This is a genomic window from uncultured Modestobacter sp. (assembly GCF_947486615.1).
Lineage (GTDB): Bacteria > Actinomycetota > Actinomycetes > Mycobacteriales > Geodermatophilaceae > Modestobacter.
Genome location: NZ_CANKUD010000002.1, coordinates 399814 through 456610 on the forward strand (window position 1 = coordinate 399814; position 56797 = coordinate 456610).

At 71.6% G+C, this 56797-nt stretch carries 55 protein-coding genes, 4 tRNA genes and 1 pseudogene (2 of these 60 running past the window's edge); 7 read left to right on the forward strand and 53 right to left on the reverse strand.

Features of this window, described 5'->3' with window-relative positions; all coding sequences use genetic code 11:
* The 22 genes and pseudogenes from rplR to rpsL form a co-directional block, all read right to left on the reverse strand.
* A protein-coding gene (rplR, locus tag Q1A09_RS05190) for a 50S ribosomal protein L18 (protein ID WP_299952410.1) crosses the window boundary here: on the reverse strand, positions 1-122 show its 5' end (the start). Its footprint begins 295 nt before the window's first position; the window shows 122 of its 417 coding nt (coding positions 1-122); it begins with the start codon at positions 120-122; the stop codon falls past the left edge of the window.
* Positions 122-661, reverse strand: a complete 540-nt coding sequence (gene rplF / locus Q1A09_RS05195) for a 50S ribosomal protein L6 (RefSeq protein ID WP_299952411.1) — start codon at positions 659-661, stop codon at positions 122-124. The genes rplR and rplF overlap by 1 nt, the downstream gene beginning before the upstream one ends.
* 15 nt (positions 662-676) lie before the next feature.
* Positions 677-1087, reverse strand: coding sequence for a 30S ribosomal protein S8 (rpsH, locus tag Q1A09_RS05200; protein WP_166754925.1), 411 nt, complete (start codon positions 1085-1087; stop codon positions 677-679).
* Positions 1088-1263: 176 nt separating this feature from the next.
* Positions 1264-1449: a type Z 30S ribosomal protein S14 gene (locus tag Q1A09_RS05205; protein ID WP_299952412.1), complete on the reverse strand. Its 186-nt coding sequence runs from the start codon at positions 1447-1449 to the stop codon at positions 1264-1266.
* A gap of 34 nt (positions 1450-1483) precedes the next feature.
* Complete coding sequence (rplE, locus tag Q1A09_RS05210) at positions 1484-2068, reverse strand: 50S ribosomal protein L5 (protein ID WP_299952413.1); 585 nt, start codon at positions 2066-2068, stop codon at positions 1484-1486.
* 5 nt (positions 2069-2073) lie between these two features.
* Positions 2074-2388, reverse strand: coding sequence for a 50S ribosomal protein L24 (gene rplX / locus Q1A09_RS05215; RefSeq protein ID WP_299952602.1), 315 nt, complete (start codon positions 2386-2388; stop codon positions 2074-2076).
* Between the two features lie 35 nt (positions 2389-2423).
* Positions 2424-2792 (reverse strand): 50S ribosomal protein L14, encoded by a 369-nt coding sequence (rplN, locus tag Q1A09_RS05220; RefSeq protein WP_026844850.1) that lies wholly within the window; start codon positions 2790-2792, stop codon positions 2424-2426.
* 202 nt (positions 2793-2994) lie between these two features.
* Positions 2995-3294, reverse strand: a complete 300-nt coding sequence (rpsQ, locus tag Q1A09_RS05225; RefSeq protein WP_299952414.1) for a 30S ribosomal protein S17 — start codon at positions 3292-3294, stop codon at positions 2995-2997.
* Positions 3291-3524 carry a 50S ribosomal protein L29 gene (rpmC, locus tag Q1A09_RS05230; RefSeq protein WP_014742850.1) on the reverse strand — a complete coding sequence of 78 codons (234 nt, stop codon included), beginning with the start codon at positions 3522-3524 and terminating at the stop codon, positions 3291-3293. The genes rpsQ and rpmC overlap by 4 nt, the downstream gene beginning before the upstream one ends.
* Positions 3524-3940 (reverse strand): 50S ribosomal protein L16, encoded by a 417-nt coding sequence (rplP, locus tag Q1A09_RS05235; RefSeq protein WP_222194238.1) that lies wholly within the window; start codon positions 3938-3940, stop codon positions 3524-3526. The genes rpmC and rplP overlap by 1 nt, the downstream gene beginning before the upstream one ends.
* Before the next feature lie 3 nt (positions 3941-3943).
* Positions 3944-4873 (reverse strand): 30S ribosomal protein S3, encoded by a 930-nt coding sequence (gene rpsC / locus Q1A09_RS05240; RefSeq protein ID WP_299952415.1) that lies wholly within the window; start codon positions 4871-4873, stop codon positions 3944-3946.
* A 110-nt stretch (positions 4874-4983) separates the two neighbouring features.
* Positions 4984-5337 (reverse strand): annotated as a pseudogene (gene rplV / locus Q1A09_RS05245) (50S ribosomal protein L22); the annotation flags it as partial.
* 22 nt (positions 5338-5359) lie between these two features.
* Entirely contained in the window at positions 5360-5641 is a 282-nt protein-coding gene (rpsS, locus tag Q1A09_RS05250; RefSeq protein WP_036334275.1) for a 30S ribosomal protein S19, read from the reverse strand.
* 23 nt (positions 5642-5664) lie between these two features.
* Entirely contained in the window at positions 5665-6498 is an 834-nt protein-coding gene (gene rplB, locus Q1A09_RS05255) for a 50S ribosomal protein L2 (protein WP_222194241.1), read from the reverse strand.
* 42 nt (positions 6499-6540) lie between these two features.
* Positions 6541-6843 carry a 50S ribosomal protein L23 gene (gene rplW / locus Q1A09_RS05260; RefSeq protein WP_014742856.1) on the reverse strand — a complete coding sequence of 101 codons (303 nt, stop codon included), beginning with the start codon at positions 6841-6843 and terminating at the stop codon, positions 6541-6543.
* Positions 6840-7823 (reverse strand): 50S ribosomal protein L4, encoded by a 984-nt coding sequence (gene rplD / locus Q1A09_RS05265; RefSeq protein ID WP_299952416.1) that lies wholly within the window; start codon positions 7821-7823, stop codon positions 6840-6842. Before rplD ends, rplW begins: the two co-directional genes overlap by 4 nt.
* Positions 7820-8485, reverse strand: a complete 666-nt coding sequence (gene rplC / locus Q1A09_RS05270; protein ID WP_299952417.1) for a 50S ribosomal protein L3 — start codon at positions 8483-8485, stop codon at positions 7820-7822. The genes rplD and rplC overlap by 4 nt, the downstream gene beginning before the upstream one ends.
* A gap of 15 nt (positions 8486-8500) precedes the next feature.
* Positions 8501-8806 carry a 30S ribosomal protein S10 gene (gene rpsJ, locus Q1A09_RS05275; RefSeq protein ID WP_012950483.1) on the reverse strand — a complete coding sequence of 102 codons (306 nt, stop codon included), beginning with the start codon at positions 8804-8806 and terminating at the stop codon, positions 8501-8503.
* A gap of 120 nt (positions 8807-8926) precedes the next feature.
* On the reverse strand, positions 8927-10120 hold the full coding sequence (gene tuf / locus Q1A09_RS05280) for an elongation factor Tu (RefSeq protein ID WP_299952418.1): 1194 nt from the start codon (positions 10118-10120) through the stop codon (positions 8927-8929).
* Between the two features lie 90 nt (positions 10121-10210).
* Positions 10211-12310 carry an elongation factor G gene (gene fusA, locus Q1A09_RS05285; protein ID WP_299952419.1) on the reverse strand — a complete coding sequence of 700 codons (2100 nt, stop codon included), beginning with the start codon at positions 12308-12310 and terminating at the stop codon, positions 10211-10213.
* Positions 12311-12397: 87 nt separating this feature from the next.
* A complete protein-coding gene (rpsG, locus tag Q1A09_RS05290) occupies positions 12398-12868 on the reverse strand; it encodes a 30S ribosomal protein S7 (RefSeq protein ID WP_269159155.1) in 471 nt (156 codons plus the stop codon).
* Positions 12868-13242, reverse strand: coding sequence for a 30S ribosomal protein S12 (gene rpsL / locus Q1A09_RS05295; RefSeq protein ID WP_299952420.1), 375 nt, complete (start codon positions 13240-13242; stop codon positions 12868-12870). The genes rpsG and rpsL overlap by 1 nt, the downstream gene beginning before the upstream one ends.
* Positions 13243-13870: 628 nt before the next feature.
* On the opposite strand from rpsL, the gene Q1A09_RS05300 reads away from it, so the two are divergent.
* From Q1A09_RS05300 to Q1A09_RS05310, 3 genes are all read left to right on the forward strand, one after another.
* Positions 13871-14851, forward strand: coding sequence for a hypothetical protein (locus Q1A09_RS05300; protein ID WP_299952421.1), 981 nt, complete (start codon positions 13871-13873; stop codon positions 14849-14851).
* Between the two features lie 105 nt (positions 14852-14956).
* Positions 14957-15172 carry a hypothetical protein gene (locus Q1A09_RS05305; RefSeq protein WP_299952422.1) on the forward strand — a complete coding sequence of 72 codons (216 nt, stop codon included), beginning with the start codon at positions 14957-14959 and terminating at the stop codon, positions 15170-15172.
* Between the two features lie 67 nt (positions 15173-15239).
* On the forward strand, positions 15240-16277 hold the full coding sequence (locus tag Q1A09_RS05310; RefSeq protein ID WP_299952423.1) for an LLM class F420-dependent oxidoreductase: 1038 nt from the start codon (positions 15240-15242) through the stop codon (positions 16275-16277).
* A 210-nt stretch (positions 16278-16487) separates the two neighbouring features.
* Here the strand turns inward: Q1A09_RS05310 and Q1A09_RS05315 are convergent, their stop codons facing one another.
* The 17 genes from Q1A09_RS05315 to Q1A09_RS05395 form a co-directional block, all read right to left on the reverse strand.
* The gene (locus Q1A09_RS05315) at positions 16488-20387 is read right to left on the reverse strand and encodes a DNA-directed RNA polymerase subunit beta' (protein ID WP_299952424.1); all 3900 of its coding nucleotides are present in this window, start codon (positions 20385-20387) and stop codon (positions 16488-16490) included.
* A 96-nt stretch (positions 20388-20483) separates the two neighbouring features.
* Positions 20484-23876, reverse strand: coding sequence for a DNA-directed RNA polymerase subunit beta (rpoB, locus tag Q1A09_RS05320; protein WP_366139758.1), 3393 nt, complete (start codon positions 23874-23876; stop codon positions 20484-20486).
* A 652-nt stretch (positions 23877-24528) separates the two neighbouring features.
* Positions 24529-24918: a 50S ribosomal protein L7/L12 gene (gene rplL, locus Q1A09_RS05325; protein ID WP_222194251.1), complete on the reverse strand. Its 390-nt coding sequence runs from the start codon at positions 24916-24918 to the stop codon at positions 24529-24531.
* 17 nt (positions 24919-24935) lie between these two features.
* A complete protein-coding gene (rplJ, locus tag Q1A09_RS05330; RefSeq protein ID WP_299952426.1) occupies positions 24936-25553 on the reverse strand; it encodes a 50S ribosomal protein L10 in 618 nt (205 codons plus the stop codon).
* Between the two features lie 463 nt (positions 25554-26016).
* Positions 26017-26736, reverse strand: coding sequence for a 50S ribosomal protein L1 (gene rplA, locus Q1A09_RS05335; RefSeq protein ID WP_299952427.1), 720 nt, complete (start codon positions 26734-26736; stop codon positions 26017-26019).
* Between the two features lie 127 nt (positions 26737-26863).
* Positions 26864-27292: a 50S ribosomal protein L11 gene (gene rplK, locus Q1A09_RS05340; RefSeq protein ID WP_299952428.1), complete on the reverse strand. Its 429-nt coding sequence runs from the start codon at positions 27290-27292 to the stop codon at positions 26864-26866.
* Positions 27293-27380: 88 nt separating this feature from the next.
* Positions 27381-28277 (reverse strand): transcription termination/antitermination protein NusG, encoded by an 897-nt coding sequence (gene nusG / locus Q1A09_RS05345; protein WP_299952429.1) that lies wholly within the window; start codon positions 28275-28277, stop codon positions 27381-27383.
* A 44-nt stretch (positions 28278-28321) separates the two neighbouring features.
* Positions 28322-28828 (reverse strand): preprotein translocase subunit SecE, encoded by a 507-nt coding sequence (secE, locus tag Q1A09_RS05350; protein WP_299952430.1) that lies wholly within the window; start codon positions 28826-28828, stop codon positions 28322-28324.
* Between the two features lie 75 nt (positions 28829-28903).
* Positions 28904-28979, reverse strand: a tRNA-Trp gene (locus tag Q1A09_RS05355).
* Positions 28980-29411: 432 nt separating this feature from the next.
* Positions 29412-29834: a MaoC family dehydratase gene (locus Q1A09_RS05360; protein WP_299952431.1), complete on the reverse strand. Its 423-nt coding sequence runs from the start codon at positions 29832-29834 to the stop codon at positions 29412-29414.
* A complete protein-coding gene (locus Q1A09_RS05365) occupies positions 29831-30277 on the reverse strand; it encodes a MaoC family dehydratase N-terminal domain-containing protein (RefSeq protein WP_299952432.1) in 447 nt (148 codons plus the stop codon). The genes Q1A09_RS05360 and Q1A09_RS05365 overlap by 4 nt, the downstream gene beginning before the upstream one ends.
* 30 nt (positions 30278-30307) lie before the next feature.
* Positions 30308-30472 (reverse strand): 50S ribosomal protein L33, encoded by a 165-nt coding sequence (gene rpmG / locus Q1A09_RS05370; protein WP_014742879.1) that lies wholly within the window; start codon positions 30470-30472, stop codon positions 30308-30310.
* Between the two features lie 96 nt (positions 30473-30568).
* Positions 30569-30642: transfer RNA gene (locus tag Q1A09_RS05375), tRNA-Met, on the reverse strand.
* 49 nt (positions 30643-30691) lie between these two features.
* A tRNA-Thr gene (locus Q1A09_RS05380) sits at positions 30692-30764 on the reverse strand.
* Positions 30765-30865: 101 nt separating this feature from the next.
* The gene (locus Q1A09_RS05385; RefSeq protein WP_299952433.1) at positions 30866-33271 is read right to left on the reverse strand and encodes a bifunctional diguanylate cyclase/phosphodiesterase; all 2406 of its coding nucleotides are present in this window, start codon (positions 33269-33271) and stop codon (positions 30866-30868) included.
* 536 nt (positions 33272-33807) lie between these two features.
* Complete coding sequence (locus Q1A09_RS05390; protein ID WP_299952434.1) at positions 33808-35853, reverse strand: hypothetical protein; 2046 nt, start codon at positions 35851-35853, stop codon at positions 33808-33810.
* A complete protein-coding gene (locus Q1A09_RS05395) occupies positions 35850-36131 on the reverse strand; it encodes a hypothetical protein (protein WP_299952435.1) in 282 nt (93 codons plus the stop codon). Before Q1A09_RS05395 ends, Q1A09_RS05390 begins: the two co-directional genes overlap by 4 nt.
* A gap of 161 nt (positions 36132-36292) precedes the next feature.
* On the opposite strand from Q1A09_RS05395, the gene Q1A09_RS05400 reads away from it, so the two are divergent.
* Positions 36293-36733, forward strand: coding sequence for a pilus assembly protein TadG-related protein (locus tag Q1A09_RS05400; RefSeq protein ID WP_299952436.1), 441 nt, complete (start codon positions 36293-36295; stop codon positions 36731-36733).
* A gap of 66 nt (positions 36734-36799) precedes the next feature.
* Here Q1A09_RS05400 and Q1A09_RS05405 read toward each other — a convergent pair.
* Positions 36800-36881 (reverse strand) — tRNA-Tyr (locus Q1A09_RS05405).
* 88 nt (positions 36882-36969) lie between these two features.
* Between Q1A09_RS05405 and Q1A09_RS05410 the strand changes: the two genes are divergently transcribed.
* Positions 36970-37461 (forward strand): YajQ family cyclic di-GMP-binding protein, encoded by a 492-nt coding sequence (locus tag Q1A09_RS05410; protein ID WP_299952437.1) that lies wholly within the window; start codon positions 36970-36972, stop codon positions 37459-37461.
* 56 nt (positions 37462-37517) lie between these two features.
* Here Q1A09_RS05410 and Q1A09_RS05415 read toward each other — a convergent pair whose 3' ends face one another.
* Both Q1A09_RS05415 and htpX read right to left on the reverse strand, forming a co-directional pair.
* Complete coding sequence (locus Q1A09_RS05415; protein WP_299952438.1) at positions 37518-38300, reverse strand: SGNH/GDSL hydrolase family protein; 783 nt, start codon at positions 38298-38300, stop codon at positions 37518-37520.
* Positions 38301-38326: 26 nt separating this feature from the next.
* On the reverse strand, positions 38327-39196 hold the full coding sequence (gene htpX, locus Q1A09_RS05420; protein ID WP_299952439.1) for a zinc metalloprotease HtpX: 870 nt from the start codon (positions 39194-39196) through the stop codon (positions 38327-38329).
* Between the two features lie 237 nt (positions 39197-39433).
* On the opposite strand from htpX, the gene Q1A09_RS05425 reads away from it, so the two are divergent.
* Both Q1A09_RS05425 and Q1A09_RS05430 read left to right on the forward strand, forming a co-directional pair.
* The gene (locus Q1A09_RS05425) at positions 39434-41395 is read left to right on the forward strand and encodes a 2-oxoacid:acceptor oxidoreductase subunit alpha (RefSeq protein WP_299952440.1); all 1962 of its coding nucleotides are present in this window, start codon (positions 39434-39436) and stop codon (positions 41393-41395) included.
* Positions 41392-42516, forward strand: coding sequence for a 2-oxoacid:ferredoxin oxidoreductase subunit beta (locus tag Q1A09_RS05430; protein ID WP_299952441.1), 1125 nt, complete (start codon positions 41392-41394; stop codon positions 42514-42516). The genes Q1A09_RS05425 and Q1A09_RS05430 overlap by 4 nt, the downstream gene beginning before the upstream one ends.
* A gap of 157 nt (positions 42517-42673) precedes the next feature.
* Here Q1A09_RS05430 and Q1A09_RS05435 read toward each other — a convergent pair whose 3' ends face one another.
* The 11 genes in view from Q1A09_RS05435 to nuoF are tightly spaced (at most 60 nt apart) and all read right to left on the reverse strand, a layout consistent with a single transcriptional unit that may run on beyond the window.
* Complete coding sequence (locus Q1A09_RS05435; RefSeq protein WP_299952442.1) at positions 42674-43933, reverse strand: sorbosone dehydrogenase family protein; 1260 nt, start codon at positions 43931-43933, stop codon at positions 42674-42676.
* Complete coding sequence (locus Q1A09_RS05440; protein WP_299952443.1) at positions 43903-44976, reverse strand: polyprenyl synthetase family protein; 1074 nt, start codon at positions 44974-44976, stop codon at positions 43903-43905. The genes Q1A09_RS05435 and Q1A09_RS05440 overlap by 31 nt, the downstream gene beginning before the upstream one ends.
* Before the next feature lie 50 nt (positions 44977-45026).
* A complete protein-coding gene (gene nuoN / locus Q1A09_RS05445; protein WP_299952444.1) occupies positions 45027-46571 on the reverse strand; it encodes an NADH-quinone oxidoreductase subunit NuoN in 1545 nt (514 codons plus the stop codon).
* Complete coding sequence (locus tag Q1A09_RS05450) at positions 46571-48229, reverse strand: NADH-quinone oxidoreductase subunit M (RefSeq protein WP_299952445.1); 1659 nt, start codon at positions 48227-48229, stop codon at positions 46571-46573. The genes nuoN and Q1A09_RS05450 overlap by 1 nt, the downstream gene beginning before the upstream one ends.
* Positions 48230-48289: 60 nt before the next feature.
* Positions 48290-50197 carry an NADH-quinone oxidoreductase subunit L gene (gene nuoL / locus Q1A09_RS05455; protein ID WP_299952446.1) on the reverse strand — a complete coding sequence of 636 codons (1908 nt, stop codon included), beginning with the start codon at positions 50195-50197 and terminating at the stop codon, positions 48290-48292.
* 31 nt (positions 50198-50228) lie between these two features.
* Complete coding sequence (gene nuoK / locus Q1A09_RS05460; RefSeq protein WP_299952447.1) at positions 50229-50528, reverse strand: NADH-quinone oxidoreductase subunit NuoK; 300 nt, start codon at positions 50526-50528, stop codon at positions 50229-50231.
* Positions 50525-51418, reverse strand: a complete 894-nt coding sequence (locus tag Q1A09_RS05465) for an NADH-quinone oxidoreductase subunit J (RefSeq protein WP_299952448.1) — start codon at positions 51416-51418, stop codon at positions 50525-50527. The genes nuoK and Q1A09_RS05465 overlap by 4 nt, the downstream gene beginning before the upstream one ends.
* Positions 51415-52080 carry an NADH-quinone oxidoreductase subunit NuoI gene (gene nuoI, locus Q1A09_RS05470; RefSeq protein WP_299952449.1) on the reverse strand — a complete coding sequence of 222 codons (666 nt, stop codon included), beginning with the start codon at positions 52078-52080 and terminating at the stop codon, positions 51415-51417. The genes Q1A09_RS05465 and nuoI overlap by 4 nt, the downstream gene beginning before the upstream one ends.
* Positions 52073-53512: an NADH-quinone oxidoreductase subunit NuoH gene (gene nuoH / locus Q1A09_RS05475; RefSeq protein ID WP_299952450.1), complete on the reverse strand. Its 1440-nt coding sequence runs from the start codon at positions 53510-53512 to the stop codon at positions 52073-52075. Before nuoH ends, nuoI begins: the two co-directional genes overlap by 8 nt.
* A complete protein-coding gene (locus Q1A09_RS05480) occupies positions 53509-56049 on the reverse strand; it encodes an NADH-quinone oxidoreductase subunit G (protein ID WP_299952451.1) in 2541 nt (846 codons plus the stop codon). Before Q1A09_RS05480 ends, nuoH begins: the two co-directional genes overlap by 4 nt.
* On the reverse strand, positions 56046-56797 hold the 3' portion of the coding sequence (gene nuoF / locus Q1A09_RS05485; protein WP_299952452.1) for an NADH-quinone oxidoreductase subunit NuoF. The gene runs 577 nt beyond the window's last position; only the last 752 of its 1329 coding nucleotides appear in the window; the start codon falls outside the window, past its right edge; it ends in the stop codon at positions 56046-56048. Before nuoF ends, Q1A09_RS05480 begins: the two co-directional genes overlap by 4 nt.

Below are 56797 nucleotides of genomic sequence, written 5' to 3' on the forward strand. Positions count from 1 at the left end.
CCCACCCGCTTGCGCAGGCGGTTGTGACGGCGCAGCCGCGAGACGCGGCGCGCAGTGCTGACGTCGGTGCCGACGGGCTTGTGCACCCGGACACCCTTCTCGGTCTTGGCTGCCTGTGCCATCACTTGCCCGTCTTCCCGACCTTGCGCTTGACGACCTCGCCCTGGTACCGCACGCCCTTGCCCTTGTACGGGTCCGGGCGACGGATCTTGCGGATCTTGGCGGAGACCTCGCCGACCTGCTGCTTGTCGATCCCGCTCACCCGCAGCCGGGTGGGGGCCTCGACGGTGAAGGAGATCCCCTCGGGGGCCTTCACCAGCACCGGGTGGCTGAAGCCGAGCGCGAACTCGAGGTCCGAGCCGCGGGCCTGCACGCGGTAACCGACACCGACGATCTCCAGGGTCTTGTCGTACCCCTGGGTGACACCGGTGATCATGTTGGCGATCAGCGTCCGGGACAGGCCGTGCAGGGCCCGGCTCTCGCGCTCGTCGTTGGGGCGCTGCACCAGCAGCGTCCCGTCCTCACCGCGCTCGACGGTGATGGGAGCGGCCACCGTGTGGCTCAGCTTCCCCTTCGGCCCCGAGACGTTGACCGTTCGCCCGTCGATGGCGACGTCAACCCCGCTCGGCACCGGAATCGGGAGTCGTCCGATCCGTGACATGTCTGCTCGCTCCTCTTACCAGACGTAGGCGAGGACTTCCCCACCCACGCCCTTCTTGTTCGCCTGCTTGTCGGTCAGCAGCCCGGTGGAGGTGGAGATGATCGCCACCCCGAGGCCGCCCAGGACCTTGGGCAGGGCGGTCGACTTCGCGTAGACACGCAGGCCGGGCTTCGACACCCGACGGACACCGGCGATGCTGCGCTCGCGGTTGGGGCCGTACTTGAGGGAGACCACGAGCTCCTTGCGCACGTGGCCGTCCACCTCGACGTCGTTGACGGTCCAGCCGCCGATGTAGCCCTCCTGCTGGAGGATCTCCGCGACCTTCGTCTTCAGCTTCGACGACGGCATGGCCGCGGCGTCGTGGTACGCCTGGTTGGCGTTGCGGATGCGCGTGAGCATGTCCGCGATCGGGTCGGTCATCGTCATGGGTGCGTCGTGCCTCTCTCGCCGCGGTTCCTCGTGCGCTGGGTCCCGGAGACTTGGCGCTGGGCCTGTCGGCGATCGGTGGTGCTCATCTGGGTGACCGGTTGGTCGGTGTCACTGACGAACTGCCCCGCTCCGGGCCCCGCCGCGATCGCTCGCGACGGGGTGGAGCGGGTCCTTCACCAGCTGGACTTGCTCACGCCCGGGAGCTCCCCGGCGTGCGCCATCTCGCGCAGGCAGATCCGGCACAGGCCGAACTTGCGGAACACGGCGTGCGGGCGACCGCACCGCTGGCAACGGGTGTAGCCGCGCACCTTGAACTTCGGGGTGCGGGCCGCCTTGTTGACGAGAGCCTTCTTGGCCATCTGAGTGTCTCCTGGTCCTTCTACGCAGACCGCGTCAGCGGGTCGCGTTGACGACGGTCTGGCCGGCGAACGGGAAGCCGAGCAGCGTGAGCAGCTCGCGGCCCTCCTCGTCGGTGGTGGCGGTGGTCACCAGGGTGATGTCCATGCCCCGCGGACGGTCGATCTTGTCGACGTCGATCTCGCGGAACATCGACTGCTCGTTCAGTCCGAACGTGTAGTTGCCGTGGCCGTCGAACTGCTTCGGGTTCAGGCCGCGGAAGTCGCGGATGCGGGGCAGGGCCAGCGAAAGCAGCCGGTCCAGGAACTCCCACATGCGGTCGTTCCGGAGGGTGACCTTGGCGCCGATCGGCATGCCCTCGCGCAGCTTGAACTGCGCGATGGACTTGCGGGCCTTCACGACGGCCGGCTTCTGGCCGGTGATGGCGGTGAGGTCACGGACCGCGCCGTCCATCAGCTTGGCGTCACGGGTGGCCTCGCCGACGCCCATGTTGACCACGATCTTGACCAGACCGGGGATCTGCATGACGTTGGGGTAGCCGAACTCGGACTGCAGGGCGGGCGCGATCTCCTCGCGGTACCGGGCCAGCATCCGGGGCAGCTCACGGGTGGGTGCGCTCATGGTGATCAGAGGTCCTTACCGGTGCGCCGCGAAACCCGGATGTTGCGGCCTTCCTCGTCCTTGCGGTAGCCGACCCGGGTCGGCTTGTCCTCGGAGTCGATGACCATCACGTTGCTCACGTGGACGGCGGCCTCCTGCGTGACGATCCCGCCCGACTGGGCACCACGCTGCGTGGTGCTGATCCGGGTGTGCTTCTTGACCCGGCCGATGCCCTCGACCAGGACCTTCTGGGTCTTCGGGAAGGCGGCGATGACGCGGCCCTTGGCTCCCTTGTCCTTGCCGGACAGGACGACGACCGAGTCGCCCTTCTTGACCTTCATCGACGGGGTCTTCCCGCTCGTCGGCTGAGCCATGATCACAACACCTCCGGAGCGAGCGAGATGATCCGCATGAAGCGCTTGTCACGCAGCTCGCGGCCCACCGGGCCGAAGATGCGGGTACCGCGCGGGTCGCCGCTGTCGCGGATGATGACCGCGGCGTTCTCGTCGAAGCGGATGTAGGAGCCGTCGGGACGCCGACGCTCCTTCACCGTGCGGACGATGACGGCCTTGACGACGTCGCCCTTCTTGACGCCGGCGCCGGGCAGCGCGTCCTTGACGGTGGCGACGATGACGTCACCGATGCCCGCGTAGCGGCGCCCGGAACCGCCGAGCACACGGATGCACAAGATCTCCTTGGCCCCGGTGTTGTCGGCGACCCTGAGCCGCGACTCCTGCTGGATCACTTCCTGCTCCTGAATCTCAGTGGCGACAGCCGGACCGGATCGGTGAACCGGCTGTCCGGCACCCACGTGCGGACGCACCGGCAGCGTGTGCCGCCGGTGCGTCCGTGCACGGGTACCGGGATGCGGCGCGCACCCGGGGGGCGCGCCAGTCGTCCAGAGTACTCCCTGCCCACCGGCCTCGAGAGGCCGGCTGCCGAGTGACTTACTTGGCCCGCTCGACGATGGTCACCAGGCGCCAGCGCTTGGTGGCCGAGGTCGGCCGGGTCTCCATGATCTGGACCCGGTCGCCGATGCCGGCGGTGTTTCCGTCGTCGTGCGCCTTCAGCTTGCTCGTACGGCGCAGGACCTTGCCGTACAGGCCGTGCTTCACGCGGTCCTCGACCTCGACGACGATGGTCTTGTCCATCTTGTCGCTGACGACCAGGCCCTCACGGACCTTGCGGTAGCCACGCCCGGCGAGACCAGGACCGCTGGCGGCCTGCGACTGCTCGCTCTCGCTCATGCCACACCCTCGTTCGGGGCGACCGAGAGACCCAGCTCGCGCTCGCGCATGATCGTGTAGATCCGGGCGATGTCGCGGCGGACGGTCTGCAGTCGCCGGTTGTTGTCCAGCTGGCCGGTGGCCACCTGGAACCGCAGGTTGAACAGCTCTTCGCGCGACTCGCGCAGCCGGGTGGCCAGCTCGTCGGCGGACAGCTCGCGCAGCTCAGGCGCAGTGAGACCGGCGGCCATCACACCTCTCCTTCGCGAGTGATGAAGCGGCACTTCATGGGCAGCTTGTGGATGGCGCGACGCATGGCCTCACGGGCCACCGGCTCGGCGACACCCGACAGCTCGAACATGATCCGGCCGGGCTTGACGTTGGCGACCCACCACTCGGGCGAGCCCTTGCCGGAACCCATGCGGGTCTCGGCGGGCTTCTTGGTGAGCGGACGGTCCGGGTAGATCGAGATCCACACCTTGCCGCCACGCTTGATGTGGCGGGTCATGGCGATACGAGCGGACTCGATCTGCCGGTTCGTCACGTACGCCGGCTCGAGGGCCTGGATGGCGTACTCACCGAAGTTGATCGCGGTACCGCCCTTGGCCCGCCCGGAACGATCCGGGTGGTGCTGCTTGCGGTGCTTGACGCGACGTGGGATGAGCACGTCTCAGCCCTCCGTGTTCTCGGCACCGGCGGCCTGCGCGGCCGCGGTGCCCTCGGCGCCGGCGGCCTCGCCGACGCTCTGTGCGGGAGCGGCCTCGCCGGAGGTGACGGCGACGACGTCGGCCGGTGCCTCGGCGGGCTGCTCGGTGGTGGCCGGGCCCGTCGGGGTCTCGGCCGCGGCGCGGCCGGCCTCGGTGCCCCCGGCGGTGGTGCCGGAGGAACCCGACCGGCGCTGCGGACGCTGGGCCCGCTCGCGGCGCTGCTGGCGCTGGGCGAGGGCCTCGAGGGCCTCCCGCTCGGCCCGCGAACCGCTGGCGTCGCCCTTGTAGATCCAGACCTTGACGCCGATCCGGCCGAAGGTGGTCCGGGCCTCGTAGATGCCGTAGTCGATGTTCGCCCGCAGCGTGTGCAGCGGCACACGACCCTCGCGGTAGAACTCCGAACGGCTCATCTCGGTGCCGCCCAGACGCCCGGAGCACTGCACCCGGATGCCCTTGACCTGCGGGCTGCGCTGCGCGGACTGCATGGCCTTGCGCATGGCACGGCGGAAGCTGACCCGGCTGGACAGCTGCTCGGCGACACCCTGGGCGACCAGCTGCGCATCGGACTCGGGGTTCTTGACCTCGAGGATGTTCAGCTGCACCTGCTTGCCGGTGAGCTTCTCGAGCTCACCGCGGATGCGGTCGGCCTCCGCACCACGACGGCCGATGACGATCCCCGGCCGGGCGGTGTGGATGTCCACGCGGACGCGGTCACGGGTGCGCTCGATCTCAACCTTCGAGATGCCGGCGCGCTCCATGCCCTTGCCCATGAGCTTGCGGATGGCCACGTCTTCCTTGACGTAGTCGGCGTACAGCTTGTCCGCGTACCACCGGGACTTGTAGTCGGTGGTGATGCCGAGCCGGAACCCGTGCGGGTTGACCTTCTGACCCACTAGCGGGTCCCTCCCCTCGTGTTGCTCTTCTGCTGGGTCGCCGGGCCGGACTGGCCCGTGTCCCGACGTGCCTTGCGGGAACGCTGCGCGAGCTCGGCGGACGAGCTCACCTCGGTCACCTCGACGGTGATGTGGCTGGTCCGCTTGTTGATGCGGAAGGCGCGGCCCTGCGCACGCGGACGGATCCGCTTGAGCGTGGGGCCCTCGTCGACGAACGCGGCGCTGACGACGAGCGCAGCCGGGTCGAGCTGCAGGTTGTGCTCGGCGTTGGCGACGGCGCTGGCGACGACCTTGGCCACCGGCTCACTGGCGGTCTGCGGCGCGTAGCGCAGCAGGGCCAGGGCCTCGTCGGTGGGCAGGTAGCGGATCAGGTCCACCACCCGGCGTGCCTTCATGGGGGTGACGCTGACGAACCGGGCCGTGGCCCGGGCGACCGGCGTCTCCTGTCCCAACTGGGAGGTCATGTGATGTCTTCTCTCTACCTGGTCAGCCGCGCCGCGAGCGACGGTCGTCCTTGACGTGCCCACGGAAGGTGCGCGTGGGCGCGAACTCGCCGAGCTTGTGCCCGACCATCGCCTCGGTGACGAACACCGGGACGTGCTTGCGGCCGTCGTGCACGGCGATCGTGTGCCCGAGCATGTCGGGGATGATCGTCGAGCGCCGCGACCAGGTGCGGATGACGTTCTTGGTGCCCTTGTCGTTCTGGACGTCCACCTTGGCGAGCAGGTGGTCGTCGACGAACGGGCCCTTCTTCAGGCTGCGTGGCATGTCTGTCGGACTCCTCTACCCGCTCAGCGCTTCTTGTTGGTGCGCCGGCGGCGCACGATCAGGGCATCACTGGCCTTGCGCTTGCGCGTCCGGCCCTCCGGCTTGCCCTTCGGGTTGACCGGGTGCCGGCCACCGGAGGTCTTGCCCTCACCACCACCGTGCGGGTGGTCGACCGGGTTCATCGCGACACCGCGGACGGTGGGGCGCTTGCCCTTCCACCGCATGCGGCCGGCCTTGCCCCAGTTGATGTTCGACTGCTCGGCGTTGCCCACCTCACCGATGGTGGCGCGGCAGCGGACGTCGACGTTGCGGATCTCGCCGGAGGGCATGCGCAGCTGCGCGAACCGGCCCTCACGGGCGACCAGCTGGACGCTGGTGCCGGCCGAACGGGCGATCTTCGCCCCGCCACCGGGCCGGAGCTCGATGGCGTGGATGACCGTGCCGACCGGGATGTTGCGCAGCGGCAGGTTGTTGCCCGGCTTGATGTCGGCCGCAGGGCCGCACTCGACGAGGTCGCCCTGCTTCAGCTTCGCCGGGGCGATGATGTACCGCTTCTCCCCGTCGGCGAAGTGCAGCAGCGCGATGCGCGAGGTGCGGTTCGGGTCGTACTCGATGTGCGCGACCTTCGCCGGCACGCCGTCCTTGTCCGCCCGGCGGAAGTCGATCAGCCGGTAGGCGCGCTTGTGCCCGCCGCCCTGGTGCCGGGCGGTGACCCGGCCGTGGACGTTGCGCCCGCCGCGACCGTGCAGCGGCCGGACCAGCGACTTCTCGGGGTGGTCGCGGGTGACCTCGGCGAAGTCGGCGACGGACGAGCCGCGGCGGCCCGGCGTCGTCGGCTTGTACTTACGGATGGCCATGGTTCCTCAGAGTCCTCTGGTCCGATCGGTGGTCCGGGGCCGTCAGGCGCCCGGGCCCCCGAAGAGCTCGATGCGGTCGCCGGGGGCCACGGAGACGATGGCGCGCTTGGTGTCCTTGCGCTTGCCCATCACAGCGCCCTTCGAGCGCTTCCTCTTCCCCTGACGGTTGATCGTGTTGACGGCGAGGACCTTCACGTTGAAGACCTGCTGCACAGCGATCTTGATCTGGGTCTTGTTGGCGTCGGGACGCACGATGAACGTGTACTTGTTCTCGTCGAGGAGCCCGTAGCTCTTCTCCGAGATGACCGGGGACAGCAGGACGTCCCGGGGGTCGCGGACGCTCATGCCTTCTCCTCGGTGCTCGCGTCGGTGGTGCCGTCCTCGGTGGGCGCGGTCGCGTCGACACCGGCGTTGGCTGCCTCGGCCTGCTCGGCCGGGGCGGTGGCGGCCTCGGCCGCGGTCGCCGGGGCGGCGTCCTCGGCCGACGCCTTCGGAACAGCCTTCTTGGCCGCGGCCTTCTTCGTCGCCTTCTTGACCGGCGCCGGGTCGACCGGGGCGACGCCCAGGTCGAGGTCCGTGGTGCCCTGACCCTCCATGGAGGGGATGGCGCCCGGGACGTTCGGCGTGGTCAGGTCGGGCAGCTCGGCGGAGCTGGCCCGGCCGCGACCGGTGGCACCGGGGCCGGCGACGTACTCGGCCAGCGCGGTCTCGGTGAAGACCACCTCGTCCGCGACGAGGACGTCGTAGGTGTTCAGCTGGCCGGCCTCGATCAGGTGCACCCGCGGCACGTTGCGCAGGCTGACCCAGTTGAGGACGTCATCCCGGTCGAGCACGACCAGGACCCGCTTCGCGGAGCTGACAGTGTCCAGCACCTTGAGCGCGGCCTTGGTCGAGGGCGCGTCGCCGTCGACGAAGGCGGAGACCACGTGCACCCGGCCCTCGCGGGCCCGGTCGGAGAGGGCACCGCGCAGGGCGGCGGCCTTCATCTTCTTCGGGGTCTTCTGCTCGTAGTTGCGCGGCTTGGGGCCGTGCGAGATGCCACCGCCGGCGAACTGCGGCGAGCGCAGCGAGCCCTGGCGGGCGCGGCCGGTGCCCTTCTGGCGGTAGGGCTTGGCACCGGTACCGCTGACCTCGGCGCGGGTCTTGGTGGAGTGCGTGCCCTGGCGGGCCGCGGCCAGCTGGGCCACGACGACCTGGTGCAGCAGCGAGACGTTGGCCGGGGCGTCGAAGAGCTCACCGGGCAGCGTCACGCTGCCGGAGGTCTCCCCCGCCGGCGTCCGGACGTCGACCTGACGGTCGGTCCGGGTTGCGGTGGACTCGGTCACTTCGCGTCACTCCCCACGGGGCCGCCCTTGACCGCGGACCGGACGAGCAGGAGCCCGCCGCGCGGTCCGGGGACGGCGCCCTTGATCAGGACCAGGCCGTTCTCGGTGTCGACCTGGTGGACCTTCAGCGAGAGCGTGGTCGTGGTGACCGCGCCCATGCGCCCGGCCATGCGCACACCCTTGAAGACGCGACCGGGGGTGGAGGCCCCACCGATCGAGCCGGGGGCGCGGTGCTTGCGGTGGGTGCCGTGTCCGGCGCCGAGGCCCTTGAAGCCGTGACGCTTCATGACACCGGCAGTGCCCTTGCCCTTGCTGGTGCCGATGACGTCGACCTTGGCGACGCCGGAGAAGACCTCAGCGGTCACCTCCTGACCGACGGTGTAGTCGCCGGCGTCCTCGGTGCGCAGCTCGACCACGTGCCGCCGGGGCGTGACGCCCGCCTTGGCGAAGTGCCCACCTTCGGGCTTGTTCACCTTGCGGGGGTCGATCGCGCCGAACCCGAGCTGGACGGCCGAGTAGCCGTCCTTCTCCGGGGTGCGGACCTGGGTGACCACGCACGGGCCCGCCTTGACGACGGTCACCGGCACGATGCGGTTGTTCTCGTCGAAGACCTGGGTCATCCCCAGCTTCTCGCCGAGGAGACCACGGAATGTGCTCGCCATGTCTGGAAACAGCCCTTACTGGATGTTGACGTCGACCGAGGCCGGCAGGTCGATGCGCATGAGCGCGTCGACCGTCTTCGGCGTCGGGTCGAGGATGTCGATGAGCCGCTTGTGCGTGCGCATCTCGAAGTGCTCGCGCGAGTCCTTGTACTTGTGCGGCGAGCGGATGACGCAGTAGACGTTCTTCTCCGTCGGCAGCGGCACGGGGCCGACGACGCGCGCTCCGGTCTTCGTCACCGTCTCGACGATGCGCCGCGCCGAGGCATCGATCGCCTCGTGGTCGTAGGCCTTCAGCCGGATGCGGATCTTCTGTCCCGCCATCGGTTGTCTTCGCTCCTGCCGATCGGTTGTGAAGGTTCAGGTGGGTCTGTTGACCCTGGGTCGGTCTCCCGACCCGGCTGACGGGCGGCGGTCGTTGAACGGCCGCCGCCCGTCAGGGTGTCACTTGTTGATCTTGACGACCCGGCCGGCGCCGACGGTGCGGCCACCCTCACGGATGGCGAACCGGAGGCCCTCCTCCATGGCGATGGGCTGGATCAGCTCCACCGACATCTCGGTGTTGTCGCCCGGCATGACCATCTCGGTGCCAGCGGGCAGCGTGACGACGCCGGTGACGTCCGTGGTGCGGAAGTAGAACTGGGGCCGGTAGTTGTTGAAGAACGGCGTGTGACGGCCGCCCTCGTCCTTCGAGAGGATGTAGACCGAGCCCTCGAAGTTCGTGTGCGGGGTGATGGACCCCGGCTTCACGACGACCTGGCCGCGCTCGACGTCCTCGCGCTTGATGCCGCGCAGCAGCAGACCGACGTTGTCACCGGCCTGGCCCTGGTCGAGCAGCTTGCGGAACATCTCGACACCGGTGACGGTCGTCTTGGACGACGTCGGGCGGATGCCGACGATCTCGATCTCCTCGGAGACCTTGACGATGCCGCGCTCCACGCGACCGGTGACGACGGTGCCGCGACCGGTGATGGTGAAGACGTCCTCAACGGGCATGAGGAACGGCTTGTCGATCTCACGCTCGGGCTCGGGGATCGCCGAGTCGACGGCGTTCATGAGCTCCATGAGCTTGTCGCCCCACTCGGCGTCGCCCTCGAGGGCCTTCAGCGCCGAGACGCGGACCACGGGGACGTCGTCGCCCGGGAACTCGTACTCGGACAGCAGCTCACGGACCTCCAGCTCGACGAGCTCGAGGATCTCCTCGTCGTCGACCATGTCGGCCTTGTTCAGCGCCACGACGATGTAGGGGACACCCACCTGGCGGGCCAGGAGGACGTGCTCCTTGGTCTGCGGCATGGGGCCGTCGGTCGCCGCGACCACCAGGATCGCGCCGTCCATCTGCGCCGCACCAGTGATCATGTTCTTGATGTAGTCGGCGTGCCCGGGGCAGTCGACGTGCGCGTAGTGCCGGTTCTCGGTCTGGTACTCGACGTGGGCGATCGAGATCGTGATCCCACGAGCCTTCTCCTCGGGCGCCTTGTCGATCTGGTCGAACGCAGACGCCTCGTTGAGGTTCGGGTACTTGTCGTGCAGGACCTTGGTGATCGCCGCGGTCAGCGTCGTCTTGCCGTGGTCGATGTGCCCGATGGTGCCGATGTTGACGTGCGGCTTGTTCCGCTCGAACTTGGCCTTGGCCACTGGGTTCCTCTCGTCGATTCTTCGCAGTCGTTCGCGTGTCTGGGGTGCGAGCTCACGCTCGCGGTGGCCGGCGGGTGCACCGCCGTCCGGTTACTCGCCGGTCGCCTTGGCGATGATCTCCTTGGCGACGTTGGCCGGGACCTCGGCGTAGGTGTCGAACACCATGGTGTAGCTCGCCCGCCCCTGGGTGCGGCTGCGCAGGTCGCCCACGTAGCCGAACATCTCCGACAGCGGCACCAGGGCCCGGACGACGCGAGCGCCGGAGCGCTCCTCCATCGCCTGGATGGTCCCGCGGCGGGAGTTCAGGTCGCCGATGACGTCGCCCATGTTCTCTTCCGGGGTGACGACCTCGACCGCCATCATGGGCTCCAGCAGGGCCGGGCTGGCCTTGCGGGCGGCCTCCTTGAAGGCAATCGATCCAGCGATCTTGAAGGCCATCTCCGAGGAGTCGACCTCGTGGTACTGGCCGTCCAGGAGCGACGCCTTGACGCCGACCATGGGGTAGCCGGCGAGGATGCCGTACTGCATGGCGTCCTGCATGCCGGCGTCGACCGACGGGATGTACTCCCGCGGGATGCGGCCACCGGTGACCTTGTTCTCGAACTCGTAGGTCGCCGAGTCGCCGCTCATCTCCAGCGGCTCGAGGGCGATCTGCACCTTCGCGAACTGGCCGGAGCCACCCGTCTGCTTCTTGTGCGTGTAGTCGTAGCGCTCGACGGCCTTGCGGATCGTCTCGCGGTAGGCCACCTGCGGCTTGCCGACGTTGGCCTCGACGTTGAACTCACGCCGCATGCGGTCGACCAGGATCTCCAGGTGCAGCTCACCCATGCCGGAGATGACCGTCTGACCGGTCTCCTCGTCGAGGCGGACCTGGAACGTCGGGTCCTCCTCGGCCAGCTTCTGGATGGCCGTGCCCAGCTTCTCCTGGTCGCTCTTCGTCTTCGGCTCGATGGCGACCGAGATGACCGGCGCCGGGAAGGTCATCGACTCCAGGATGACCGGCTTCTGCGGGTCGCAGAGGGTGTCACCCGTGGTGGTCTGCTTCATGCCGTTGACGGCGACGATCTCGCCCGCGCCCACGCCCTGACGCTCTTCGCGCTTGTTGGCGTGCATCTGGTAGATCTTGCCGACCCGCTCCTTGCGGTCCTTGGTGCTGTTCAGCACCGGGGAACCCGCGTCGAGCTTGCCGGAGTAGACCCGGATGTAGGTCAGCTTGCCGAGGTGCTGATCCGTCTGGATCTTGAACGCCAGCGCGGAGAAGGGCTCGTTCTCGTCGGCGTGCCGCAGGACCTCGGTCTCGCCGTCGAGCGCGGTACCGACGATGGCCTCGACGTCCAGCGGGCTGGGCAGGTAGTCGACCACAGCGTCGAGCAGGGGCTGCACGCCCTTGTTCTTGAAGGCCGTACCGGTCAGGACCGGGTTCACCTGGCCGGCGATGGTGGCCTTCCGGATGGCCGCCTTGAGCCGGTCGACAGCGATCTCCTCGCCGGCGAGGTAGTCCTCCATCAGCGAGTCGTCGAAGTCCGCGATGTTCTCGAGGAGCTTCTCGCGGTACTCCGCGGCCTGGTCGGCCAGCTCGGCGGGGATGTCCTCGACGGCGTAGTCCTCGCCCATCTTGGTCTCACCGCGCCAGGTCAGCGCCTTCATCTGGACCAGGTCGACGACGCCGATGAAGTCGGCCTCGGCACCGATCGGCAGCTGCAGCACCAGCGCGTTGGCGTTGAGCCGCTCGATCATCATGTCGACGCAGCGGAAGAAGTCGGCGCCGGTGCGGTCGAGCTTGTTCACGAAGCACATGCGCGGGACGCTGTACTTCTCCGCCTGGCGCCAGACCTGCTCGGTCTGCGGCTCCACGCCGGCGACACCGTCGTAGACGGCGACCGCACCGTCGAGCACCCGCAGCGACCGCTCGACCTCGACGGTGAAGTCGACGTGACCCGGGGTGTCGATGATGTTGATGTCGTGGCCCGCCCAGGAGCACTTGGTCGCAGCGGACGTGATGGTGATGCCCCGCTCCTGCTCCTGCTCCATCCAGTCCATCGTGGCCGCGCCGTCGTGGACTTCACCGATCTTGTAGTTGATACCGGTGTAGAAGAGGATCCGCTCGGTCGTCGTCGTCTTGCCGGCGTCGATGTGCGCCATGATCCCGATGTTGCGGGTCTTGGCGAGTTGGGCCTCGTTCTGGGCCATTCCCTTACTCCTCTTCGTTCTCGTCCGTGCGCGGTGCCCGGGGGTCGCCCGGGTCCACCGCGGGCAGCGGCTGCTGATGGACTGGCGTCACCAGCGGTAGTGCGCGAAGGCCTTGTTCGACTCGGCCATCTTGTGCGTGTCCTCGCGACGCTTGACCGCGGCACCGAGACCGTTGCTGGCGTCCAGCAGCTCGTTCATGAGGCGCTCGGTCATCGTCTTCTCGCGACGGGCCCGGCTGTACTGGATGAGCCAGCGCAGGCCGAGGGTCGTGCTGCGCGACGGGCGGACCTCGATCGGGACCTGGTAGGTCGCGCCACCGACGCGGCGGCTGCGGACCTCGAGGGCCGGCTTCACGTTGTCCAGCGCCCGCTTGAGCGTGACGACCGGGTCGGTGTCGTTCTTGGCGCGGACGCCCTCGAGGGCGCCGTAGACGATCGCCTCGGCGATCGAGCGCTTGCCGTCGACGAGCACCTTGTTCACCAGCTGGGTGACCAGCTGCGACTGGTACACCGGGTCGGCGACGAGGGGACGCTTCGGGGCGGGGCCCTTGCGCGGCATTAGCTCTTCTCCTTCTTCGCGCCGTACCGGCTGCGAGCCTGCTTGCGACCGCGGACACCCTGGGTGTCCAGCGAGCCACGGATGATCTTGTAGCGGACGCCGGGGAGGTCCTTCACACGGCCGCCGCGCACGAGCACCATCGAGTGCTCCTGCAGGTTGTGGCCGACGCCCGGGATGTAGGCCGTCACCTCGATGCCACTGGTGAGGCGGACGCGAGCGACCTTGCGCAGCGCCGAGTTCGGCTTCTTCGGCGTCGTCGTGTAGACGCGCGTGCACACGCCGCGGCGCTGAGGGGAACCCTTCAACGCCGGGGTCTTGGTCTTCTCGACCTTGTCCTCGCGGCCCTTGCGGACCAGCTGCTGGATCGTGGGCATGGGTGGCCTGGATCTCCTGCCTGCGCTGGGTCGTGCTGTGGATGTGGTGCGTGCTGTGGTGTGCCCGGTCGCCCGGCCGTGCCGAGTCTGGTCGTGGCCCACCCTCCGACCCCCGCGCTCGGGCGTGTCGCCCTTCGCGAGAACCGGTCAGTTTACCTTCCCGGACTCGTCGCCCCGTGTCCGGCGCCGGCCACACCATCGCGAGATGGTCCTCGTCTGAGACGAGCGTGGCCCCCGATGTCCCGCCGGTCCGCGAGGACCGATGGACACGCAGGTGCACCAGTATCGGAGCAAGGCCCAGTCACCCTGGGCACAGCTGACCACAGTACCCGGCCCTCTCGACCCGGTCAAAGCCGGGTCGACATGTGGTCCCGAGCACCGGACCAGCCGGTCTGCTCATCAGCAACCGCCGGTCCGCGGACGTCATTCCCTGCGCCTGCCACAGGCGTGTCCGGCGGTCACCGCTCGCACCGCAAGGTACCGGACCGGACCGGAACGGGTCGCGGACCGCGACGGCGGTCGCGTCGCCGGCTCGCATCGCTTCTGTCCCACCCCCACCCTACGGTCAGTGGCGCACCGCTCACGAAGAGCTGTCCACCCTGGGCCGCCCGACCTCCGGAGGTACGCCGTGCTCCCCGACTCCGCTCGTGAACTCAAGGCCCGGCTGTCGCAGCGGCTCAGCGAGGCACCGCTCAGCGGGGCGACGGCCCGCGCGGTGGAGGGCGCCCGCCCCTGGAGCGGGGTGGCCCTGGGTCTGCGCCCGGTGGCTCCCGATCAGGTCCACCTGGCGATCCGGCTGGTGTCACAGGCCGACGCGGACGTGGTGCTCGCCGGCCTGGACGCGGGAGCCCGGGAGGAGGTCGACGTCCGGGTGATCGGCCCGGTCCGCCCGCTCTCCTCCCCCACTCCCGACGAGCTCCAGCGGCGTACCCGGCCGCTGCGACCCGGCCTCTCGGTCAGCCACCCGGACGTCACCGCGGGCACCCTGGGCGGTTTCGTCCGACGCCCCGGCAGTCAGGGGCTGCTCGTGCTCTCCAACAACCACGTGCTGGCCAACAGCGACGCGGCGGCCGAGGGGGACGACGTCCTCCAGCCGGGCATCGCCGACGGCGGCAGGGCCAGCGACCGGATCGGCCGGCTGGCTTCGTTCGTCCGGTTCTCCCGCGAGCCGGGCAACCTCGTGGACGCCGCCGTCGCCACGCTCGACCCGGGGATCCTCGCTGACCCGGGCGGTTACCCCGGCGGCCGCCTGGCGTCGCTGGTCGCGGCAGCCGATGCGGTGGACCCCGACGAGCTGGTGGAGAAGGTCGGCCGCACGACCGGTCACACCCGGGGCCGGATCACCGCCGTCGAGGTCGACGGGGTCGGCGTGCAGTACGACGACGGGGTGCACACCTTCGACGACCAGGTGGAGGTCGAGGGGCTCACCGGCGCCTTCAGCGCCGGTGGGGACAGCGGCTCGGTGATCTGGCGCAGCAGCGACCGGGCCCCGCTGGGCCTCCTCTTCGCCGGCTCCACCGTGGGTGGCAGCGCCGGGGGCGGTGTCACGTTCGCCAACCCGCTGGCCACGGTCCTCCGTGAGCTCGGGGTGGAGTGGTTCGCCGGCTGAAGCCCCCTCGGCCGATGGAGGAGCCGGGCCGGCCTGACCCCAGGACGAGGTGCGCGGCGACCACATGCCTGGGCAGGCGGCCCCGGCGGGGGCACCATGGGTGCCATGACCGACCGTGCCACCGCCCGCGCTGCCAAGAGCGCGCTGGCCTCGCGCTTCGCCGCCGACCCAGGGGTCGCCGGCGTCGGCCTGGCCCGGCAGGACGCCGAGTACGTCGTCCGGGTCGACCTGACCGAGGCCGGCGCCGGTGGACGGGTGCCGCACGACGTGGACGGCGTCCGCGTCGTCACCCACGTGATCGGCACCATCCGACCGCAGTGAGCCGCCGGGCCGTTACGGTCCCCGGGAGCGGCGCCGACGAGGGTGCCGCGATGGCCGAGGAGGACGCGTGCGCATCGGTATCCAGGCAAGCTACGCCGGGGACTTCAAGCAGACCGCGGCAGAGATCCGCGACCTGGAGTCCGCTGGGCTCGACGTCGCGATGTGCGCGGAGGTCTACACCTTCGACGCGGTGAGCCAGCTCGGCTACCTGGCGGCGGTCACCGACCGGGTCGAGCTGATGAGCGGGATCCTGCCCATCTACAGCCGCACGCCGGCGCTGACCGCGATGACCGCGGCCGGCCTGGACTTCGTCTCCGACGGACGGTTCACCCTGGGCCTCGGCGCCTCCGGGCCGCAGGTGGTCGAGGGCTGGCACGGCCTCCCCTACGACGCCCCGCTCCAGCGCACCCGGGAGGTCGTGGAGATCTGCCGGCAGGTGTGGCGGCGGGAGCGCCTCGTGCACGAGGGCAAGAAGTACACCGTGCCGCTGCCGGCCGAGCAGGGCACCGGACTGGGCAAGCCGCTGAAGCTGATCAACACCCCGGTGCGGGAGCGGATCCCGGTGCTGCTGGCCGCGCTGGGCCCGAAGAACGTCGAGCTGGCCGCGGAGATCGCGGAGAAGTGGGAGCCGATCTTCTTTCACCCCGAGCGGGCGGCCGATGTCTGGGGCGCCTCGCTCGAGGCCGGGAAGGCCAAGCGCGACCCGGCCCTGGGTGAACTGGACGTGGTGGTCGGCGTCCCGGTCGCCGTCGGCGAGGACGTCGACCACCTGGTGCAGGCGGTGCGGCCGGGGATCGCGCTGTACGTCGGCGGCATGGGCGCCAAGGGCAAGAACTTCTACAACGACCTGGCCCGCCGGTACGGGTACGAGGCAGAGGCCGAGACGATCCAGGACCTGTACCTGGCCGGGCGCAAGGACGAGGCGGCGGCCGCGGTGCCGGAGGACCTGGTGCGCGCCACCTCGCTGATCGGGCCGGAGTCCTACGTCGCCGAGCGGATCGCCGCCTTCGCCGAGGCGGGCGTCACCACGATCAACCTGCAGCCCCTGGACGACAGCCGGGAGGGCCGGCTGCGCACCGTTGAGACGATGCGCCGGCTCTGCTGACGGGACTGCGGGCCGCACCGCGCCCTGGCCTCGTGCCGCGCCTGCTTCTCCTTCCCGGCGCCCGGGCCCGGGCGAGCAGGCGGCCCGGGCTCTGGTCGACGGGGGCGCCACCCCGATGTCCCCTGCTGGTTGCGTCACGTGATGCCCGGGACGCAGAAGGGCCCCGCACGCCATCAGCGTGCGGGGCCCTTCTGTCACTCACTCAGCGCGTCAGCGCCAGTCGTACTCCTCGAGCCGGACTGCCTCGCCCGACCCCTGACCGAAGACGTCCGGGCTGTAGTACTGCCCGTCGTCGTAGCCGGCCATGGTGTACACCGCGGCGCGGGCCTCCTCGGTGGGCTCGACCGTGATGTTCCGGTAGCGGCTGATGCCGGTACCGGCCGGGATCAGCTTCCCGATGATCACGTTCTCCTTGAGCCCGAGCAGGCTGTCGCTCTTGCCCTGGATCGCGGCGTCGGTGAGCACCTTGGTCGTCTCCTGGAAGGAGGCGGCCGACAGCCACGACTCCGTCGCCAGCGACGCCTTGGTGATCCCCATCAGCACCGGACGGGCCGAGGCAGGCTCGCCGCCCTCGGCGACGACCCGGCGGTTCTCGGTCTCGAACAGCGTCCGCTCGACCAGCGCTCCGGGCAGGAACTCCGTCGCACCCGAGTCGATGATGGTCACCCGCTTCAGCATCTGCCGGATGATCACCTCGATGTGCTTGTCGTGGATCGACACACCCTGGCTGCGGTAGACCTCCTGGACCTCGCGGACCAGGTGCAGCTGCACCTCGCGCGGGCCCATGATCCGCAGCACCTCGTGCGGGTCGACCGCACCCTCGGTCAGCTGCTCGCCGACCTCGACGTGGCCGCCGTCCTCGACCCGCAGCCGCGAACGACGCGACAGCTTGTCGTAGACGACCTCGTCGGAGCCGTCGTCCGGGGTGATGGTGAGCTTGCGGAACTGCTCGCTGTCCTCGATCCGGACGGTGCCGGCCAGCTCGGCGATCGGGGCCTTGCCCTTGGGGACGCGGGCCTCGAAGAGCTCCACCACACGCGGCAGACCGTGGGTGATGTCCTCACCCGCGACACCACCGGTGTGGAAGGTGCGCATCGTCAGCTGCGTACCGGGCTCACCGATCGACTGGGCGGCGATGATGCCGACCGCCTCGCCGACGTCCACCAGCTTGCCGGTCGCGAGCGACCGGCCGTAGCAGGTGGCGCAGGTGCCCAGCAGCGACTCACAGGTGAGCACGCAGCGGACCTTGACCTCGGCGATGCCCGCGTCGACCAGCTGGGCGATGAGCACGTCACCCAGGTCGGCACCGGCCGGGGCGATCTGCGTGCCGTCGGCGGCGACCACGTCGGCGGCCAGTGCACGGGCGTACACGCTGGTCTCCACGTGGGCGTCCCGCGTCACGACGCCGTCGGAGACGGTGCCGATCGGCATGAGCACGCCACGCTCGGTGCCGCAGTCCTCCTCGCGGATGATGACGTCCTGCGAGACGTCGACCAGCCGGCGGGTGAGGTACCCGGAGTCGGCGGTCCGCAGCGCGGTGTCCGCCAGGCCCTTGCGGGCGCCGTGCGTGGAGATGAAGTACTCCAGCACGGACAGACCCTCCCGGAAGTTGGCCTTGATCGGCCGCGGGATGATCTCGCCCTTCGGGTTGGCCACCAGGCCACGCATGCCGGCGATCTGGCTGATCTGCATCATGTTGCCGCGAGCGCCCGAGTTGACCATGACCCACACCGGGTTGGTGGTCGGGAAGTTGTCGACCATCGCCTGGCTGACCTCGGCCCGCGCGCGGGTCCAGATCTCGATGAGCTCCGAGCGACGCTCGGCGTCGGTGATGACGCCGCGCTCGTACTGGCGCTCGATCTTGCGGGCCTCGTCCTCGTGGCGGTCCAGGATCGCCTGCTTCACCGGCGGGGTGACGACGTCGTCGATCGCGATCGTCACGCCGGAACGGGTCGCCCAGCGGAAGCCGGCCGCCTTGAGGGCGTCCAGGGTCGCCGCCACCTGCACCTTGGGGTAGCGCTCGGCGAGGTCGTTGACGATCGCGCCCAGCGCCTTCTTCGGCACCTGGTAGTTGACGAACCGGTAGTCCTCCGGCAGGGCCTCGTTGAACAGGACCCGGCCCAGGCTGGTGGAGACGACGGCCGGCTGACCGGGCTCCCAGCCCTCCGGTGCCTCCCACGGGTCGTTCGGTCCGCTGTCGACGCCGTAGACCTCGTCGAGGCGGATGAGCACCCGCTCCTGCAGCCCGAGCGCGCCCTTGTCGTAGGCCATGACGGCCTCGGACGTGGTCGAGTAGGACTTGGGCAGCTCCCCCTCGGCCGGGTGGTCGACCGAGCTGAGGCTGGTCAGGTGGTACAGGCCCAGCACCATGTCCTGGGTCGGCGCGGTGATCGGGCGACCGTCGGCCGGGCTCAGGATGTTGTTGCTGGACAGCATCAGGATGCGGGCCTCGGCCTGGGCCTCGGCCGACAGCGGCAGGTGCACCGCCATCTGGTCACCGTCGAAGTCCGCGTTGAACGCGGTGCAGACCAGCGGGTGGATCTGGATGGCCTTGCCCTCGACCAGCTGGGGCTCGAAGGCCTGGATGCCCAGACGGTGCAGGGTCGGTGCACGGTTCAGCAGCACCGGGTGCTCGGTGATGACCTCCTCGAGCACGTCCCAGACGACCGGCCGCGCGCGCTCCACCATCCGCTTGGCGGACTTGATGTTCTGCGCGTGGTTGAGGTCGACCAGCCGCTTCATCACGAAGGGCTTGAACAGCTCCAGCGCCATCTGCTTGGGCAGACCGCACTGGTGCAGCTTCAGCTGCGGGCCGACGACGATGACCGAACGGCCGGAGTAGTCGACGCGCTTGCCCAGCAGGTTCTGCCGGAACCGGCCCTGCTTGCCCTTGAGCAGGTCGCTCAAGGACTTCAGCGGGCGGTTGCCCGGACCGGTGACCGGACGGCCGCGACGACCGTTGTCGAACAGCGCGTCCACGGACTCCTGGAGCATCCGCTTCTCGTTGTTGACGATGATCTCCGGCGCGCCCAGGTCGAGCAGTCGCTTCAGCCGGTTGTTCCGGTTGATCACCCGGCGGTACAGGTCGTTCATGTCGCTGGTGGCGAAGCGGCCACCGTCGAGCTGCACCATCGGGCGCAGGTCCGGCGGGATGACCGGGACGCAGTCCAGCACCATGCCCATGGGCGAGTTCTGGGTCTGCTGGAACGCCGCGACGACCTTCAGCCGCTTGAGGGCCCGCAGCTTGCGCTGGCCCTTGCCGCTGCGGATGGTCTCGCGCAGCGAGACGGCCTCGGCGTCGAGGTCGAAGCCGGCGAGCAGCTTCTGCAGTGCCGCGGCGCCCATGCCGCCCTCGAAGTACTCACCGAAGCGGTCGCGCAGCTCGCGGTAGAGGCCCTCGTCGGCGATGAGCTGCTTGACCTCGAGCTTGCGGAAGGTGTCCATCACCTCTTCGAGACGGTCGATCTCCCGCTGGGCCCGGTCGCGCAGCTGGCGCATCTCGCGCTCGCCGCCCTCGCGCACCTTGCGTCGCACGTCGGACTTGGCACCCTCGGCCTCGAGCTCGGCGAGGTCGGCCTCCAGCTTCTGCTGGCGGGCCTCCACGTCGGCGTCGCGGCGGGTCTCCAGGTTGTGCTTCTCCGCGCTGATCTCGGCCTCGACGGTCGGCAGGTCGCGGTGCCGCGCCTCCTCGTCGACCGAGGTGATCATGTAGGCGGCGAAGTAGATGATCTTCTCGAGGTCCTTGGGCGCCAGGTCGAGCAGGTAGCCCAGGCGCGAGGGGACGCCCTTGAAGAACCAGATGTGGGTGACCGGCGCGGCCAGCTCGATGTGGCCCATCCGCTCACGACGCACCTTGGCGCGAGTGACCTCGACGCCGCAGCGCTCGCAGATGATGCCCTTGAAGCGGACGCGCTTGTACTTCCCGCAGTAGCACTCCCAGTCCCGCGTGGGACCGAAGATCTTCTCGCAGAACAGACCGTCCTTCTCCGGGCGGAGGGTGCGGTAGTTGATGGTCTCGGGCTTCTTCACCTCGCCGTGTGACCACTGGCGGATGTCGTCACCGCTGGCCAGACCGATGCGCAGTTCGTCGAAGAAGTTGACGTCGAGCACTCGATGTACCCCTTTCCGGGGCTAGTTCTTCGCTTCTAATCGATGAGGGGGTGGTGGCCGGCCGGCCCCGACTGGTCAGGGCCGGCCGGCTGCCGATCAGACGTCTTCGACGGACGACGGCTCGCGGCGGCTCAGGTCGATGCCCAGCTCCTCCGCGGCCCGGAAGACCTCGTCATCGGTGTCGCGCAGCTCGATCGCGTTGCCGTCGCTGGAGAGGACCTCCACGTTCAGGCAGAGCGACTGGAGCTCCTTGAGCAGCACCTTGAACGACTCCGGGATGCCCGGCTCGGGGATGTTCTCGCCCTTGACGATCGCCTCGTACACCTTGACGCGGCCGAGGATGTCGTCGGACTTGATGGTGAGCAGCTCCTGCAGCGCGTAGGCCGCACCGTAGGCCTGCATCGCCCAGCACTCCATCTCACCGAAGCGCTGGCCACCGAACTGCGCCTTACCACCCAGCGGCTGCTGCGTGATCATCGAGTACGGGCCGGTCGAACGGGCGTGGATCTTGTCGTCGACCAGGTGCAGCAGCTTCAGGATGTAGACGTAGCCCACGGCGATCGGCTCGGGGAAGGGCTCCCCGGAGCGACCGTCGAACAGCCGCGCCTTGCCGGTCTCCTTGACCATCCGCTCACCGTCGCGGTTCGGCGTCGTCGAGCCGAGCAGGCCGATGAGCTCGTCCTCCTTGGCGCCGTCGAACACCGGGGTGGCGGTGCGGGTGCCGGGAGCGGCCTGACGGGCGGCGCCGGGCAGCTTCGCAGCCCACTCCGGCGTCCCCTCGACCTGCCAGCCCTGCTTGGCGATCCACCCGAGGTGCATCTCCAGCACCTGGCCGACGTTCATCCGGCCGGGCACGCCCAGCGGGTTGAGCACGATGTCGACCGGCGTGCCGTCCTCGAGGAACGGCATGTCCTCCTGCGGGAGGATCTTGGAGATGACGCCCTTGTTGCCGTGCCGGCCGGCCAGCTTGTCGCCGTCGCTGATCTTGCGCATCTGGGCCACGTAGACCCGGATGAGCTCGTTCACGCCGGCGGGGAGCTCGTCGCCGTCCTCGCGGGAGAAGACCCGGACGCCGATGACCTTGCCGGACTCACCGTGCTTGACCTTGAGGCTGGTGTCGCGGACCTCGCGGGCCTTCTCACCGAAGATCGCCCGCAGCAGCCGCTCCTCCGGGGTCAGCTCGGTCTCGCCCTTGGGCGTGACCTTTCCGACGAGGATGTCGCCGGGGACGACCTCGGCACCGATCCGGATGATCCCGCGCTCGTCGAGGTCGGCGAGGACCTCCTCGGAGACGTTCGGGATGTCCCGGGTGATCTCCTCGGCGCCGAGCTTCGTGTCGCGGGCGTCGACCTCGAACTCCTCGATGTGGATCGAGGACAGGACGTCGTCCTGCACGAGGCGCTGCGACAGGATGATCGCGTCCTCGTAGTTGTGGCCCTCCCACGGCATGAAGGCGACGAGCAGGTTCTTGCCCAGTGCCATCTCGCCCTCGTCGGTGCAGGGACCGTCGGCGACGACCTGACCGACCTCGACCCGCTGGCCCTCCTGGACCACCGGGCGCTGGTTGATCGAGGTGCCCTGGTTGGAACGCTGGAACTTCAGCAGGCGGTAGGTCTGCCGGGTCCCGTCGTCGGCCATCACGGTGACGTAGTCGGCGGTGGAGTCCTCGACCACACCGGCCTTCTCGGCCACCACGACGTCACCGGCGTCGACGGCGGCACGCAGCTCCATGCCGGTGCCCACGAGCGGGGCCTCCGAGCGGAGCAGCGGGACGGCCTGACGCTGCATGTTGGCGCCCATGAGCGCGCGGTTGGCGTCGTCGTGCTCGAGGAACGGGATCATCGCCGTCGCGACCGAGGTCATCTGCCGCGGCGAGACGTCCATGTAGTCCACGTTCTCGGGGGCGAGGTAGTCGACCTCACCGCCCTTGGTGCGGACCAGCACCCGCTCCTCGGCGAGGCGACCCTGCGCGTCGAGCGGGGAGTTGGCCTGCGCGACGACGAAGCGGTCCTCCTCGTCGGCGGTCAGGTAGTCGATCTGGTCGGTGACGGTGCCGTTCTCGACCTTGCGGTACGGCGTCTCGATGAAGCCGAAGGGGTTCACCCGGCCGAAGGAGGACAGCGAGCCGATCAGGCCGATGTTCGGGCCTTCCGGGGTCTCGATCGGGCACATCCGGCCGTAGTGGCTCGGGTGCACGTCGCGGACCTCCATGCCGGCGCGCTCACGGGACAGACCACCCGGGCCCAGCGCCGACAGGCGGCGCTTGTGGGTCAGGCCCGCGAGCGGGTTGGTCTGGTCCATGAACTGCGACAGCTGGCTGGTGCCGAAGAACTCCTTGATGGAGGCGACGACCGGCCGGATGTTGATCAGGGTCTGCGGCGTGATCGCCTCGACGTCCTGGGTCGTCATCCGCTCGCGGACCACGCGCTCCATGCGGGAGAGGCCGACGCGGATCTGGTTCTGGATCAGCTCGCCCACGGTGCGCAGCCGGCGGTTGCCGAAGTGGTCGATGTCGTCGACGCCGTGGTCGGGCTCGCCCGCGTGCAGGCGCACCACGTACTCGATGGTGGCGACGATGTCGTCCTCGGTCAGCGTCGAGGTGCCCTGGGGCACCTCGACGCCGAGCTTCTTGTTCACCTTGTAGCGGCCGACCTTGGCCAGGTCGTAGCGCTTGGGGTTGAAGAAGAGGTTCTCCAGCAGCGCCTGGGCCGACTCGCGCGTCGGCGGCTCGCCCGGACGCAGCTTGCGGTAGATGTCCAGCAGCGCCTCGTCCTGGCCGGCGATGTGGTCCTTCTCCAGGGTGGCCAGCATGGTGGGCGACCACTGGAAGTGCTCACGGATCCGGTCCTCGGTCCAGCCGAGGGCCTTGAGCAGGACGCTGACCGGCTGACGACGCTTGCGGTCGATCCGGACGCCGACGGTGTCGCGCTTGTCGACGTCGAACTCCAGCCATGCACCGCGGCTGGGGATGACCTTGGCGCTGTAGACGTCCTTGTCCGACGTCTTGTCCAGGGCCTTGTCGAAGTAGACGCCCGGCGAGCGGACCAGCTGGGAGACGACGACGCGCTCGGTCCCGTTGATGACGAACGTGCCCTTGCTCGTCATGACCGGGAAGTCGCCCATGAACACCGTCTGGCTCTTGATCTCACCGGTGGTGTTGTTCATGAACTCGGCGGTGACGAACAGCGGCGCCGCGTAGGTCATGTCCTTGTCCTTGCACTCCTCGAGGGACGCCTTGACGTCCTCGAAGCGCGGGTTGGAGAAGGACAGCGACATCGACCCGCTGAAGTCCTCGATCGGGGAGATCTCCTCGAGGATCTCCGCCAGACCGCCGACCGCGTCGGCCTGCTCCTCGGGGGCGAGGGTGGCCTTCCACTTCGGGCTGCCGACCAGCCAGTCGAAGGAAGCGGTCTGCAGGGCCAGCAGATCCGGCACCTCGAGGGGCTCGTGGATCTTGGCGAAGGAGACGCGCAGCGGGGCGCCGGGGATCTTCTGGTGGTCGGTGCCACCGGTGCGGGGACCGGCCTGGACGTCGACCGCGGTGGTCGGGGTGGTGCCGGACTCGGTGGTGCCGGGGGTGATGCTGGTGGGGCGAGAGCCTGCCAAGATGCGTCCTTCCAAGGACCTCACGACGTGCGGGCGGTGGGGTGCAGATCGTCCTGGGTCGTCGTCGGTTTCGGCGAGGCTGACCGCGGATGCCGACCTCGTCGGTACGGTCAACACGGGGTTGCCCGGAGCCGTTCCCGGGCACCCCTGGTGACCCGTGTCAACGGGCTGGCAGTCAGAGGGCAGCGCAACAGGAGACCCTACCCCTGCTGCGCGCCGGTGTCCACGTCGGGTCGCGCTCGCGACGGGTGACCCACCCGCGAGGGGTGGCCGGCGCCCGCCCGGCCCGCAGACGCGACCTCCCCGGAGGGAGCCCGGCACCGCGGGATCGGGGGCGAGCGAGGTGGGTGCGCCGCCGATGATGCCAGCGCACGGGCCGGCCAGCAGCAGCCACGCCGTGCCGGGCGGGTGAACGGCAGCCGGCGCGCGGCCGACCGGGACACGCGACAGGGGCCGGCCCACCGGAGTGGATCGGCCCCTGTCGTTCGTGCGGGGTGGTGCTACCCGGCGGCCGCGAGGGCCGCCGGGCGGGGGGTCACTTGACGGTGACGGTGGCGCCGGCGCCCTCGAGAGCGGCCTTGGCCTTCTCGGCGGCGTCCTTGGCGACCTTCTCCAGGACCGGCTTCGGCGCGTTGTCGACCAGGTCCTTGGCCTCCTTGAGGCCGAGCGAGGTCAGGCCGCGCACCTCCTTGATGACCTGGATCTTCTTGTCACCGGCGGACTCGAGGATGACGTCGAACTCGTCCTGCTCCGCGGCGGCCTCGGGGGCAGCGCCACCACCGGCGGGGCCGGCGGCCGCGACGGCGACGGGGGCAGCGGCGGTGACCTCGAAGGTCTCCTCGAACTGCTTCACGAAGTCCGACAGCTCCAGGAGGGTCATCTCCTTGAAGGCGTCGAGCAGCTCGTCAGTGGAAAGCTTGGCCATGGTGTCTCCTTGGTGGGTCAGGCGTCGCTGGCCGCGGTGTCCGCGGCAGCGTCAGTGGTCTCGGGGGTGGTGTCAGCAGCAGCTGCGTCGGCGGCAGGAGCAGCCGCCTCGTCGGACGACGAAGCGGGCTTCTTCTCCTTGAGCGCCTCGGCCAGACGGGCGACCTGCGACAGCGGGGCCTGGAACAGCCCGGCAGCCTTGGTCAGGTTGCCCTTCATCGCGCCGGCCAGCTTGGCCAGCAGGACCTCGCGCGGCTCGACGTCGGCGAGGCGGGTGACCTCGGAGGCGTCGACCGTGCGGCCGTCGACCACGCCGCCCTTGACGACGAGCGACGGGTTGGCCCGCGCGAAGTCGCGGATGGCCTTCGCGGCCTCGACCGGATCACCCTCGATGAAGGCGATCGCGGTGGGGCCGTTCAGCAGCGGGCCCAGGTCGGAGAAACCGACCGAGTCCGCCGCCCGCTTCGTCAGGGTGTTCTTGACGACGGCATAGCTGCTGCCCGCACCGAGGGAACGACGCAGCTCGGTGAGCTGCGCCACGGTCAGCCCGCGGTACTCGGTGAGCACGGCCGCGCTTGATGCCTGGAAACGCTCGGTGATCTCCTGGATCGCGGCGTCCTTGGCCTGCGTGGGCATGGGCCTCCTCTCGCTGTCGGGCGACCACCGGCCGGTGCGCGCTCGCACACGATCGGGGCCCGGAGACGAGGAACGCCCCGGCGCAGGGCGCACGGGGCGAGGGAGGCCGGTGGCTCCGGGTCAGCCGACCCGTGCTCCGACGTCTCATCGATCCGTCCACCTGCGCGGGCCGTCCGGTGGTCCGGACCTTCGATCGCACGCGGACGTGCGACGACCAAGCGGTCATGGGGGGAACGGCGGCAACTGTACGTCATGCCCCGGCGCCGGCGCCAACCGCCTCGGTCACACCCCACGGCGGGGGTCGGCACCTGCCCTCCCCCGGTCACGCCGCTCGAGTGCGCCGGGACTGCCCGGGGTGACCTTCCCCGGAACGGCGAACGGCGCCGCCCCTGAGGGGCGGCGCCGTTCGGGTGGCCCGCTGCCGGGGTCCACGTCGAGCGTGGGAGGCAGCGAGGCCGTCTGCTCAGGCGGAGGGCTCGTCCACCGTCAGGTTGCGGGTGCGGTTCGGGTCGACCTGGATGCCGGGGCCCATGGTGGTGGAGACGGTGACCTTCTTGACGTACCGGCCCTTGGCCGCGGACGGCTTGGCGCGGAGCACCTCGTCGAGGGCGGCGGCGTAGTTCTCCACCAGCTTGGTCTCGTCGAAGGAGGTCTTGCCGATCACCAGGTGCAGGTTGGCCTGCTTGTCGACGCGGAAGTTGATCTTCCCGCCCTTGATGTCGTTGACGGCCTTGGTGACGTCGGGGGTCACGGTGCCGGTCTTCGGGTTCGGCATCAGGCCACGGGGGCCGAGGATCCGGGCGATGCGGCCGACCTTGGCCATCTGGTCGGGGGTCGCGATCGCGGCGTCGAAGTCCAGGAAGCCGCCCTGGATCTGCTCGATCAGGTCGTCGGAGCCGACCACGTCGGCGCCGGCGGCCTCGGCCTCGGCGGCCTTGTCGCCGGTCGCGAAGACGATGACGCGTGCGGTCTTGCCGGTGCCGTGCGGCAGGTTGACCGTGCCGCGCACCATCTGGTCGGCCTTGCGCGGGTCGACGCCGAGCCGGATCGCGACCTCGACGGTCGCGTCGTACTTGGTGGTCGAGGTCTGCTTGGCCAGACCGGCGGCCTGCAGCGGGCTGTACAGCGCGTCCGCGTCGACCAGCTCAGCGGCCTTGCGGTAGTTCTTGCCGTGCTTCGCCATGGTGGTTCTCCTTCCCCCCGGGACGGGGGTCGCGTGGTGCGCGGGCCTGGCTGGGCCCTCCCACGAGTGCTGGCCGGGTCCGTACGGACCCGGGTGGTGCGTTGCCGCCGTCAGCCGGCGGCCTGCCTCACTTGACCGTGATGCCCATCGACCGGGCGGTGCCGGCGATGATCTTCTCGGCCTGGTCGATGTCGTTGGCGTTGAGGTCGGCCATCTTTGTCTGGGCGATCTCGCGGACCTGGTCACGGGTGACCGTGGCGACCTTGGTCTTGTGCGGCTCGCCCGAGCCCTTCTCCACCCCGGCGGCCTTGAGCAGCATGCGCGCTGCCGGCGGCGTCTTGGTGACGAAGGTGAACGACCGGTCCTCGAAGACCGAGATCTCGACCGGGATGACGCTGCCGCGCTGAGCCTCGGTCGCGGCGTTGTACGCCTTGCAGAACTCCATGATGTTGACGCCGTGCTGGCCCAGCGCCGGACCGACGGGCGGCGCGGGGGTGGCCGCACCGGCGTTGATCTGGAGCTTGATGACCGCGGTCAACCGCTTCCTGGGGGGCATGACTTCCTTCTTTGGTGACGGGATGGAACGGCCCCGTCGCAGGGCCCCGGCACGATCCTACGAGCGCCGGGAGGCCACGGGGCCTCGATCAGATCTTGGAGACCTGGGTGAACGACAGCTCGACCGGGGTCTCGCGGCCGAAGATGGAGACGAGGACCTGGAGCTTCTGCTGCTCGGGGTTGATCTCGTTGATGGTGGCCGGCAGCGTCGCGAACGGGCCGTCCATGACGGTGACCGACTCGCCGACCTCGAACTCGACGACCGGCGCCGGGCCGGCGGTCGGGGCCGCCTCGGCGGCGACGGTGGGCTTGGCCGTGGTCGCCGGCACCAGCAGGTTGACCACCTCGTCGATGCTCAGCGGCGAGGGCTTGGAGGTGGCACCGACGAAGCCGGTGACGCCGGGGGTGTTGCGGACCGCACCCCAGGACTCGTCGTTGAGGTCCATCCGGACGAGCAGGTACCCGGGCAGCTTCTTGCGGTTGACCTGGGTCCGCTTGCCGTTCTTGATCTCGGTGACCTCCTCGGTGGGCACCTCGATCTGGAAGATGTAGTCCTCCATGTCCAGCGACGTGATCCGGGACTCGAGGTTGGTCTTCACCTTGTTCTCGTAGCCCGCGTAGGAGTGGATCACGTACCAGTCGCCGAACTGGTTGCGCAGCGTCTTGCGCAGCGCCTGTGCCGGGTCCTCGTCCTCCTCGTCCGCGGCCTCGAGGGCCTCGGTCACCAGGGGGTCGTGGTCCTCCGCCGGCTCGGGCAGCGGGTCGCCGGCCAGCGTGGCCGGCTCGCCGGTCTCGACCTCGGGGACGACGTCGGCCACGCCGGTGTCGGTGTCCTGGTCGGCGGTGTCGCTCGATCCCTCGGCGGACCCGGTCTCGCCGGCACCCGTCTCGAGGTCGGCGCTGCCGCGCACGTCCGCTCGTGCGTCGTCGAGGTCGATGCCCTCGACCGCGCTGTCGGTCTCGAAGGGCTCGCGGGGGTCGGTCACAGGGTCTCTTCCTTCTCGGGTGGCGTGCAGTCGCAGGGGGCGGGTCAGCCGAAGACGGCGAGCACGCCCTGGGCGAAGAGGATGTCCAGGCCGGCGACGATGGCCACCATCACGGCCACGAAGACGATCACCACGGTCGTGTAGGTGATGAGCTCCTTGCGCCCGGGCCAGATGACCTTGCGCAGCTCGGCCACGACCTCGCGGAGGAACCGACCGATGCTGCGCTTGCGCCGCAGCTCGGCGGCGCGGGCACGCTCGGCCTGGGCGCGGGTGCGGGTGCCCTCCCCGGTGCGGCCGGACTCCGCCGGACGACCGGCGGGGCGGGCACCGCGGGCGCGGCGGCGGGTCGGGGTCGCGACGACCTTGTCCTCGTCGTCCTGCGCGTCCTCGGCGACCTCGGCCTCGGCGGCCTCGAGCTCCCCGGCGTCGTCGACGCCCGGGGTCTCGGCGTCGATCTGCTGCGCGTCGGTCTGCTCGGCGTCGACCCGGTCCGAGTCGAGTCGCTCGGCGTCGCGCTGCTCGCCGTTCGGCTCGCCGTCCTTCTCGCTCACAGCGCCTCGCTCACTTCGCTCGGGTCCACCTCGGCCGACTGGTCCGGGTGGGTGACGACGGGCGGTCGTCGGTCGTGGCAGGGGTGACAGGACTTGAACCTGCAGCCTGCGGTTTTGGAGACCGCTGCTCTGCCAATTGAGCTACACCCCTAGGGGACGCCCGGACCCGCCTGGCGGCATGGCCCCGTCCTGCGACGCACCCCCGAGAGGGGCCTCCGGGGCACGCCGGTGGCGGGGCCCTTCAGGCCCCAGGACGACGAGTGTACGGGACCGCCGGGACGGCCAGCCAACGCCCGCCCCCACAGCCCCGCGCACGGCTCCACACCCGGGTGCGCGAAGCTCCCACGATCACCGTGGCGAGTCGCCCTGGCCGAGGGCTCCTGCCGCGTCGGCACGGCCAGCGCGTCGGTCAGGTTGGGGAACCCCGTCGCCGCCTCCACGGCCGAGGCGTTGGCCACGAGCCGGGCCACCCTCTTCGCCGGTCGGCAGGTCCACGGTGGCGCGCATCACGGTGGCGCGCAAGGTCTCGGTGCGGGGCACCGCGCGGCGGACCTCGGCCGGGGAGGACGACAGGTCGGCCGGCTCAGCTCAGGGCGACCACGGCGCGGGCCAGGGAGAGCACCTTCTCGCCCCCGCTGGTGACGGTGAGGTCGACCCGCACCCGGCCGTCGTCCAGCAGGGCGGCGACCCGGCCGCGGACGGTCAGCTCGGCACCGGCGTCGTCGTCGGGGACGACCACCGGGCGACTGAAGCGCACGTGGAAGTCGACGACGGCCCCCGGGTCACCGGCCCAGCTGGTGACCGCGCGGGCGGCGAGGCCGGCGGTGAGCATCCCGTGGGCGATGACCCCGGGCAGGCCCACCTCGCGGGCGACCCGCTCGTTCCAGTGGATGACGTTGAGGTCGCCGGAGGCGCCCGCGTAGCGGACCAGGTCCGCCCGGGTGACCCGGGAGGTCTGCTCGGGCAGCTCGGTGCCGACCTGGACGTCGGCCGGGCGCCCGCTCACGCAGCGCCCCGGGCCACGAGCATCGAGCGGGTCGTGCAGACCGGCTCGCCGTCCTCGGTGACCAGGTCGACCCGGGTGGTCAGCATGTCGTTGCCGGCCACGGTCTTGACCGCATCGATGGTGGCGGTCGCGACCAGCCGGTCGCCGGCCCGGATCGGGCGGTGGTGGGTGAAGCGCTGCTCGCCGTGCACGACACGGCTGTAGTCGATCCCGACGTCGGGGTCGTCGACCACGACGTTGCCGGCGCCGAGGCTGAGCACGATCGCGAAGGTCGGTGGTGCGATCACGTCGGGGTGGCCGGCCGCCCGCGCGGCGGCCGCGTCGCGGTACACCGGATCGGGGTCAGCGAGCGCTGCGGCGAACTCCGCGATCTTCTCCCGGCCGACCTCGTACACGGCAGAGGGCGGGTAGCTGCGCCCGACCAGTCCTGCGTCCAGCGCCATGCTCCCGCCCTCTCCTCGCGACCGCTGGGGTCAGCGCGTCTCGCGGTGGACCGTGTGCTTGCGGTCGGTGGGGCAGTACTTCTTCAGCTCGATCCGGTCGGGGTCGTTCCGCCGGTTCTTGCGGGTGATGTAGTTGCGGTTCTTGCACTCCTGGCACGCCAGGGTGATCTTCGGACGGACGTCTGTGGCGGCCATGAGTGTGTCCTCGCCTTGTTCTGGTCAGTGGGTGGTGCCCACGCCCGACTGGTGCCGGACGCGACGACGGACCCCGAGAACGGGGTCCGTCTGGAGTAGCGGTGACCGGACTTGAACCGGTGACACAGCGATTATGAGCCGCTTGCTCTACCAGGCTGAGCTACACCGCCGGGTGACCGTGCGGCCCGGTCTCACGACTGGACCGGTGGTCGTCGTACGAGCCCCTTTACGGAATCGAACCGTAGACCTTCTCCTTACCATGGAGACGCTCTGCCGACTGAGCTAAAGGGGCCTGCTCCGAAGAGCCGTGGAGAACTGTACCTGATGTCCTCGGCCTCCCTGCAGGGGCCCGCCGAGAGCCCGCCGGTGGCGAGGGGGCAGCGAGGTCCTCCCTCAGGTCCGGACGAACAACCGGCGGTGGGTGGCGCCCGGCGCGGGGGCACGGACGCCGGTCCGCGCGAGCAGCCACCCCTCGAGCCGGTCGTCCGGCAACGGCCGGCTGACCAGGAAGCCCTGCAGCTTGTCGCAGCCCATCTGGGCCAGCAGGTCGCGGGTGACCTCGTCCTCGACGCCCTCGGCCACGACCCGGAGCCCGAGGTTGTGGGCGAGCTCCACGATCGAGCGGGCGATGAACGACTCGTTCTGACTGGTCGACATGCCCAGCACGAAGGACTTGTCGATCTTCAGCTCGTCGATGGGCAGCAGGCGCAGCTGGGACAGCGACGAGTAGCCGGTGCCGAAGTCGTCCATCGACAGCCGCAGCCCCAGGGCGTGCAGGTCGGCCAGGACGGTGCTGTTGCGCACCGTGTCGTCGACGACGCTGCCCTCGGTGAGCTCCAGGGTCAGCAGCTCCCCCGGGACGCCGTGCCGGCGCAGCGCCGACCGCACCCGCTCCACCAGGTCCGGCTGCACCAGGCAGCGCGCGGACAGGTTGACCGCCACGGACAGGGCGATGTCCTGGTCGAGCCAGCGGCGGCAGCGGTCCAGCGCCCGGTCCAGCACGTGGTCGGTGAGCGGCCCGATCCGGCCGATCTGCTCGGCCAGGCTGATGAAGTCGTCCGGCGGGATCTCGCCGTAGCGGGGGTGGGCCCAGCGCACCAGCGTCTCCACCGAGACGATGTCGGCGGTCCGGGTGTCGACGATGGGCTGGAAGACCACGGTGATCTGCCCCTCGGCCATCGCCGTCTCCAGCTCGGTGCCCAGCTGCAGCCGGCGCAGGCTCTGCTGGTCCAGCACCGGGTGGTAGGTCGCCACTCCCCCGGAGCTGTGCGCGGCCAGCAGGGCCACATCGGCGCGCTGGATGAGCGTCCCGGCCCCGGAGCCGTGCACCGGCGCGGCGGCCACCCCGATGGTGAGCGACACCTCCAGGTCGAGTCCGGCCACCCGCGCCCGGGTGGAGGCGGCCTCGCGCAGCCGGCGGGCAGCGCGCTCGGTGGCCGGCAGGGACAGCCCCGGCAGCAGGACGGCGAACTGGCCGCCCTCCATGCGGGCCACCAGCGCCTGCGGCGGGGCGTGCTCGCGCAGCAGCCCGGCGGTCACCAGCAGCAGCTCGTCGCTGGCCGCGTGCCCCAGGGTGTCGGTGACGTCGGTGTAGCCGTCCAGCGCGGCCAGCACCAGACCGGCCCGGGCGGTGTCCGGCTCGGCGGACAGCACCGCGTCGATCTCCGCCGCGAGCCGCTGGCGGTTGGGCAGCCCGGTCAGCCGGTCGTGGTCGGCATCGTGCCGGATCTGGGCGAGCAGCTGCTGCTGACGGATGGCGGCGTTGACGTGGGTCAGCATCGAGTCCAGCGCGCCCTGCTCACCGGCACCGAAGGTCATCACGTCGCTTCGGCGGTCGCACACCTCCAGGTACCCGGGCTCCCCGGCCGCGGTCACGACGGACGCCCCGAGGACCTCCCGGGCACCGCGCCGCCGCAGCGCCGCGAGCTCTCCGACGTCGGCCCGGACCGTCGTCAGCAGGACGGGACCGGCGGCGTCGGCAGCGAGGGCACGCTGGCGGACCAGGTCGTCAGGGTCCCCCGGCCCGTCGTACCAGGCGAGGCCGCCGTCGGTGGCGTCGACGACCAGCAGCGGCCCCTCGTCGAGGTAGGGCGGCAACCACAGCGCCACCCGGTCGGCATTGAGCAGTTCACGCACCGCCCGGACGATCTCGCGGGTACCGGCCTCGTCCGGACTGACCAGCTCCACCCGCCGGGCGAAGTCGTACACCTGCTGGACCGTCCGGCGCTCCCGTTGCGCCCGCGTCCCCTGCCGGAAGATCGCCAGCACGCCCAGCGCCAGCGGCACGATGAGCGCCCACCCCCAGAGCGTCTGCCGGGTCAGCAGGAGGGACACGACGCCGACGACGACGCTCAACGGTGCCACCGCCAACGCGGGGACCATGCCGAGCAGCAGGCCCCAGCCGGGGAAGCCACCGGCCAGGGAGATGGCCAGGCACGTCAGGAGCATCCCGACGAGGGTCGCGCCGATCAACGCGCACGCCAGGGAGAGCCAGCTCAGCGGCTGAGCGAGGTCCAGCGGCGGCAGCCAGGACAGCACCAGCACCGCCGCACAGACCTCGACCACAGCGAGGGAGAGGTTGAAGCCGAACTTCGGCAGCGGCAGGGACTGGCGCGCCAGCACGATGGCCACGGCGCCCACCCGCGCCACCGCCGTCCAGACACCACCCACCTCGACCAGCCCCACGAGGAGGGCGACCTCCGAGGGCGAGACCGAGAAGGTCTGCCGGCGGAACTCCACGTCCAGCTGGACGGACTCGGTGAGCAGGAATGCGGCGAACAGCGCGAGCACGGCCCACACCGGCGGAGTCGCCCAGGCATGCGGAAGCGTCAACGCACCGAACACGACCGCCGTCACGCATGCGACGGCGAAGATCGTCTCCGGGCGCCGGAACAGCGCTTCCCCCCTGGTCTCGGGGGCCGGACGTGCCGAGAACTCGGCCAACGTGAGCCTGTCTGTCGTGAGGCGGTGTCGACCGACGGTAACAGCGGCACCGGGCCTGCAGCAGCAGACTCACCCGATGGTGCGCGGCCCCGACCAGCGGGGCCCCGCACCATCCGGGTCAGCTGGTCAGCGGCTCCAGCGCCAGCCGCGAGACCAGCGCCAGCCACGGTCGGCGGCGGCGGGGCGGGCGGCGGTGAGCGAGATGGTGCTGGACATGACGCCTCCAGAGGGCACGACGGGATGTGGGCGCGGCAGCCGCCCACGCGGGGGCAGAGCGTCGTCCGGCACAGACCGCTATGGGGAGACTGCAAGGTGTCACCCACACGAGGCAACCGTTGACACGCCAGAGGGAACAGTTTTCGTCGTGTCGTCACTTTCCGTGAGCCAAATTGTCACCGTCGTGCGACATCGCGTGGCCGATCTCGGTCTCCGCGGTCCGGTTGCGTCAGGTCGTCGACCCAGTCGAGCGGCCCTGGGGCCGACGGGGAGACCGTCCCCAGGGTCTGCAGCGCCGAGGTGAAGCCGCCCCGCGCCCCGGCGCCCACCGGCACGCCGTCGGCGGTCGCGCCCAGTGCCTGGACAGCCCAGCGCTCCGCGTCGGCCGCCGTGCGCACCCGCCCGAGGTCCGGCCCGAGGTCCACCTCGCCATCGGCGTCCAGCAGCTCGGCGGCGCCGTCCACGACGGCTCCCACCACCTCCCCCGCTCGGCCGCGGGCCAGTGCGGTGGCCGGCAGGTCCACCCCGAAGGTCCAGATCATCTGGACGTCCACGGCCCGGCTCAGGGCCCGGCTGTAGACCAGCGCGTACCCGAGCCGCTGCGCGTGCTCCTGCACCGCGACGTGGCCGCCGGCGACCGCGGGGGCCGCCGCGCCCGCCGCGCCGCCGGCGAGCGCCGCGGCCAGGGCGGTCGTGACCACCTCGTCCCGCGCCGCGTCGGTGAGCAGGTGCGCGAGGCCACGCAGGGCCGCGTCGCCCTCGGGCGACAGCGCACCCGACACCCCGCTCGACGCCGCCGCCAACAGAGGGACGACGACGTCCGGCTGTCCGGCCACGAGAGCGGCCAGCGGCACACCCACCACCTGCAGGACCTCGGGGTCGACGAGCACCCTGGCCGTGGACCCCGGTGCCAGCCCCTCCCCCAGTGCGACGAGCCCGGCCTCCGCCACCTGGCCGGCCGTGGGCGCCCCGGCCGCCAGGCCCACCGCCGCTGCCAGGTCGGCGCCGCCGTCCGGCCAGGAGCGGGAGGTCAGGGTCGACCACGAGCGGGCGGAGCCCAGCAGCCGCGCGGCCGCCGACGGGTCTCCGCCATCGACCACCACCCGCAGCACGCTGACCAACGGGTCGGGCAGCGTGGCCGTCGTCCGGGCCGTGGCACCGGCACCCATCGCCGCCTCCCGGTCGAGCAGCTGGCGACCCCAGCCGACCGCGAGCCCAGCGGCCGCGGTGGCTCCGTGGCCGGCCGCCACACGCCCGAGGACCAGTCCCATGGCGATCCCGGCCAGGTCGACCGTGCCGTCCGGGTCGTCGCGGTCCAGCCGCACCGCAGCCAGCACGTCCACGCCCCGCCCACCGGACGCCGTCGCGGTGGCGACGACCGTGGCGAGCAGCGCGGTCAGCGCGTCGTCCTCGGCACCGGCCGCCCGGCTGCCCAGCACGGTCAGCAGCCAGCCGACCCCGTCGGCGCCGAGGCGGTCCAGCAGCTCGTCCACGAAGGCGGGCACCTCCGCGTAGGCCGCCCACCTCCCGGCTGCGGCCTCCAGCTCGGCGGCGGTGAGCCGGCCGGACAGCTCCTCCGCCGCCTGCCCACCCAGGTCGGCGAGCGCAGCCTCGCCCCAACCCGGCAGCCGGGCGGCCAGCCGGGCCGTCAGCCGGGCGACGCCACCGGGGCGCACGTCGCCCCCCAGCGGGCCGAGCGCGGCGGCCAGCAGCCGTGCCGTGTCCTCCGCGTCGTCCTCCAGCGCTGCGAGCAGCGCCCGGTGCTCGCAGGCCCGCGCGTCGTCGGCGGCGGCCACCGTGCCGGCCAGCGCCCTGGCCGCGGCCTCACCCGGCCCCGGGTCGCCGTTCTCCAGCGCCGGGCCGACCAGCAGCGCGATCCTCGCCCCGGCGTCGGCGAAGTCGGCCCGCTGCTCCTCGCGCAGCGTCGCCACCCGCGCCAGCACGCGCTGCCAGACCTCCTGGTGCTCACCCAGCCGCGTCCACGCGGAGACCAGCGCGACGTGCAGCTCACCGGCGACGGCGGTCGCGGCGGCCACCTCCACAGCAGCCGCCGCCGCGTCGGCGCCCTGCCAGCCCGGGACCACCCCCGCCGGCCCGAGCAGGTGCACGGTCATCCCGGCCGCGTGACCGGCCGTGGTCACCTGCGCCACCAGCTCGTCCAGGGCAGCGGGGGAGCCGGGCGGGTCGGGCAGCGGGGCCGGCGCCGACAGCAACCCGTTCACTGCGGCACCCCCCGGCCCGCCACCGGCAGGACCGAACCGTCCAGCTGCTGCCAGGAGTCAGCCGCTGCCGCGACCACCTCGCCGAGCCAGGACAGCTCACCGGCCAGGCAGCGCCCCGTGGCCCGGACGCCCTCGCCGAAGCCGACCGCGGCCGCGCCCAGCGGCCCGCCCACCGCAGCACCGGGCACCGCCGTCGCCGTCTGCCGCGCGCGCTCCGCGGCCGCCGCCAGGACCTCGGCCAGTGCGTACAGCTGGGCGGGGGTCACCTCGATCGACATGTCCGCAGTCTGGAGCCCGGGCGGGGCCGCCGGCGCGTCGTCCACAGGCCGCCCGGCCGTGCAGCGCCCGGCCAGGACGGTCGTCCACATCGTCCACAGCCGCCGTCCACAGTCGGTGGACGACGCGGACGGCGCCGCACGCCGGCCTCTAGGCTGCGCGCGTGCGACGCGGCCGACCCGGCACCCCGGACCCCGAGGCGGGCTCCACGCTGCCGTTCGTCCTGGTCTGCTGGCTGGTGGCGGCGCTGATGGCCTTCGGGGCGATCGCCGCCTCGGACGCCTTCCTGGAGCAGCAGGAGGTGCAGTCGATCTGCGACGGGGCCGCACTGGCCGCGGCCAACCAGGCCGACGAGGCCGTCGTCTACGCCCAGGGGGTAGGCGCGGAGCTGCCGCTCACCCGGGCGGCCGCGGAGGCCGCGGTGGCCGACCAGCTGGCCGACGCCGGGGTCGCCCTGGACAGCTGGTCGGCCGAGACGACCGGCGCCGAGGTGACGGTGCGCTGCACCCGGTCGGTGCCGATCGCCTTCGGCTGGCTCTTCCTCGGCGGGGAGCCGCTGGAGCGCACCGCGGTGGCCAGCGCCCGCGCGCCGACCATCCCCTGAGATCGCGCGGGGCCCGGGAACGAGAGCGGCCCCCGACCGTGTGGTCGGGGGCCGCCGTACCAGGCGTGGCGGGTGAAGGATTCGAACCTTCGTAGGCTAAGCCGACGGATTTACAGTCCGCTCCCATTGGCCACTCGGGCAACCCGCCGTGGTGGTACCGGGAGAGCTTACAAGACGGGGGACGACGTCCACGCCGGGTCCCGGCAGCGCGTCGTCCCCGCTAGGGAGGAACCGACATGGCCGATGCGTCCTTCGACGTGGTGAGCAAGGTCGACCGGCAGGAGGTCGACAACGCCCTGAACCAGGCGGGCAAGGAGCTGTCGCAGCGGTTCGACTTCCGTGGCGTCAACGCCACGATCGCCTGGGCCGGCGAGGAGGGGGTCGCCCTGCAGGCCGACACCGAGGAGCGGGTCGCCGCGGCACTCGAGGTCTTCAAGGAGAAGCTGGTCAAGCGCGGCATCTCGATGAAGGCGCTGGACGCCGGCGAGCCGCAGTCCTCTGGCAAGGTCTACAAGATCTCCGCCACGATCAAGCAGGGCATCGCCTCGGACAAGGCCAAGGAGATCGCCAAGGCCATCCGCGACGAAGGCCCCAAGGGCGTGCAGGCGCAGATCCAGGGCGACCAGCTGCGGGTGAGCGGCAAGAAGCGCGACGACCTGCAGGCGGTCCAGCAGCTGCTGAAGAGCAAGGACTTCGAGATCGCCCTGCAGTTCGACAACTACCGCTGACCTGCCCGGCGGGCGGCCACCGAGGCCGCCCGCCGCGGCGGGCTCCCCGACCCGACTCAGCGGCCTGGCGCGTCCACGGGGACGCCCGGGCCCGCGGCGACCGGCGTCCAGTCCTGGTGCTTGCCGGTCCGGCCGTCACCGGCGGAGCGGCGGACCACCGTGCGCAGCGCCCAGGGCAGCAGGTGCTCGCGGCACCAGCGGGCCTCGGCGCCGAGTCGCCGTGGCCCGTCCGGGCCGGGGTCGACGGCGTGGCCGGCCACCGGGTGGCCCAGCGCGTCCAGCACCAGGCCGGCGACCCGGCGGTGCCCGGCGGGCCCCAGGTGCAGGCGGTCCGCCGCCCAGTAGCCGGGACGGCGGAGCTCCTCGTCCCCGAACACGTCGACGAACGTCAGCCCGTGCCGGGTCGCCAGCGCCGCGACCGCCGCGGTCAGCGCCACGCCCCGGCGGTGCATCGTGCGGCCGAAGGGCAGCCGGGCCGTCGGGTCGGCCCCGCTGACCAGCACCAGCCGCACCCCCGCCCGCTCGCACCGCAGCACCGCCTGCTCGGTCAGCTCGACCAGCCGGGCCAGGTCCCAGTCCGGCCGCATCGCATCGTTGCCGCCGCCGTTGAGGGTCACCAGGGTCGGAGCCGGCGCCATCGCCAGCGCGGCCTCGAGCTGGTCGGTGACGACCGGGCCGAGCAGGCGGCCGCGCACCGCGGTGTTCGCGTAGTGCACCGGCCCGCCCACCGCGGCGGCCAGGCCGGCGGCCACCAGGTCGGCCCACCCACGCACCGAGCCGTCGGGGAGCTCGTCGCCCATGCCCTCGCTGAAGCTGTCCCCGATCGCCGCGTACCGCACGGACCGAGCGTAGGGAGCCCCGTGGCTCAGGACTGCCCGAGCTCCCGGGCCAGCTGCTGCAGCCGGGCGATGCGCTCGGCCATCGGCGGGTGGGTGGCGAACATCGACGCCATCCCCTGCCCGCGGAACGGGTTGGCGATCATCAGGTGGCTCTGGGTGACCAGCCGGTCGTCCTGGGGCAGCGGGCGGGCAGCGACCCCGCGCTCGAGCTTGGACAGCGCGCTGGCCAGCGCCAGCGGGTCGCCGGACAGCTGCGCCCCGGAGGCGTCCGCCTGGTACTCGCGGCTGCGGCTGACCGCCATCTGCACCAGACCAGCGGCCACCGGTCCGAGGAAGACCAGCAGCAGTCCGCCGACGCCACCTCCCCCCCGGTCCTCGGACCGGCCGCCGAACAGCGAGGCGAACATCGCCATGTGCGCCAGGTAGGTGATCACCGCGGCCATCGCGCCGGCCACCGAGCTGATCAGGATGTCGCGGTTGTAGACGTGCGAGAGCTCGTGGGCCAGCACACCGCGCAGCTCGCGGCGGTCCAGCAGTTCGAGGATGCCCTGGGTGCAGCAGACCGCGGCGTTGCGCGGGTTGCGGCCGGTGGCGAAGGCGTTGGGCTGGTCGGTCGGGCTGACGTAGAGCCGGGGCATCGGCTGGCGCGCCTCGGTGGCCAGTTCCCGCACGATCGCGTACAGCTGCGGCGCCTGGGTCTCGGTGACCGGGAAGGCGCGCATCGACCGCAGCGCCAGCTTGTCGGAGTTGAAGTACGCGTAGCCGTTGACCCCGAGGGCGACCACCAGGGCGATCAGCAGGCCGCCCCGGCCGAAGAGGCTGCCGACGAAGAGGATCCCGCCGGCCATCAGCCCGAGGAGCACCGCCGTCTTCAGACCGTTGTTCCACCGTTGCACGAGCCGTAGAACGCGGTCGCCCCGGCAGCCGTTCCCCTCCCGGCTGTGGACCGGCCGTGAGTCCGCTGCTCAGGGAAGGCAACCCTGTGTGCCTTCCCTCACGTTGTCCGCACGGCAAGTCGGTGCAGCCCACCCGCACGTAACCTGGCGGGTCGGAGGTACCTCACACACATGACTGGCACCAACCCCGGAATCAGCTCCGACGCGCACGGCGTTGCCCCCGGCATGGACCCTGCCGTGGACAGCCCCGTGCACAGCTCCGCCCCCGGCGGGCTGGTCAAGAGCGTCGTCGAGCTCGACCGCGTCGTCATCCGCCTGGCCGGCGACTCCGGCGACGGCATGCAGCTGACCGGCGGCCGCTTCACCAGCGAGACGGCGTCCTTCGGCAACGACCTGTCGACGCTGCCGAACTTCCCGGCCGAGATCCGGGCGCCCACGGGGACCCTGCCGGGTGTCAGCTCCTTCCAGCTGCACTTCGCCGACCACGACATCATGACGCCGGGCGACGCCCCCGACGTCCTGGTCGTGATGAACCCGGCCGCGCTGAAGGCGAACCTGATGGACCTCCCCGGTGGCGGCCTGCTGATCGCCGACTCCGACGAGTTCACCGCGCGCAACCTCGCGAAGGTCGGCTACGACAGCAACCCGCTCGAGGACGGCTCGCTGGACAAGTGGCAGCTGGTCGCCGTGCCGCTGACCTCGATGACCACCGACGCGCTGGCGGACTCGGGCCTGGGGAAGAAGGAGGCCGAGCGGAGCAAGAACATGTTCACCCTCGGCCTGCTGTCCTGGATGTACCACCGGCCCACCGAGGGCACCGTCCGCTTCCTGGAGCGCCAGTTCCGCCGCAAGCCGCAGATCGCCGCGGCCAACATCGCCGCCTTCCGCGCCGGCTTCAACTACGGCGAGACCACCGAGGCCTTCGCGGTCTCCTACGAGGTCAAGCCCGCCCCGATGGCGCCGGGCAAGTACCGGCACATCTCCGGCAACCAGGCGCTGGCGTACGGGATCATCGCGGCCGGCCAGCGCTCCGGGCTCCCGGTGTTCCTGGGCGCGTACCCGATCACCCCGGCCAGCGACATCCTGCACGAGCTGTCCAAGCACAAGTCCTTCGGCGTGCGCACCTTCCAGGCCGAGGACGAGATCGCGGGCATCGGCGCGGCTCTGGGCGCCTCCTTCGGCGGTGCGCTCGGCGTCACGACGACGTCCGGACCGGGTGTCGCGCTCAAGGCCGAGACGATCGGCCTGGCGGTGATGACCGAGCTGCCGCTGCTGATCATCGACGTGCAGCGCGGTGGCCCCTCCACCGGCCTGCCCACCAAGACCGAGCAGTCGGACCTGCTGCAGGCGCTCTACGGCCGCAACGGCGAGGCCCCGGTGCCGGTGATCGCCCCGCGGTCGCCCGGCGACTGCTTCGACGCCACGCTCGAGGCCGCGAGGATCGCGCTCACCTACCGGACGCCGGTGATCCTGCTGTCCGACGGCTACCTGGCCAACGGCGCCGAGCCGTGGTCGATCCCGGGGGCATCGGAGCTGCCCGACCTGCGCACCGAGTTCGCCACCGAGCCCAACGGTGAGGACGGCGAGTTCCTCCCCTACCTGCGCGACCCGGAGACCCTGGCCCGCGCCTGGGCCGTGCCGGGCACCGCCGGGCTGCAGCACCGGATCGGTGGGCTGGAGAAGGCCGACAAGACCGGCAACATCTCCTACGACCCGGAGAACCACGACTTCATGACCCGCACCCGGCAGGCCAAGGTCGACGGCATCGCCGCCTCGATCCCGGCCACCGAGGTCGACGACCCGGACGGCGACGCCCGGGTCGCGGTGATCGGCTGGGGGTCCACCTACGGCCCGATCGGCGCCGCCTGCCGGCGGATCCGCGCCTCGGGCCGGTCCATCGCCCAGGTGCACCTGCGGCACCTCAACCCGCTGCCGGCCGACCTGGGCGAGATCCTCGCCCGCTACGACCGGGTGATCTGCCCCGAGATGAACCTCGGGCAGCTCGCCATGGTGCTGCGAGCGAAGTACCTGGTCGACGTGCACAGCCACACCCAGGTGCGCGGGCTGCCGTTCCGCGCCGCCGAGCTGGCCGCGGTGTTCCAGGACGTCATCGACGGCACCACCGGGACGCCCGCCACGGCCGACCACACCGACACCACCATCCTCGACGTGCCTGCACAGACGGGAGCGGCCCTGTGACCGCCATCGAGTCCACCAACGCCCACGTGCACGACCTCGGCATGCCGGGCGGCCCGGACGTCACCACGATCGCCGGCGCCATCGACGCCTCGGTCGCGGCGAACGGGCCGAAGCAGACCGCGCTCAAGGCCAAGGACCTCAAGACCGACCAGGAGGTGCGCTGGTGCCCGGGCTGCGGTGACTACGTCATCCTCAACGCGGTCCAGAGCTTCCTGCCCAGCCTCGGCATCGCCCGCGAGGACATGGTCATCATCTCCGGCATCGGGTGCTCCTCGCGCTTCCCGTACTACATGAACACCTACGGGATGCACTCGATCCACGGGCGCGCCCCGGCCATCGCCACCGGCCTGGCGGCCTCCCGCCCGGACCTGTCGGTGTGGGTCGTCACCGGCGACGGCGACGCGCTGTCCATCGGCGGCAACCACCTGATCCACACGCTGCGCCGCAACGTGAACCTGACGATCCTGCTGTTCAACAACCGGATCTACGGGCTCACCAAGGGGCAGTACTCCCCCACCTCCGAGGTCGGCAAGGTCACCAAGTCCACCCCGATGGGCTCCCTGGACCACCCGTTCAACCCGGTGTCCCTGGCGCTGGGCGCCGACGCCACCTTCGTCGGGCGGGCGATGGACTCCGACCGCAAGGGGCTCACCGACGTGCTCCGGCAGGCCGCCGAGCACCAGGGCACCTCGCTGGTGGAGATCTACCAGAACTGCAACATCTTCAACGACGGCGCGTTCGAGCTGCTCAAGGACCCGAACACCGGCCCGATGTGGACCATCCCGCTGGTGCACGGCGAGCCGCTGGTCTTCGGTCCGGGCGGTGCCTCCTGCGTCGTCCGGGACGACTTCGGCGGGCTGCGGATCGCCGAGACCAACCAGGTCGACGCGGCGCAGATCGTGGTGCACGACGCGCACCGCGAGGACCCGTCGTACGCGTTCGCGCTGTCCCGGCTTTCCAGCCAGGACCTGCGGTACACCCCGATGGGCGTCTTCCGGAAGGTCGCCAAGCCCAGCTACGACCGGATGATGACCGACCAGCTCGAGGACGCCGCCGCGCAGCAGCCGGCCGACCTCGACGCCCTGCTGGCCGGTGGCGACAGCTGGACCGTCAGCGCCTGACCCGAGCACTGCACGACAGTGGCCCAGAACCCCTCGGGTTCTGGGCCACTGTCGTCCAGCGCCCCCGCAGCAGCCCGGTCAGCACCGGCAGCGCGGCGACGGACCCGGCGTGGGGAGGGGCGGCGAGATCGAACACCAGCCGGTGCGGGCCGGTCGCTCAGCTGGCCGGGGTGACCCGGAGGAGCTGGTCGGAGTCGTCGCCGTTGTCGGTGGTGACGTACAGGGCGCCGTCACCGCCCTGCTCCACGGTGCGGATCCGGCCGTAGCTGCCGTCCAGCTCCGGCAACCGGAACTGCTCGACGAGGGCGCCGGAGTCGTCCAGCCGGAGCGCCAGCACGTGCTCGCCGCGCAGCGCGCCGAGCAGGAGCAGGCCGTCGTAGTCGCCCCACTGGTCGCCGTCGAGGAAGGTGCCGTCGCTGGGTGCGATGGGCGGCGCACCGGAGCTCCAGACCGCCTCGACCACGTCGTCCCCGAGCTCCGGGTCGGTCATCGGGACGCTCTCGTCGTACTCCCCCGAGCCCACCGGGTTCCAGCCGTAGTTGCCGCCGGGCTGCAGCAGGTTGACCTCGTCGTCGGTGTCGGGCCCGTGCTCGACCGAGTAGACCTGCTCGGTGCCCGGCCGCACGGCCAGGCCCTGCACGTTGCGGTGCCCGTAGGTGAAGATCAGGTCCTCGGCAGCGTCCGTGCCGACGAACGGGTTGTCCGGCAGCGCTTCCCCGGTCGCCGGGTCGACCCGCAGCACCTTCCCGGCCAGCGAACCGAGGTCCTGCGGGTTGGTGCCGACCGCGTTGTCCCCCGTGCCGACGAAGAGGGCACCGTCGGGGCCGACCGCCAGACGGCAGCCACCGTGCCGCCCGCTGCCCTCGTTGACCGGAATGCCGGCGACCAGCGGATCCTCGACCCGGGACGCGCCGGTCCAGTCGTCGGTGACGGTCCAGGCGATGACCTCGATCGAGGCGGCCGCGCCGTCCTCGACGCCCTGGCAGGTGTAGAACCGCTGGTTGTCGGCGAATGCCGGGTCGAGAGCGAGCCCCATCAGGCCGGTCTCGCCGTCCACGAACAGGTCGTCGAGGTCGGCGTCCAGCTCCCGCACCTGCCCGTCGGGCCGGACGGCGGTGAACCCGCCGGCCCGCTCGTCGAGCAGCAACGTGCCGTCCGGGGCCCGGACGACGTCCCACGGGTGGTCCAGCCCCTCGGCGAGGACCTCGACGTCCAGGGCGGGCGCACCCGACGGCGGGCTGGTGACGGCCTCGTCGGGGCCGGCGGCCTCCCCCGGGTCGCCGGAGCCACAGGCGGCCAGCAGGAGGACGGCGGTGAGGGCGGTGGACGTCCGGGAGAGGCTGTTCACCCCACCCAGCATCCCCGGCACCGACCGGTCGTGCACGATCAGCTGGTGCGCGTCACCACGTACGTGCACAGCGCGGACAGCGCCTCCCGGACCGGCCCCTCCGGGACGGCGGTGAGCCGGGCCCGGGCCCGGTCGGCGTACCCCTCGAGCACGGCGGTGGCCCGGGCCAGCGAGGCCGAGCTGCGCAGCAGGGCGAGGGCCTCGGCGTGCTCGGCGTCGTCGACCACCGGGCCGGCGACCAGCTCGCGCAGGCGGGCCTCGGCCGGGTCGTCGCCGGCCAGGGCGAAGAGCACCGGGAGGGTGGCGATGCCCTCGCGCAGGTCGGTGCCGGGCTGCTTGCCCGAGGCGCCCTCGCTGACGATGTCGATCAGGTCGTCGGAGAGCTGGAAGGCGACGCCGACCTCCTCACCGAAGGCGGTGAGCTCGGCGACCAGGGCGTCGTCGACCCCGGCGAACGAGGCACCGAACCGGGCCGAGGTGGCCACCAGCGACCCGGTCTTGTCGGCGAGCACGCTCAGGTAGTGGTCGACCGGCTCCTCGCCGGCCTGGGCGCCGACGGTCTCCCGCAGCTGGCCGGTGACCAGCCGCTCGAAGGTCTTGGCCTGCACCCGCACCGCCTCGGGCCCGAGGTCGGCGAGCAGGTCCGAGGCGCGGGCGAACAGGAAGTCGCCGGTCAGGATGGCGACGCTGTTGGTCCACCGGCTGTTCGCGCTCGGGGCGCCGCGCCGCACGGACGCCTCGTCCATGACGTCGTCGTGGTACAGCGTGGCCAGGTGGGTCAGCTCGCAGACGACCGCGGCGTCGACCACCTCGGGGGCGTCGGCGTCGCCGAGCTGCGCGGCCAGCAGCGCGAGCATCGGCCGGAACCGCTTGCCCCCGGCGGCCATCAGGTGACCGGCCGCCTCGCTGACGAACGCGTGGTCGCTGGCGACCGCGGTGGCCAGCGACGCCTCGACCCGGCCCAGGCCCTGGGCCAGCGCGTTCCCGAGCTCACCCTCGGGCAGCCACGGCCCGATCGTCGAGGGCGGGGTGGACGGCCGGTGCCACAACGGGGTCTCCTGGTGGTCTCTGCGTCCACGGGCCCGCGGGCTGGTGGTGCCGGCTCCGGTCATCAACCGCTGAAGATACAGGCCGGACACCGGTGGCAGCCGGGCCCGTCGGCTCAGCCGACCAGCACCGCCGCGGAGTCGGCGAGGTCCAGCACCGAACCGGGGAGCACGCCGAGCACCAGCGTCGCCGCCGCGGTGACCGCCAGCACGATCGTCGTCGGCAGACCGGGCACGCCGACGGTGGGCCCGTCCGGGACGGGCTCGGAGAAGTACATGAGCACGATGATCCGCAGGTAGAAGAAGGCGGCGATGGCACTCGTGACCAGGGCGACCACCGCCAGCGGCCAGGCTCCGGTCTCGATGGCGGCCCGGAAGACGGCGAACTTGCCGGTGAACCCACTGGTCAGCGGGATGCCGGCGAGCGCGAACAGGAACAGGGCCATCAGCGCGGCGACGACCGGTGAGCGCTGCGCCAGCCCGGCCCATTGCGACAGGTGGGTCGCCTCCCCCTCCCCTGAGCGCACCAGCGTGACCAGGCCGAAGGCGCCGAGCGTGGTCAGGCCGTAGGCCAGCAGGTAGAACATCGTGGCCGCCAGCCCCGGGCCGCTGCCGTCGGCGCCGAGGCCGATCACGCCGGTGAGCAGGAAGCCGGCGTGCGCGATCGAGGAGTAGGCGAGCATCCGCTTGACGTCGGTCTGGGTGAGCCCGAGCACCGCGCCGACCACCATCGAGGTGATCGCCAGGGCGTAGACCAGCGGCCGCCAGGTCCACTCGGCGGTGCCGAACGCGACGTAGAGCAGCCGCAGCACGGCCCCGAACGCGGCGACCTTGGTGGCGGCGGCCATGAAGGCGGTCACGGCGGTGGGGGCGCCCTGGTAGACGTCCGGCGTCCAGGTGTGGAAGGGCGCGACGCTGGCCTTGAACATCAGCCCGACGACCAGCAGGCCGAGGCCCAGGACGAGCAGGGTGTCCCCGCCGTCGACGACGGCGGCCTCCCGGATCGCCGACAGCCGGACGCTGCCGGTGGCCCCGTAGACCAGCGCCAGGCCGTAGAGGAAGAAGGCGGAGGCGAAGGCGCCCAGCAGGAAGTACTTGACCGCTGCCTCCTGGGACAGCAGCCGCCGGCGGCGGGCCAGGCCGGACATCAGGTACAGCGGCAGGCTGAGCACCTCCAGCGCCACGAACATGACCAGCAGGTCGTTGGCGGCGGTGAACAGCATCATGCCGCCGAGGGCGAAGGAGGCCAGCGGGTAGACCTCGGTCTGCACCCGCTCGTCGGTGGCCAGCTCGCGGTCCCGGACGCTGCCGGCCGGCACCGAAGCGACCGCGACGAACGCCGAGCGGGCCGGGTCGAGCGCGCGCTCGCTGAACAGCAGCACCGAGAGCGCGCCCAGGACGGCGATGGTGCCCTGCAGGAAGAGGGCCACCCCGTCGACGGCGAGCGCCCCGGCCGCGGTGACCTCGCGGGTGCCGGCGAGCAGCAGGGTGGACACGAACGCCCCGACCGCGCCGGTCAGCGCGATCGCCACCTGCACGGGGTGCCGGACGGCGCGCGGTGCGAACGCCTCCACCAGCACGCCGACGGCGGCCGCGCCGAAGACGAACAGCAGCGGGGCGAGCGCTGCGAACGACAGGTCCGGGGCCGAGACGCCGTCCATCAGTCGGTTCCTCCCTCGGTGCCGCCGACCTGCGGGGTGTTGCCACCGGGGTCGGCGCCGACATCGCTGATGGTGGCCTCGACGGCCGGGGTGACCAGGTCGATCAGCGGCTGCGGGTAGACGCCCAGCAGCAGGACGAGGGCGACGAGCGGGCTGACCACGGCGATCTCCCGCCGCGACAGGTCGGGCACCGCCCGGGTGCGCGGGGGTGTCGGCGCGGTCAGCACCGCGGTCGCCCCACCGCCGTCCGGTGGTCCGGCGTGGTCGGGCACGGGGTCGGGCTCGGGCTCGGGCTCGGCGAGGACGCCGCGGGCCGGCCCGTGCATGACCCGCTGGTACATCAGGAGCACGTAGAGGGCGGCCAGCACGATGCCGACCGTGGCCAGGACGGTGTGCACGGGCCGCTCCGGGAACGACCCGATGAGCACCAGGAACTCGCTGACGAAGCTGTTGGTGCCCGGCAGGGCGAGCGACGCCAGCCCGGCCAGCAGGAACACCCCGGCCAGCAGCGGCACCCGGGTGGCCAGCCCGCCGTGGTCGCTGATCCGGCGGGAGCCGCTGCGGGCGATGACCATGCCGACCACCACGAAGAGCAGGCCGGTGGCGATGCCGTGGTTGACCATGTAGAGCACCGCGCCGGTGGCCGCCTCGGTGGTGAAGGCGAAGATGCCCAGCGCGATGAAGCCGAAGTGCGCGACCGAGGTGTAGGAGACCAGCCGCTTCATGTCGTCCTGCCCGACGGCGACCAGGGCGGCGTAGAGCACCCCGACCACGGCCAGCGCGAGGACCCAGGGCGCCAGGTCGCGGGAGGCGTCGGGGAACAGCGGCAGGCAGTAGCGCAGGAAGCCGAACGTGCCCACCTTGTCCAGCACGCCGACCAGCAGCACGGAGGCACCGATCGGGGCCTCGGCGCCGGAGTCGGGCAGCCAGGTGTGGAAGGGGACCAGCGGTGCCTTGATCGCGAAGGCCACGAAGAAGCCGAGGAAGAGCAGCTTCTGCACGTTCGGGTCGATCTCCAGCTGCCGCAGCGCGTCGAAGGCGAAGGTGCCCTCGCCGAGGGAGGAGTTGCTGACCACGTAGAGGCCGATGACCGAGGCGAGCATCACCAGCCCGCCGAGCAGGCTGTAGAGGAAGAACTTCACCGCCGCGTACTGCCGGTTCGGACCGCCGAAGCTGCCGATCAGGAAGTACATCGGGACGAGCATCGCCTCGAAGAAGACGTAGAACAGGAAGACGTCGGTGGCGGCGAAGACGCCGACCATCAGCGACTCCAGCAGCAGCAGCCACGCCCAGAAGGCGGTCATCGAGCGCGGCCCGCGGCCCGGGCGGGGAGGCGGCGTCTCGTGCCAGGAGGCACCGACGACGACCGGGACGAGCACCCCGATGAGCAGCAGCATGCTCAGCGCGATGCCGTCCACGCCGAGGGCGAAGTCGACGCCGAAGTCGGGGATCCAGGCCACCGAGGTGGTCAGCTGGAACCGGTCGCCGCCGGTGTCGAAGGCGACCGTGGCCAGCACGGCCAGCAGCAGCACCAGCAGGCTGACCGCCAGGGCCAGCGGCCGGGCCAACGCCGCGCGGGCGGTCGGCAGCGCGGCGACGACTGCCGCGCCGAGCGCCGGCACGACGATCATCGCGAGCAGGAACGGGAAGTCAGCCACGGTGCCGGTCCTCACTGCTCAGGTGGGTGGTCATGCCCTCACCGGTCGTGCCCTCGCCGGTCATGCGGTCGTCACCGCGACCAGTGCTCCGGCGACCAGCACCGCGCCGCCGAGCATCCCCAGGGCGTAGCTGCGCACGAACCCGGTCTGCGCACGGCCCAACCGGGACGACGAGCCACCCAGGGCCGCTGCGGCGCCGTTGACCACGCCGTCCACCCCGCGGTTGTCCAGCCAGACCAGCGCCCGGGTCAGCCAGATGCCCGGCCGCATGACCAGGGCCTCGTTGACCGTGTCGGCGTAGAGCGCCCGGCGGGCGGCGGTGACCACCGGCGAGACCCGGGCCGGCGCCGTGGTGGGCACCTCCCGCCGGCCGACGAACAGCCAGGCGGCCAGCACGCCGACCGCCATCACCGCGGTGACCACCACGCCGACGACGGCGGGGGCGACCACGTGCGCGGCCTCGGCCGGCTCGCCGAACACCGGCTCCAGCCACTCGGCCAGCGGGAAGACCTGCACCAGCAGGAACCCGGCGGCCACCGACCCGACGGCCAGCACCACCATCGGTGCGGTCATCGTGGGCGGCGACTCGTGCGGGGAGACGCCCGGCGTCCAGCGGGCCTTGCCGAAGAAGGTCATCAGCATCAGCCGGGTCATGTAGAAGGCGGTGAGCCCCGCGCCCAGGACGGCGACCCCGCCGAGCACCCAGCCCGACCAGCCGCCGCGGTCCAGCGCCGCCTCGATGATCGCGTCCTTGGTCCAGTAGCCGGACAGGAACGGGAAGCCGATCAGCGCCAGGTAGCCCAGCCCGAAGGTGACGAAGGTGACCGGCAGCCGTTTGGCCAGTCCGCCGAACCGGCGCATGTCGACCTGGTCGTCCATCGCGTGCATCACCGAGCCGGCCCCGAGGAAGAGCCCGGCCTTGAAGAAGCCGTGGGTGAGCAGGTGCGCGATGCCCGCGGCGTAGCCGACCGGGCCCAGGCCCACGGCCAGGAACATGTAGCCGATCTGGCTGACCGTGGAGTAGGCCAGCACCTTCTTGATGTCGTCGTACGCGCAGCCGACGACAGCCCCGATCAGCAGGGTGACCGCGCCTACGGCCAGGACGACGGTGCGGGCGGTCGGCGTCTCGTCGTAGACCGGGGCGCTGCGGGCGATCAGGTAGACCCCGGCGGTGACCATGGTCGCGGCGTGGATCAGCGCCGACACCGGGGTCGGGCCCTCCATGGCGTCGGGCAGCCAGGCCTGCAGCGGGAACTGGCCGGACTTGCCGCAGGCGCCGAGCAGCAGGAGCAGGCCGATCGCGGTGACGGTGCCGCCGGCGAGCAGGCCGACCTCGCCGAAGACGCCGGCGTAGGACGTCGTGCCGAGCTGGGCGAACATCAGGAAGATCGCCAGGGCCAGGCCGACGTCCCCGACCCGGTTCATCAGGAAGGCCTTCTTGGCCGCCGTGGCGGCGGCCGGGCGGGTGTACCAGAAGGCGATGAGCAGGTAGGAGGCCAGCCCGACGCCCTCCCAGCCGACGTAGAGCGCCACGTAGCTGTTGCCCAGGACCAGCAGCAGCATCGCGGCGACGAAGAGGTTCAGGTAGGCGAAGAACCGGCGGCGGCCGGGGTCGTGCGCCATGTAGCCGATCGAGTAGACGTGGATCAGCGCGCCGACGCCGGTGATCAGCAGCATGAAGACCGCCGACAGCGGATCGATCAGCAGCCCGGCGGACACGTCCAGCCCGCCGGTGCGGATGAAGGTGAACAGGTCGACGCTCGCGGCGTGCCCGGGGCGGTCGCTCAGCTGCAGGGTGCACGCCACGGCCAGCACGAACGCGGCGACCACGGTTCCGGTGGCGAGCAGGTGCCCCCAGCGGTCGGTGCGCCGGCCACCGAGCAGCAGCACCGCGGCGCCGGCCAGCGGCAGCACGATCACCAGCCAGGCGACCGACAGCAGCCCGTCGACCGGCAGCGACGCAGGCACGACCTCGTTCACTCCTGGGTCCCCGATCCGCTCAGTACTTCAGCAGGTTGACGTCGTCGACCGAGGCCGAGCGGCGGGTGCGGTAGATCGACATGATGATGGCGAGGCCGACGACCACCTCGGCGGCGGCGACGACCATCACGAACAGTGCGATGACCTGGCCGTCGACGGTCCCGCTGGCCCGGGCGAAGGTGATCAGGGTCAGGTTCACCGAGTTGAGCATCAGCTCGATGCACATGAACACGACGATGGCGTTGCGCCGCACCAGGACGCCGACGGCACCGATGGTGAACAGGATCGCGGCCAGCACCAGGTAGTTCGTGATGGTCATCGGGGCGCGCCCTCTCCGCTGCCGGGGACCGGGCCGGTGGAGTCGCCGCCGATCGTGCCGAGCGCCGCGTCGGTGCCCCCGGCGTGCGGCAGCCCCTCCCGCTCGGCGCCGGTGCTGCCGGTGCGCGGCAGCTCGTCGACCCGCTGGGGCTCGATCCCGGTGGCGAAGCTGCTCGGCGCCAGGCCGCCGTCGGGCAGCCGGCCGGGCGCCGCGACGGAGTTGGCCCGCGCGTAGACGCCGGGCCCGGGCAGCGTCTGCGGCCGGTCGGTGAGGAACCGGGCGCGGGAACGCTCCTTCTGGCTGCGCCCGGCGCCGGGCTCCCGCTCGGTGTGGGTGAGCAGCAGCGCTCCCACAGCGGCCACGATGAGCAGCGCGCCGGTGACCTCGAAGGCCAGCACGAAGCGGCCGTAGAGCACGCCGGCGATCGCCTCGACGTTGCCGGCGGCCGCCCCGCCCTCGGTGCCCTGCACCGCCGCGAGCCCGGCCACCGGCAGGTCCTCGGTGGCCCGGGCGATGCCGGCCCCGACCAGGCCGGCGAAGCCGATGCCCAGGACCAGCGCCGCCACCCGCTGCCCGCGCAGCGTCTCGACCACCGAGTCCGAGCTCTCCCGGCCGACCAGCATGAGCACGAACAGGAAGAGGATCATGATCGCGCCGGTGTAGACGATGATCTGCGCCGCGCCGAGGAACGGCGCCTCCTGGACGACGTAGAAGACCCCCAGGCTGAGCATGGTGAGCACCAGCCACAGCGCCGAGTGGACGGCGTTGCGGGACAGCACCATCCCGAGCGCACCGGCCAGGGCGACCGGGCCGAGCACCCAGAAGACGATCGTCTCCCCGGTGCCGATGACCACCTCGGTGTCCGCAGCCGCGGCCATCAGGACGTTCACGCCCGCTCCCCGATCACCGGCTCGGCGCCCGACCCGGGCTGCGGCGCCCGCACGTAGTAGTCCTGCTCGTCCTCGCCCAGCCGCATCGGGTGCGGCGGCTGTTCCATCCCGGGCAGCAGCGGGGCCATCAGCTGCTCCTTGGTGTAGATCAGCGCCTGGCGGTCGTCGTCGGCGAGCTCGAAGTCGTTGCTCATCGTCAGCGACCGGGTCGGGCAGGCCTCGATGCACAGCCCGCAGAAGATGCAGCGCAGGTAGTTGATCTGGTAGACCGCGCCGTACCGCTCACCGGGGGAGAACCGGGCGTCCTCGGTGTTGTCCCCGCCCTCGACGTAGATGGCGTCGGCCGGGCAGGCCCAGGCGCACAGCTCGCAGCCCACGCACTTCTCCAGGCCGTCGGGGTGCCGGTTGAGCACGTGCCGGCCGTGGTAGCGCGGCTTGGTCTGCTTCGGGACCTCGGGATAGGACTCGGTGGTCACCTTCTTGAACATCGTGGCGAAGGTGACGCCGAAGCCCTGGGCCGGCCCGGGCAGCCAGCTGGACCGCTTGCCGGGGGCGGTGGTGGCCGGCGCAGCGGAGGACTGCCGGGCGATGGCCGTGCCCTCCCGCCGGGCCGGCTCGGCGCCCGACGTCGTCCCTGTGGCCGGCGGGGTGGGCTCAGACATCGTCGGTCTCCTCAGGCGTGGTCGAGCTGCTGCGCCGGCCGGTGCCGACCACGGTCCCGGCCCCGACGGACTCGCGGCTGCGCAGCCGCGGTGACGGCGGCACCACCAGGTCCATCGGGGGCACCGGGTACCCGCCGGGCGCCCGGTCCCGGCCCCGGGGGTCCAGCACCTGCGGTCCGGCCGGCGCCGGTCCACCGGCGGCGGCCTCGCGGGCGGCGACCCGGGTGTCCCGGTTGCGCATCCGGGAGGCCAGCAGCAGGCCACCCAGCAGCACCAGCGCGATCGGCACCCCGACGAAGACGGCGACCTGGCCGGCGTCCAGGTCGGTCTCGCGGGCGACGGCGCGCAGCGTCGCCACGACGAGGATCCAGACCAGCCCGACCGGGACCAGCACCTTCCAGCCGAAGCGCATGAACTGGTCGTAGCGGAGCCGGGGCAGCGTGCCGCGCAGCCAGACGAAGACGAACAGCGCGACGACGACCTTGGCGAAGAACCACAGCAGCGGCCACCAGCCGGTGTTGGCGCCGTCCCAGATCGAGATCGGCCACGGTGCGCGCCAGCCGCCGAGGAACAGCGTGGCGGCCAGCGCCGAGACGGTGACGATGTTGATGTACTCGGCCAGGAAGAACAGCGCGAACTTCAGCGACGAGTACTCGGTGTGGAAGCCGCCGACCAGCTCGCTCTCCGCCTCCGGGAGGTCGAAGGGCGCCCGGTTGGTCTCGCCCACCACGGCGATGACGTAGATGACGAAGGAGACCGGCAGCAGCACGGCGAACCAGCTGGGGCCGGTGAACTCGAGGCCGAAGAAGGACAGCTGGGTGCCGTCGGCCTGCGCGGCCACGATCTCCGAGGTCGACATCGAGCCGGCGTAGAGGAACACCGCGACGATCGACAGGCCCATCGCGATCTCGTAGCTGATCATCTGTGCGGCGCTGCGCAGCGAGCCGAGCAGCGGGTAGGTCGACCCGGACGCCCAGCCGCCGAGCACGATGCCGTAGACGCCCATCGCCGAGCAGGCCAGCACGATGAGCACCCCGATCGGGGAGTCGATGAGCTGCAGCGGCGTGCGCTCGCCGAAGATGCTGACCGTCGGGCCCAGCGGGATGACCGAGAAGGCCAGGAACGCCGGGATGGTGGCGATGACCGGCGCCAGGAAGTACACCGGCTTGTCGGCCAGCGCCGGCATGATGTCCTCCTTGAACGCCAGCTTCAGGCCGTCGGCGAGGCTCTGCAGGTAACCGCGCGGCCCGACCCGGTTGGGGCCGATCCGCTGCTGCATCCGGGCGACGACCTTGCGCTCGAAGACGATGGCGAACAGCGTCATCAGCACCAGCACCCCGAAGATGCCGACGATCTTGATGAGCACGATCCACCAGACGTCGGTGCCGAAGTCCTCCAGCGTCGGCTGGTCGGCGGCGGCGAGCACGCTCATGACCCCTCCCCCCGCAGGCTGGAGACCGACGTCGCTCCCGCAGGGGTGGGCAGAGCCCCTGCCGGCACCGGCGGCGGGCCGGCCAGCCGGACGACGGACCCCGGACCGGCACCGAGCTGGCTGCGCACCTCGCTGCCCGGGGAGCGCATCGGCAGCCAGACGACGCCGTCGGGCATGTCGACCAGCCGCACCGGCAGGGTGATCGCCCCGGCCGGGCCGGTGACGGTGAGCGGGTCGCCGTCGGCGACGCCCAGCCGGCGGGCGGTGTCCTTGCCCAGCCGGGCGGCCGGCGGGCGGGCGGTGCCGGCCAGTCCGGGCTCGTCGCGCTGCAGCGTGCCGACGTCGACCAGCTGCCGCCAGGAGGCGAGCACCGCCTCGTCCTCGGCGAGCTGCGGCAGCGGCGCCGGCTCGACGTCGACCGCGGGCACCTCTGGGGCGGAGGCCGCGCCGCCGAGGGCCACCAGCTCGGCCCGGACCTCGCTGATCGACCCCAGCCGCAGGTCCAGGTCCAGGTGCTCGGCGATGCCCTGCAGCACCCGGCCGTCGCTGAGCTGGCCGGTGCCGTGCAGCGTCGCGTCGAACGGGCGCACCCGACCCTCCCAGTCCAGGTAGGCGCCGGCCTTCTCCGGCGCGGCGGCGACCGGCAGGACGACGTCGGCGTGCGCGGTGACCGCGGAGGGGAACAGCTCCAGGCTGACCACGAACCCGGCCGCGGCCAGCGCCTGCTCGGCCAGCAGCGGGTCGGGCAGGTCGGCGGGGTCGACGCCGCCGACGAGCAGGCCGCCCAGTGCGCCGTCCCGGACGGCGGTGAGGATGCCGGTGAGGTCACGCCCGGGGGTGGCCGGGACGTCGGCTCCCCAGCGCTGGGCCACCGCGGCGCGGTCGGCGGCGCTGGCCACGGTGCGGCCGCCGGGCAGCAGCGTCGGCAGTGCACCGACCTCGACCGCGCCCCGCTCCCCCGCCCGGCGGGGCACCCAGCCGATCCGGGCGCCGGTCTCGGCGGCGAGCGCGGCCAGCGCGGTGAGGGCGCCGGGCACCTCGGCCAGCCGCTCGCCGGCCAGCACGACCGCGCCGGGCCGGAACAGCGCGGTGGCCACCTCGGCCAGGACGCCGTCCACCGGGTTGGCCGCGAGCTGCTGCAGCAGCCGGGTCTCCTGGCCGGGGACCGTCGGCAGCACGGTGGCCTGCAGCTTCTCCGCTGCCCGGGTGGCGAACGGGGCGACGTCGAACACCTGCAGGCCGGCGGTGCGGGTCGCCCGGCGCAGCCGCAGGAAGACGATCGGCGACTCCTCCTCCGGCTCGAAGCCGACCAGCAGCACCGCGGGTGCCGCCGACAGGTCGTCGTAGGTGACCGCGCCGGCGCCGGGGGCGGTGCCGGCCACGTGGGTGGTCAGGAAGGCCAGCTCCTCGGCGGAGTGCGCGCGGGCCCGGGCGTCGACGTCGTTGGTGCCCAGCGCGACCCGGGCGAAGGTGGCGTAGGCGTAGGCGTCCTCGACGGTGAGCCGGCCGCCCGGCAGGACGCCGACCCCGCCGGCCTGACGCGCCCGCCGGAGCCCCTCGGCCGCAGCGGCCCACGCCTCCGGCCAGGAGGCCGGCTGCAGCTCGCCGTCCCGGCGGACCAGCGGCGTCATCAGCCGCTCGTTGCTGCTGGCGTACCGGAAGGCGTAGCGGCCCTTGTCGCAGTTCCACTCCTGGTTGACCGCCGGGTCCTCGCCGGCCAGCCGACGGGTCACCGTGCCGCACCGGTAATCGGTGCGCTGGGCGCAGCCGCTGGCGCAGTGCTCGCAGACGCTGGGCTCGCTGCGCAGGTCGAACGGGCGGGCGCGGAACCGGTAGGTGGCGCTGGTGAGCGCGCCGACCGGGCAGATCTGGGTGGTGTTGCCGGAGAAGTAGGACTCGAACGGCTCGTCCTCGTAGATCGCCACCTGCTCCAGCGCGCCGCGCTCGAACAGCTCGATGAACGGGTCGCCGGCCACCTGCTGGCTGAACCGGGTGCACCGGGCGCACAGCACGCAGCGCTCGCGGTCCAGCAGCACCTGGGAGCTGATCGGCAGCGGCTTGGGGTAGGTGCGCTTGGTGTCGGTGAACCGGCTCTCGGCGCGACCGTTGCTCATCGCCTGGTTCTGCAGCGGGCACTCCCCGCCCTTGTCGCAGACCGGGCAGTCCAGCGGGTGGTTGACCAGCAGCAGCTCCATCGTGCCCTGCTGGGCCTTGTCCGCGACCGGGCTGCTCAGCTGGGTCTGCACCACCATGTCCGGGGCGACCGGCGTGGTGCAGGAGGCGACCGGCTTGCGCTGGCCCTCCACCTCCACCAGGCACTGCCGGCAGGCGCCGATCGGGTCGAGCAGCGGGTGGTCGCAGAACCGCGGGATCTGCACGCCGATCTGCTCGGCGGCCCGGATGATCAGCGTGCCCTTGGGCACCGCGACCGGGAAGCCGTCGATGGTGCAGTGCACGGCGTCCGGTGGGGTGTGCGGGCCGGGCATGCCCGGCGGCAGCGCTGGGGCGGGCTCGGGGACGGCGGGGGTGGTGGTCATCGGCCTGCTCCAACCGGCTCGAGCCGCAGCGACCGGCCCAGGCGGGCCTGCTCGTCGGCCGGCAGCAGCGCGACGTAGTCGTCCTTGAAGTACTTCAGCGAGCTGGCGATGCAGCTGGTGGCGCCGTCACCGAGGGCGCAGAACGACCGGCCCAGGATGTTGTCGCAGGTGTCGGTGAGCAGGTCCAGGTCGGCGGCCCGGCCCTGCCCGTGCACCAGTCGCTCCAGGATCTGGACCAGCCAGTAGGTGCCCTCCCGGCACGGGGTGCACTTGCCGCAGCTCTCGTGCGCGTAGAACTCGGTGAACCGCAGGGTGGCCTCGACGATCGAGTCGGTCTCGTCGAAGACCATCAGCGCGGTGGTGCCGAGCATCGAGCCGGCCTTCGCCACCGAGTCGAAGTCCAGCGGGACGTCGAGGTGCTCGGGGGTGAAGTACGGCGTGGAGCTGCCGCCCGGCGTCCAGAACTTGAGCTCGTGCCCGGGGCGCACGCCGCCGGCCATCTCCAGCAGCTCGCGCATCGTCGTCCCCATCGGGGCCTCGTACTGGCCGGGGCGCACCACCCGGCCGGAGAGGGAGTAGATCTTCGGGCCGGGCGACTTCTCCGGGCCCATCGTCGTGAACCACTCGGCGCCGCCGCGCACGACGTACGGCACGCTGGCCAGCGTCTCCACGTTGTTGATCACCGTCGGGGAGCCGTACAGCCCGGCGACGGCGGGGAACGGCGGCTTGAGCCGGGGCTGGCCGCGGT

Bases quoted from the DNA above. Each gene is read 5' to 3' on its own strand.
- rpmC (WP_014742850.1), bottom strand. From the start codon at position 3,524: ATGGCCGCCGGTCTCACTGCGCCTGAGCTGCGCGAGCTGTCCGCCGAC.
- Q1A09_RS05305 (WP_299952422.1), top strand. From the start codon at position 14,957: ATGACCGACCGTGCCACCGCCCGCGCTGCCAAGAGCGCGCTGGCCTCG.
- Q1A09_RS05440 (WP_299952443.1), bottom strand. From the start codon at position 44,976: ATGACCGGAGCCGGCACCACCAGCCCGCGGGCCCGTGGACGCAGAGAC.
- Q1A09_RS05480 (WP_299952451.1), bottom strand. From the start codon at position 56,049: ATGACCACCACCCCCGCCGTCCCCGAGCCCGCCCCAGCGCTGCCGCCG.
- rplW (WP_014742856.1), bottom strand. From the start codon at position 6,843: ATGAGCGTCCGCGACCCCCGGGACGTCCTGCTGTCCCCGGTCATCTCG.
- rplE (WP_299952413.1), bottom strand. From the start codon at position 2,068: ATGAGCGCACCCACCCGTGAGCTGCCCCGGATGCTGGCCCGGTACCGC.
- nuoK (WP_299952447.1), bottom strand. From the start codon at position 50,528: ATGACCATCACGAACTACCTGGTGCTGGCCGCGATCCTGTTCACCATC.
- rplL (WP_222194251.1), bottom strand. From the start codon at position 24,918: ATGGCCAAGCTTTCCACTGACGAGCTGCTCGACGCCTTCAAGGAGATG.
- Q1A09_RS05365 (WP_299952432.1), bottom strand. From the start codon at position 30,277: ATGGCGCTGGACGCAGGACTGGTCGGGCGCAGCTACCCGCCCTCTGCC.
- nuoI (WP_299952449.1), bottom strand. From the start codon at position 52,080: ATGTCTGAGCCCACCCCGCCGGCCACAGGGACGACGTCGGGCGCCGAG.
- rplJ (WP_299952426.1), bottom strand. From the start codon at position 25,553: ATGCCCACGCAGGCCAAGGACGCCGCGATCCAGGAGATCACCGAGCGT.
- rplC (WP_299952417.1), bottom strand. From the start codon at position 8,485: ATGGCGAGCACATTCCGTGGTCTCCTCGGCGAGAAGCTGGGGATGACC.
- nuoN (WP_299952444.1), bottom strand. From the start codon at position 46,571: ATGGACGGCGTCTCGGCCCCGGACCTGTCGTTCGCAGCGCTCGCCCCG.
- rplX (WP_299952602.1), bottom strand. From the start codon at position 2,388: ATGAAGGTCAAGAAGGGCGACTCGGTCGTCGTCCTGTCCGGCAAGGAC.
- rpmG (WP_014742879.1), bottom strand. From the start codon at position 30,472: ATGGCCGCCACAGACGTCCGTCCGAAGATCACCCTGGCGTGCCAGGAG.
- Q1A09_RS05410 (WP_299952437.1), top strand. From the start codon at position 36,970: ATGGCCGATGCGTCCTTCGACGTGGTGAGCAAGGTCGACCGGCAGGAG.
- fusA (WP_299952419.1), bottom strand. From the start codon at position 12,310: ATGGCCCAGAACGAGGCCCAACTCGCCAAGACCCGCAACATCGGGATC.
- rpsS (WP_036334275.1), bottom strand. From the start codon at position 5,641: ATGCCACGCAGCCTGAAGAAGGGCCCGTTCGTCGACGACCACCTGCTC.
- Q1A09_RS05205 (WP_299952412.1), bottom strand. From the start codon at position 1,449: ATGGCCAAGAAGGCTCTCGTCAACAAGGCGGCCCGCACCCCGAAGTTC.
- rpsJ (WP_012950483.1), bottom strand. From the start codon at position 8,806: ATGGCGGGACAGAAGATCCGCATCCGGCTGAAGGCCTACGACCACGAG.
- rpsQ (WP_299952414.1), bottom strand. From the start codon at position 3,294: ATGAGCGAGAGCGAGCAGTCGCAGGCCGCCAGCGGTCCTGGTCTCGCC.
- rplB (WP_222194241.1), bottom strand. From the start codon at position 6,498: ATGGCCATCCGTAAGTACAAGCCGACGACGCCGGGCCGCCGCGGCTCG.
- Q1A09_RS05395 (WP_299952435.1), bottom strand. From the start codon at position 36,131: ATGTCGATCGAGGTGACCCCCGCCCAGCTGTACGCACTGGCCGAGGTC.
- rplF (WP_299952411.1), bottom strand. From the start codon at position 661: ATGTCACGGATCGGACGACTCCCGATTCCGGTGCCGAGCGGGGTTGAC.
- rpsH (WP_166754925.1), bottom strand. From the start codon at position 1,087: ATGACGATGACCGACCCGATCGCGGACATGCTCACGCGCATCCGCAAC.
- nuoH (WP_299952450.1), bottom strand. From the start codon at position 53,512: ATGAGCGTGCTCGCCGCCGCCGACCAGCCGACGCTGGAGGACTTCGGC.
- rpsL (WP_299952420.1), bottom strand. From the start codon at position 13,242: ATGCCCACGATCCAGCAGCTGGTCCGCAAGGGCCGCGAGGACAAGGTC.
- rplK (WP_299952428.1), bottom strand. From the start codon at position 27,292: ATGCCCCCCAGGAAGCGGTTGACCGCGGTCATCAAGCTCCAGATCAAC.
- rpsG (WP_269159155.1), bottom strand. From the start codon at position 12,868: ATGCCGCGCAAGGGCCCCGCCCCGAAGCGTCCCCTCGTCGCCGACCCG.
- rplA (WP_299952427.1), bottom strand. From the start codon at position 26,736: ATGGCGAAGCACGGCAAGAACTACCGCAAGGCCGCTGAGCTGGTCGAC.